The following is a 57,671-nucleotide window of genomic DNA, read 5'->3' as shown; positions in this document are numbered from 1 at the left end:
CCGGTCGGCCACGCCGCAGGCGGCGAGGATCCGGCTGGCCTCGCCGTCGTAGGAGACCGCGCGCGGCATGCTGTACGGGGTGGTCCACTTCTCCAGCACCCGCACCGTGAAGCCGCGCTGAGCCAGCAGGATCGCGGCCACCTGGCCCACCGGGCCGTAGCCCACGATCAGTACGTCGGTCATCGCCGTCCCTCGTTCGTCCGCTGGGCCGCTACAGCCCGAGTTCCGTGTCGATCAGGCTGAAGATCTCGTCGTCGCTGGCCCGGTCGAGGTCCAGGTCGTGGTCGCCGGCGGAGGCGCCGCGCATGGTCCGCCACTTGGCCACCAGCACCTCCAGCCGCGCCGCCACCTGACTGTGCAGGTCGACCTCGACGGTCGTCTCGGCCAGCGCCCGCTCCAGGCGTTCCAGCTCGGCCAGGACCCCCGGGGCGGCCTGCCCGCCGTCGGGCACGAGCCGGGACCGCAGGTACGCGGCGAGCGCGGCCGGGTCCGGGTAGTCGAAGACCGCGGTGGCGGGCAGCCGCTCCCCGGTCGCCTCGGTGAGCCGGTTGCGCAGCTCCACCGCGGTGAGCGAGTCGAACCCCATCTCGTGGAAGGCCTGGCCCTCCCGGATCGCGTCCGGGCTGCCGTGACCGAGCACCGCCGCGGCGGTGGCCCGGACCAGGTCGAGCAGCAGCGCGGCCTGTTCCGCGCCGGTGAGCGCGCGCAGCCGCGCGCCCAGGTCCGCCCCGCCGGTGGCCGCGCCGGCCCGGGCGCGGGGCCGGTCCGGGCGGACCAGCCCGCGCATCAGCGCCGGCACGCCGGGCCGTGCGGCCAGGGCAGCCCGGTCGACCCGGGTGGGCACGAGGTGTTCCTCGGGCGCGGCCAGGCCGGCGTCGAACAGCGCCAGGCCCAGGTCGGACGGGATGGCGAGCTGCCCGTCGCGGGCCGTGGTCGCCCGGTCCACGCCGGCGGTCAGCGCGCTGGCCTGCGCCCACAGACCCCAGGCGTACGCGCGGGCCGGCAGGCCCGCCCCGCGCCGGCGTCGGGCCAACGCGTCCAGCCAGGCGTTGGCGGCGGCGTAGTTGCCCTGCCCGGGCACGCCGAACACCCCGGCGCCGGAGGTGAACAGCACGAACCCGGCGAGGTCGAGGTCGCGGGTCAGCTCGTCGAGGTGCCGGGCGGCGTCCACCTTGGGCCGGAAGACGGTGTCGATCCGCTCCGGGGTGAGCGCGGTGACCACCCCGTCGTCGAGCACGCCGGCCAGGTGCACCACGGCGGTCAGCGGGTGTGCGGCCGGCACGCCGGCGAGCAGCCCGGCGACGGCGTCCCGGTCGGCCACGTCGGCGGCGGCGACCGTGACGGTGGCGCCGAGCGCGGTCAGCTCGGCGGCGAGGTCGGCCGCGCCGGGCGCGTCCGGGCCGCCCCGGCTGGCCAGCAGCAGGTGCCGTACGCCGTGCCCGGTGACCAGCCGGCGGGCCACCAGGCCGCCGAGCAGCCCGGTGCCGCCGGTGAGCAGCACCGTGCCGTCCGGGTCCCACCGTTCCGGCATGGTGAGCACCACCTTGCCGACGTGCCGGGCCTGGCTGACGTGGCGGAACGCGTCCGGGGCCTGCCGGACGTCCCAGGCGCGCACCGGCAGCGGGCGCAGCGCGCCGGCGGCGAACAACGCCAGCAGCTCGGTGAGCATCCGCTGGATCTCGTCCGGGTCGACCTGCGTCAGGTCGTACGCCCGGTAGTCGACGCCCGGGTGGTCGGCGGCGACCCGGGCCGGGTCGCGCAGGTCGGTTTTGCCCATCTCCAGGAACCGGCCGCCGCGCGGCAGCAGCCGCAACGACGCGTCGACGAACTCGCGGGCCAGCGAGTCGAGCACCACGTCCACGCCGCGTCCGCCGGTGACCGCGCGGAACCGGGCCTCGAAGTCGAGCGTGCGGGACGACGCCAGGTGGTCCTCGGCGACGCCCAGCTCGCGCAGCGCGGGCCACTTGCCGGGGCTGGCGGTGGCGAACACCTCGGCGCCGAGGTGGCGGGCGATCTGCACCGCCGCCATGCCGACGCCGCCGGCCGCCGCGTGCACCAGCACCGACTCGCCGGCGCGCAGGCCGCCCAGCCCGACCAGTCCCCGCCAGGCGGTCAGGAACACCACCGGCACGGTCGCGGCCTGCGCGTCGGTCCAGCCGTCCGGCACCGGCGCGAGCAGCCGCCGGTCGGTGACCGCGACCGGGCCGAAGCAACCGGTGAACACGCCGAGCACCCGGTCGCCGGGGCGCAGGTCGGTGACCTCGGCGCCGACCTCGGTGACCACGCCGGCCGCCTCGCCGCCGGGCGGACCCGGGTCGCCCGGGTAGAGGCCGAGCGCGTTGAGCACGTCGCGGAAGTTCAGGCCGGCGGCGCGGACCCGGACCCGCACCTCGCGCGGGCACAGCGGCGCGTCGGCCGCGTCGGTGGGCACCAGCGCGAGGTGGTCGAGGCTGCCCCGCCGGGGCACGTCCAGCCGCCACGCGGTCGCGTCGGCCGGCGGGGTGAGCGTGGGCGCGTCGGCGCGGCGGGCCAGCCGGGGCACGTACGCGCCGCCGTCGCGCAGCGCCACCTGCGGCTCGTCGGCGGCGAGCAGCGTGGACAGGGTGGCCGCGTCGGGCGCGGTGTCGGCGTCGAGCAGCACGAACCGGTCCGGGTGCTCCGACTGGGCGGAGCGGACCAGGCCCCACGCGGCGGCGGCGTCCGGGTCGTCGACCTCGCCGGGGCCGTGCACGCCGACCGCGCCGCAGGTGAGCAGCACCAGGCGGGTATCGGCCCAGCGCGGCTCGGCCAGCCACCGTTGCACCAGTGCGAGCGCGTCCCCGGCGAGCCGCCGCGCCCGGTCCGCCGCCGCGTCGTCGTCGGTCGCGGTGGGCCGGCCGGAGCGGCGGGTCGTCGTCGCGGACGCACCGTCGCTCGCCACGATCCCGGCCGTGAGCGGCGCGAGCACCGCGTCGGGCGTCGGGATCCCGGCGTCGATCGCGGCGGCCAGCGCGTGCAGATCCGCGTAGCGCGGCAGATCGGCCGAAGCCGCACGGTCGGCCGGGGCGGCGAGCACCGCGATCCGGGCCGGGGCCGGCGCTGCCGCCGTCGGCAGTGGCTGCCAGGTCAGGTGGAACAACGCGTCGGTGACCGCGTCGTCCCGGGCGCCCAGCTCGGCGCGGGAGATCGGGCGCATGGCCAGCGACGCCGCCTCGACCACCGGGGCGCCGGTCGGGTCGGTGGCGGTCAGCGCGAACGCGTGCGGGCCGACCCGGCGCAGCCGGACCCGCAGCGACGTCGCGCCGGACGCGTGCAGGGTGAGCCCGTTCCAGGCGAACGGCAGCAGGATCCGGTCGCCGCCGGCGTCGGCCAGGCCACCGAAGTGCGCCGCGTGCAGGGCGGCGTCGAGCAGCGCCGGGTGCAGCGCGTACCGGTCGGCGTCGGCGCGCGGGCCGGGCGGCAGCTCCACCTCGGCGTACACCTCGTCGGCGCCGGCCCGCACGGCCCGCAGCCCCCGGAACGCGGGTCCGTAGCCGTACCCCTCGTCCACCAGGCGCTCGTAGAAGCCGGTCAGGTCGACGGCGGGGGCGTCCGGCGGCGGGGCGGTCGTCATCGTCGGGGTGGCGCCGGCGGCGGAGAGCGTGCCGCTGCCGTGCCGGGTCCACGCCGCGCCGGCCGGGCCGTCGGCCGGTCGGGAGTGGACGGTGACCGGGCGGCGGCCGTCGTCGGCGGCCGGTCCGACGGCCACCTGCACCTGGGTGGCCGCGTCCTCCGGCAGGGTGAGCGGCGCCTCGATGACCAGTTCGTCGAGGACCGGGCAGCCGACCTCGTCGCCGGCGCGCAGGCACAGCTCGACCAGGCCGGTGCCGGGCACCAGCACCCGGCCGGCGACCCGGTGGTCGGCCAGCCACTGCTGCTCGCCGACCGCCAGCCGGCCGGTGAACAGGTGCCCCGAGCCGTCGGCCAGCGGCACCGACGCGCCGAGCAGCGGGTGACCGGCGTCGGCCAGGCCGGCCACGCTGACGTCGGCGGCGCCGGTCACCGGCCGGGGCCAGTAGCGGCGGCGGGCGAACGCGTACGTGGGCAGGTCGACCCGGCGGCCGCCGGCCAGGGCCGGTTGCCAGTCGACGGGCACCCCGCGCACGTGCAGGTGCGCGACGGCGAGCAGGAACCGGGCCCGGTCGCCCCGGTCGCGCTGCAACGAGCCGACCACCACGGCCGGGCGGTCGTGCTCCTGGAGCGTCTGGTCGATGCCGGGCGTCAGCACCGGGTGCGGACTGCACTCGACGTAGGTGTCGTGGCCCTCGGTGGCGACCGCCCGGATCGCGTCGGCCAGCTCGACCGGCTGGCGCAGGTTGCGGTACCAGTAGTCGGCGTCCATCTCCGGACCGTCGAGCCAGCGCAGGTCCGTGGTGGAGTAGATCGGCACGGCGGCCGGGCCGGGTGTGACACCGGCGACGGCCTCGGCCAGCTCGGCGCGGATGCGTTCCACCTGCGGGGAGTGCGACGCGTAGTCGATCGGGACGCGGCGCAGCCGCACCCGGTCGGCGGCCAGCTCGGCGGCGAACTCGTCCACCGCGGCGGGCTCGCCGGAGACCACCACGCTGGCCGGTCCGTTCACCGCGGCCACGGCCAGCCGGTCGCCGTAGCGGGCCACCCGCGCGCGGACCGCGTCGACGGCCAACGGCACGGCCGCCATCTCCCCCGCGCCGGCCAGCCGGCGCAGCGCGCGGGCGCGCAACGCCACCAGCCGGGCCGCGTCCGGCAGGGACAGCACCCCGGCCACGCAGGCGGCCGCGATCTCGCCCTGCGAGTGGCCGACCACGGCGGCGGGCTGCACGCCGTACGAGCGCCACAGCTCGGCCAGCGACACCATCACCGCGAACAGCAGCGGCTGCACCACGTCGGCCCGGTCCAGGTCGGGCACGCCGGGCGCCTGGCGCAGCAGGTCGCGCAGCGGGTGGTCCAGCCACTGCCGCAGCGCGGCGTCGCAGGCGGCCATCCGTTCGGCGAACACCGGTGACTCGTCGAGCAGGTCCAGCGCCATGCCGGCCCACTGGGAGCCCTGACCGGGGAAGACGAACACCACCCGGCCGGTGACGGTGGGCTCACCGCGTACCAGGTCGGGGGCGGGCTGGCCGGCGGCGAGCGCGTCCAGGGCGGCGGCGACGCCCGGCGGGTCGGCGACGACCACCGCCCGGTGGTCGAAACCGGACCGGGTGGTGGCCAGCGACCAGGCCACGTCCAGCGGCCGCTGGTCGGGGCGGTCGGCGAGGTGGGCGCGCAGCCTGCGGGCCTGCCCGGCCAGCGCCTCCGGGGTACGCGCGGACAGCAGCCACGGCAGCGCCGCCGGCCCGGCCGGCGGTTGCGAATCGGCGGCCGGCTCGGGCGGCGCGGCCTCGACCACCACGTGGGCGTTGGTGCCGCTGATGCCGAACGAGGAGACACCGGCGCGGGCCGGCCGGTCGGCGCGCGGCCAGGGCCGGGCCTCGGTGAGCAGGTCGACCGCGCCGGCCGCCCAGTCGACCCGGCTGGTCCGCCGCTCGGCGTGCAGCGTGCGGGGCAACCGGCCGTGCCGCATGGCGAGGACGACCTTGAGCACGCCGGCCACGCCGGCCGCGGCCTGGGTGTGCCCGAGGTTGGACTTCACCGAGCCGAGCAGCAGCGGCGCGACGCCGTCCGGCCGCCGGCCGTAGGTGGCCAGCAGCGCCTCGGCCTCGATCGGGTCGCCCAGCGGTGTGCCGGTGCCGTGCGCCTCGACCGCGTCCACGTCGGCGGGGTCGAGCCCGGCGGCGGCGAGCGCGGCCCGGATCACCCGTTCCTGGGACGGCCCGTTCGGGGCGGTCAGCCCGTTGGACGCGCCGTCGGAGTTCACCGCCGAGCCGCGCACCAGCGCCAGCACCGGGTGGCCGCGCCGGCGGGCGTCGGAGAGCCGTTCCACCACCAGCACGCCGACGCCCTCGGACATGCCGAACCCGTCGGCCTCCTCGGCGAACGCCTTGCACCGGCCGTCCGGGGCGAGGCCGCGCTGGCGGCTGAACCCGGTCAGCCCGGCCGGGCCGGACAGCACCGACACGCCGCCGGCGAGGGCCAGGTCGCAGTCGCCCTGGCGCAGCGCCTGCGCGGCCAGGTGCAGCGCCACCAGGGACGCGGAGCAGGCGGTGTCCACGGTGACCGCCGGCCCCTCCAGGCCGAGCGCGTACGCGACCCGTCCGGACAGGACGCTCGCGGCGGTGCCGGTGAGCAGGTGCCCCTCGTCGGCGGTGGTCTCCCCGTCGTCCGAGGTGGCGCCGGGGGCGATCCGGTCGGTGTAGTCCTGGCCGTGGGTGCCGGCGAACACGCCGGTACGGCTGCCGCGCAGCGTGTCCGGGTCGATGCCGGCCCGTTCCAGCGCCTCCCAGGACGTCTCCAGCAGCAGCCGGTGCTGCGGGTCCATGGCCAGGGCCTCGCGCGGGCTGATGCCGAAGAACGCGGCGTCGAAGTCGGCCAGGCCGGTGAGGAAGCCACCCGCGCGGGTGTAGGTGCGGCCGGGGGTGCCGGGCTCCGGGTCGTACAGGTCGGCCAGCGGCCAGCCCCGGTCGGTGGGCAGCTCGCCGATCACCTCGCCGCCGGCGTCGAGCAGCCGCCACAACTCCTCCGGGGAGCCGATGCCGCCGGGGAACCGGCAGGCCATGGCGACCACCGCGACCGGTTCGTCCAGCGCCACGGTGGTGGCGTCGGCGACCTCGGTGGCGGTGGTGCCGAGCAGCCGGGCGTGCAGGTGCGCGGCGAGCAGTTCCGGGGTGGGGTGGTTGAACACCGCGTGCGGGGCGAGCCGGACGCCGGTGGCGGCGGCGAGCCGGTTGCTCAGTTCCACCGCCATCAGCGAGTCGAAGCCGAGGTCCTTGAACGGCCGGCGCGGCTCGACCAGCTCCGGGCCGGCGTGGCCGAGGACCGTGGCGCAGCGGGCGCGGACCAGGTCCAGCAGCAGCGCGGCCCGGTCCGGCTCGCCGAGTCCGGCCAGCCGGTCGGCGAGCCCGGTTCCCGTCCCCGCGCCCGGCTCGGCGACGACGGCCCGGCGCGGGGGCGGCGGCAGCAGCGCCCGCAGCAGCGCCGGCACCTCCCCGGTGGCGCGGACCGCGGCCAGGTCCAGCCCGATCGGCACCAGCTGCGCGGGTCCGGCGCGCAGCGCGGCGTCGAACAGCGCCAGTGCGGCGGGGGCGTCCAGCGGCCGGGTGCCGGCGCGGGCGAGCCGGGCGAGGTCGGCGGCACCGAGCCGGCCGGCCATCCCCTCGGTCTCGGCCCACAGGCCCCAGGCGAGCGCGGTGCCCGGCAGCCCCCGGTCGCGGCGGTACGCGGCGAGCGCGTCGAGGAACGCGTTGCCGGCGGCGTAGTTGCCCTGGCCGGGGCTGCCGAAGGTGGCCGAGGCGGAGGAGAACAGCACGAACGCGGCCAGGTCGAGGTCGGCGGTCAGCTCGTGCAGGTGCCAGGCGCCGTGCACCTTGGCCCGCAGCGCCACCGCCCAGCGCTCCGGGTCGAGGTCGGTGAGCAGGGCGTCGGCGGTGGCGCCGGCGGCGTGCACCACCGCGACCAGCCGGTCGGCGAGCGGGGCGAGCACGGCGGCGAGGGCGTCCCGGTCGGCCACGTCGGCGGCGGCCAGCCGGACGGTGACACCGGCGCGGGTCAGCTCGTCGATCCAGGGCGCGGGCCGGTCGGTGCGGCTGAGCAGCACCAGCTCGCGCACCCCGTACGCCTCGACCAGGTGGGTGGCGACGTGCCGGCCGACGCCACCGGTGCCGCCGGTGACCAGGACCGCGCCGCCGGCCAGCGCGGGCGGCGCGTCGGTCTCCGGCTCACCGGCCGGGCGTAGCCGGGGCAGCAGGGCCCGGCCGTCGCGGACCGCGACCTCCGGCTCGTCGTCGGCGGCGGCGAGCGCGGCGCGGACCGTGGCGTCGTCGGTGGCGTCGAGGTGCAGCAGCAGGAACCGGTCGGGGTGTTCGGCGCGGGCGACGCGCAGCAGGCCGACGGCCGGGGCGTGCGCCGGGTCGCCGTCGCGGACCGCGACCGCCAGCGTGGTGTCGGAGGCGCGCGGGTCGTCGAGCCAGCGGCGCAGCACCGCCAGCAGGTCCCGGCCGATCGTGTCGGCCCGCTGCGCGACGGTGGCGTCCGGGTCGCCGTCGGGCAGGCGCAGCACCAGCACCGGGGGCAGCGGCCCGGCCGGGGGTACGGCGTCGGCGAGCGTCCAGGTGGGCACCGGTCCGGTCGGCGCGGGCGTCCAGTCCACTGTGTACAGCCCGGCCGGGGCGGTCTCCGGGGTCGGCGCGCCGGCCGCCGGCGCCGCCACGGCCCGCAGCGCGATCCGGTCGACGTCGAGCACCGGGCGGCCGGCGTCGTCGACGGCGCTGAGCGTCACCCCGTCCGCGCCGGCCGGGGCCAGGGTGACCCGCAGCGCGTACGCGCCGGTGGCGTGCCGGCGCACGCCGGTCCACCCGGTCGGCTCGATCCGCTCCCCCGGCCCGGCCGGCGGGGCGAACCCGGCCAGCGGGAGCAGGCGCAGCGCGGCGTCGAGCACGTCGGGGTGTACGCCGTACCGCTCGGCGTCCGGGTCGGCGGCGTCGTCGGGCAGCCGCACGTCGAGGTGCAGCCGGTCCCCGGCGGTCCAGGCGGCCCGCAGCAGCGGGTGCGCCGCGTCGACCGCCCGGGCGCCGGCCGGCGGCCAGGTCAGGGCCGGTACGCCCGGCGCGGCGAGCGTGTCGGCCGGGGCGAGCGTGGCGTCGGCGACGGCCCGCCAGGGCTCGTGCTCGCCGGCGCGGACGTGGCAGCGGGCGACCCGGCGGCCGGTCCCGTCCGGCCCGGCGACGTCGATCTGGAGGTCGACGGCCGGCCCGGCGGGCAGCGGCACCGGTTCGGGCGTGCGCAGGCGCTCCAGCACCGGCGCGTCGAGCCGCTCCCCGAGGTGGGTGAGCGCGTCGAGCAGCGCGGACGCGGGCAGCAGCGGGGCGGCGCCGTCCGGCGTGGCCGGTCGGGAGGTGGTGAACCGGCCGGTGGCGACCACCTGGCCGGTGCCGGCCACCGGCAGCACCGTGGCGAGCAGGGGGTGCCCGGCGTCGCCGGTCGGCGCGCCGGGTGCGGCGGGCAGCCAGTAGTGCCGGTGCCGGAACGCGTAGGTGGGCAGCGGGACGGGCGCGTGCGGGCCCGGCCCGGCCAGGGCGGCCCGGTCGATCGGCACGCCACGCACGTGCAGCCCGGACACGGCGGTGAGCAGCGCCACCGGTTCGGGCACGCCGCCGCGCAGGGTCGGCAGGTAGGCGAGGTCGTCGCCGCCGTCGGCGAGGCAGTCGGCGGCCATCGCGGTGAGCACGCCGCCGGGGCCGACCTCCAGGAACGTGGTGGCGCCCTCGGCGTGCAGGGCGCGCACGCCGTCGCGGAAGCGCACCGTGTCGCGGACGTGCGCCACCCAGTGCTCGGGCGAGGCGAGCCGCGCCGGGTCGACCGGCGCGCCGGTGAGCGTGGACACCACGGGCACCTGCGGCGCGCGGTAGGTCAGCCCGGTGGCGACCGCGCGGAACGCGTCGAGCATCGGCGTCATCCGGGGCGAGTGGAACGCGTGCGACACGCGCAGCCGGCTGGTCCGGCGGCCGGCGGCGCGCAGCGTCGCGGCGACCGCCTCGACCGCGTCGGCGTCGCCGGAGAGGACCACGGCGGTCGGCCCGTTCACCGCGGCCAACCCGACCCGGTCGGTGAGGTGCTGCCGCACCTCCGTCTCGTCCGCCTCGACCGCGACCATCGCGCCGCCTGCGGGCAGCGCCTGCATGAGCCGGGCCCGCGCGGCGACCAGCGCCGCCGCGTCGGCGAGCGGGAACACGCCGGCCACGTGCGCGGCGGCCAGCTCGCCGATCGAGTGGCCGAGCAGCAGGTCGGGGCGCACACCCCAGGATTCGAGCAGCCGGTGCAGCGCCACCTCGACGGCGAACAGCGCGGGCTGGGTGTAGCCGGTCTGGTCGAGCAGGTCGGCCCGGGCGTCGCCGGCGGGCGCGAGGACCACGTCGGCGAGCGGGTGCGGGACGTGCCCGGCGAGGTGCCGGTCCAGTTCGGCGCAGGCGGCGTCGAACGCCTCGGCGTAGACCGGGTACGTCTCGCGCAGCTCCCGACCCATGCCGGGGCGTTGCCCGCCCTGCCCGCCGAACAGCACGGCGAGCCGCCCGTCGCCGACCCGGCCGGTGAGCACCCCGACCGGCTCCGCGTCGCCCCGGCTCAACGCGGTCAGCCCGGCGCGGGCGTCGGCCGGGTCGCGGACCAGCAGCGCCGCCCGGTGCTCCAGCGCCGCCCGGGTGGTGGCCAGCGCGTACGCCACGTCGGCCGGGTCGGCCTCGTGCCGGTCGAGCCAGGTGGACAGTCGGGCCGCCTGGTCGCGCAGGCCCTCCCGGCTGGCGGCGGAGAGCAGCCACGGCACGGTTGCGGGCGTGTCCCGGTCGGCGGTCGGCGCGGCCGGCGCGGCGGGTGAGGCCTCGACGATGACGTGGGCGTTGGTGCCGCTGATGCCGAACGAGGAGACGCCGGCCCGGTGCGGGCGGTCGACCTCGGGCCACGGCCGGGCCTCGGTCAGCAGCTCCACCGCGCCGGCCGACCAGTCCACCTCGCGGGTCGGCGCGTCCACGTGCAGCGTGCCCGGCAGCGTCCCGTGGCGCAGCGCCAGCACCATCTTCATCACCCCGGCCGCGCCGGCCGCCGCCTGGGTGTGCCCGAGGTTCGACTTGAGCGAGCCGAGCAGCAGCGGCGTGGCCGCGTCCCGGCCCCGGCCGTACGTGGCCAGCAGCGCCTGCGCCTCGATCGGGTCGCCGAGCCGGGTGCCGGTGCCGTGCGCCTCGACCGCGTCCACGTCGCCCGGTCCGAGCCCGGCGGCGGCCAGCGCCCGGCGGATGACCCGTTCCTGGGCCGGCCCGTTGGGCGCGGTGAGCCCGTTGGACGCACCGTCGGAGTTGACCGCGCTGGCGCGCAGCAGGGCCAGCACCGGGTGGCCGTGACGGCGCGCGTCGCTGAGCCGTTCCAGCAGCAGCACGGCGACGCCCTCGGACCAGCCGGTGCCGTCGGCGGCGTCGGCGAACGCCTTGCACCGGCCGTCCGGGGCGAGGCCGCGCTGGCGGCTGAACTCGACGAACGCCTGCGGGGTGCCCATCACGGCGACGCCGCCGGCCACCGCGAGGGAGCAGTCCCCGGCGCGCAGCGCCTGCGCGGCCAAATGCAGCGCCACCAGCGAGGACGAGCAGGCGGTGTCCACGGTCACCGCGGGCCCCTCCAGGCCCAGCGCGTACGCGACCCGCCCGGACACCACACTGCCGGCGGTGCCGACGCCGAGGTAGCCCTCGGTGCCGGGCGGCGCCTGCCCCACCTGGGCCGCGTAGTCGTGGTGCATCACGCCGGTGAACACGCCGGTGGCGCTGCCGCGCAGCGCGGTCGGGTCGATCCCGGCCCGCTCGAACAGCTCCCAGGACGTCTCCAACAGCAGCCGCTGCTGCGGGTCCGTCGCGAGGGCCTCGCGCGGGCTGATCGCGAACAGGGTGGCGTCGAAGTCCCCGGCGCCGGCCAGGAACCCGCCGACCCGCGCGTACGAGGTGCCGGGCCGGTCGGGGTCGTCGGAGAAGAGGTGGGTCAGGTCCCAGCCCCGGTCGGTGGGGAACCCGGTCAGTCCCTCCCGCCCGGACTCCAGCAGGTCCCACAGCTCCTCGGGGCCGGTGACGCCGCCGGGCAGCCGGCAGGCCATGGCGACGATCGCCACCGGGTCGTCGGTGACGACCGGGCCCGACCGGTGCCCGGCGTCCGGGGCGGCGGCGCCGCGCAGCAGCGTGGCCAGGTGCCGGGCGAGCGCGGCGGGGGTGGGGTGGTCGAACGCGGCGGTGGCGGACAGCCGCGCTCCAGTGGCCCGGTTCAGCCGGTCCCGCAGCGCGACCGCGCGGACGGAGGTGAATCCCAGGTCGGTGAACGCCCGGTCCGGCCGGACCGCGCCCGGCCCGGGCAGCCCGGCCACCTCGGCGGTGCTCGCGCGCACCAGGTCGGCCAGGACCCGGTCGCCGGCGGCGGTGGTGAGCGCGGCGAGCCGGCGGCGCAACCCGTCCGCGTCGCCGTCCGCGCGGGCCGGGCCGCGCCACGCCGGGTGGGCGGCCACCCGGTCGGCCGGTTCGGCCACCAGCACCAGGTCGTCGCCCTCGTGCGCGGCGTCGAAGGCGGCCGTCTCGGCCCACGCCGACCCGGCCACGCCGACCAAGCGGGCCGGCAGGCCGGCCGCGTGCCGCCGGGCGACCAGCGCGTGCAGCGCGGCCACCGCGCCGGCCGCGCCCTCCCGTCCGGCCGCGCCGAGCAGCAGGTCGGCGGGGACGAGCACGGTGTACGCGGTGGCGGCGGCGTGCCGGGTGCGCAGGTCCAGCCGGCCGGCGAGGTCGAGCAGCCGGGCGGCGCGGTCCGGGTCGTCCAGGTCGGCGTCGGACAGGCGCAGCACCGCCGCGCCGAGCGCCGGGGTGGACGGGTCGTGGTGACCGGCCGGTCCCTCGTCCGGGTCGAGGAACCGGTGCGCGGTGATCTCGGCGCCGGTCCCGGCGAGCGCCGGAGCCGGAGCGGTCCGGTCGACGGAGGCCAGCCACACGGTGCGGGCGCCGTGCGCGCCGGTCACGTGCCGGGCCAGCGCCACACCCTCCTCGGTGTCCGCGCCGACCAGCGCCACCGGGGCGGCCGGGTCGAGCACCGTGGCGGCGCGCTCCCGGGCCGGAGCGGCGGAGGGCGCGGGCACGGCGTGCCGGGCTGTGCCGGCGCGCAGTGCGACCTGCGCGGCGCCGGCGTCCACCACTGACGCAAGCAGGGCGGTCGAGCGGGGGTCGCCGTCGGTGTCGACCAGCACGATCCGGCCCGGGTCCGCGGCCTGCCGGCAGCGCGCCCGGGCCCACGCGACGTCGGCGGCGGGGACGAGGTCGGGGTCGTCCGGCGCGTCGGCCGTGGACGCGTCCACCGCGCCGCTGGTCAGCACCAGCACGCGGGCGGACGCGTACCGGGCGTCGTCGAGCCACCCGTCGAGCGCGGTCGGGTCGGCGTCGACCACCACCAGCACATCCGCGCCGGCATCCGACGGTCTGGTGTGGACCTCGTGGCCGTCGGCGGCGAGCGCGGCGGCGACGGGCTCGGCGTCGGCGCCGACCACCGCCCAGCGCCGGGCGACGTCGGCTGCACCCGCCGGTTCGAGGGGCCGCCATGTGAGTCGGGTCAGCGCCTCGTGGTGGGTGCCGTTGACCGCCCTTAGGCGGGCCGGTCGCTCCCGCAGCAGCCGCCGGGTGACCTTCCCCGAGGCGGTACGCGGCACCGCGTCGATCTCGTACAGCTCCTGCGGCACCTTGTGGTAGGCGAGCCGTTCCCGGCAGGCGGCGTACGCGGCGGCCGGCGCGAAGCCCTCCGGCGCGGGCACCACGTAGGCCACCGGCACCTCGCCGAGCACCTCGTGCGGGCGGCCGGTCACCGCCACGTCGGCGACGCCGGGCACGGCCCGCAGCACGTCCTCCACCTCGACCGGGTGCACCTTCTCCCCACCCCGGATGATCAGTTCCCGGTGCCGGCCGGTGACGAAGAGGTTCCCGTCGCCGTCGCGGCGGGCCAGGTCGCCGGTGCGGTACCAGCCGTCGCGCAGCGCCGCCGCGGTCGCCTCGGGCAACCCGTGGTAACCGACCATGACCCCCGGCCCGCGGACCCACACCTCGCCCTCGTCGCCGGTCGCCACGTCCCGGCCGGTCTCCGGGCTGACCAGGCGGACGTCGACGCCGGTCACCGGCTGCCCGCACGAGCCCTCGACCCGGGGCCGGTCCGGCCGGGTCACCGCGATCGAGCCGCACGTCTCGGTGCTGCCGTACGCGTCGAGCAGCGGCGCGTCGAAGACCTCCTCGAAGGCGCGGCGCAGCTCTCCGGTGGTGATCGCGCCGCCGACCAGGCAGATCCGCAGCGCGGGCGCGCGGAACCCGTCCGCGCGGGCGGCGGCGACCAGGTGGTGGTACATGGCCGGGACACCGGCCAGCACCGTCGCCTCGTCCTCGGCGACCGCGCGCAGCACGTCGGCGGCGGCGAACCCGTCGACCAGGCGGGCGCTCGCGCCGACCGCGGTCACGCTCAGCACGCAGCCGATGTGGGAGAGGCTGTGGAACAGCGGCAGCGGCCAGACCACCCGGTCGGCCGAGGTCAGGTCCGGCACCGGCACGTAGCAGGCGGCCACCGACCACAGGCAGGTGCGCTGGGTGGAGAGCACGCCCTTGGGCCGGCCGGTGGTGCCGGAGGTGTAGAGCATCCAGGCGACCTCGTCCAGGCCGAGGTCGTCGCGGGCGTCGGCGACCGGCGGCGCGTCGACGAGCGCCGGCCAGGCGGTCACCCCGTCCGGGTACGGCCCGTCGCCGGTCACCCAGATCCGCAGGTCGGGCCGGTCCGCGCGGAGCCGCCGGAGCTGGTCGAGGTGGCCGGGGTCGGTGACCACCAGCACCGCGCCGGAGTCGTCCAGCAGGTGGGCCAGCTCCGCGTCGGTGCTGCGCGGGTTCAGCGGTACGCCGACCGCGGCGGCCCGGGTCACGGCCAGCCAGGTCTCCACCGTCTCCACCCGGTTGCCCAGGCAGAACGCCACCCGGTCGCCCCGGGCGACGCCGGCGTCGGCCAGGTGCCCGGCCAGCCGCCGGGTGACCGCCTCCAGCCCGGCCCAGTCCACCGCCCGGTCCGCGTCGCGGAACGCCACCCGGTCCGGCAGCCGGTCGGCGTGGGTCCGGAGCAGCTCCGGCACCGGCTGGACCAGGTCACTGCGCAGCATGTCACCACATCCGTCCCTCGCCGTAACGGCCCAAGTCTGGCCAGCGGCCCGGCGGCGACCTACCCCTGTCGCCCCCTAACCGGACCCCGGTTCCCGGCCGCGCCCGGGTGGTCCGGCGGGGCGGCGCGGTGATGATGGGCTCGCCCCGAGGACGCCGCGTACCCACCCGCCGACAGTCGAGGTGCCATGGACCGCTCCTGGTTGTTCGCCGACCTCGCCGTGCCCGGCTCGGGGTGCGTCGACGCGCGGGCCGCCGAGCTGGTCGGCACCGTGGTGGCGCGGCTGGTCGCCGAGGTGCGCGCCGCCGACCCGGGGGTGTGCTGGTTCTTCGACCGCCTCGACTCCCCCGCCGCGACGCGGCTGCGGCTGGGCCTGCACGCCGGGCCCGCCGCGCTGGACCTGGCGCGCGACCGGCTCGGCCCGGCCGCGCGGCCGGCGCCCCCGGCGTACGTGGTGCGGGACCCGGCGCGCGGCGGGCCGCTCGCGCACGCCGGCAGCGAGCTGGCGTTGACGCTGCTCGGCGGTGAGCCGCCGTGGCTGGCCGGGCTGGAGCTGCCGCTGGCGGTGGCGCACCTGCGGCACCTGTGCGGGTTGGTGCCGGCCGGCGACCGGGCGGCCTTCCTGTTCCTGCACTGGCAGGACCGCAGCCGTCCGCTGACCGGGGCGCAGCGCCGGGACCTGGCCGCGCAGGCGCAGGCCGGCGCGGACAAGATCGTGCTGGCCGCCGGCGACCTGCCGCTGGCCGAGGACCCGGTGGCGGCGGCCTGGGGTCGCTACCTGGACCGGGTCGGCGAGGTGGCCGCGCAGGACCACCCGGCCGCGCCGCGGGGCTTCCTGATCGCCACGCACGCCCAGCTCAGCCACCGCCGGTGGGGCATCGACCCGGCCGTCGACTCGCTGGCCGCGCTGGCGTTGCGGATGGCCGGACCCGGCGGACGGGCCGGATGACAGTGGGTTCCTCGACCGTCGGGAGAGTCGCATGACCGTCCAGGGCAGTGTGCGCGCCCGTACCGTCGACGTGGAGCTGGGCGACCGGTCGTACCCGGTGCTCGTCGGCCCCGGCGTGCGGCACCGGCTGGCGGCGGAGGTGGCCCGCGTCGGCGCCCGCCGGGTCGTGGTGGTCTCGGCCCGGCCGCCGGAGTGGACGCCCGACCCGGGCGTGCCGCACCGGGTGGTGCCGGCCCGCGACGGTGAGCACGACAAGACGCTGGCCACCGTGGAGTCGCTGTGCCGGGCGTTCGCCGGGTTCGGGCTGACCCGCGCCGACGCGGTGGTCTCCTGCGGCGGCGGCACCACCACCGACGTGGTCGGCCTGGCCGCCGGCCTCTACCACCGGGGCGTCGCGGTGCTCCACCTGCCGACGTCGTTGCTGGCCCAGGTGGACGCCAGCGTCGGCGGCAAGACGGCGGTGAACCTGCCCGAGGGCAAGAACCTGGTCGGCGTCTACTGGCAGCCGCGCGCGGTGCTCTGCGACACCGACTACCTGGGCACGCTGCCGGAGGTGGAGCGGCGCAACGGCTACGGGGAGATCGCCCGCGCCCACTTCATCGGCGCCGGCGACCTGCGCGGGCGGACCGTGACCGAGCAGATCACCGCGTGCGTGGCGCTCAAGGCCCGGGTGGTGGCCGCCGACGAGCGCGACGCGGGACTGCGGCACATCCTCAACTACGGCCACACGCTGGGGCACGCGCTGGAGCGGGCCACCGACTTCCGGCTGCGCCACGGTGAGGGAGTCGGCGTCGGCACGGTCTTCGCGGGTCGGCTGGCCGGCCGGCTGGGCCGGATCCCCGCCGCGCGGGTCGCCGAGCACCACGAGGTGGTCGCCGGCTACGGCCTGGACACCGGCCTGCCGTCGGGGGTGGACGCCGACGAGCTGATCGCGTTCATGCGGCGGGACAAGAAGTCCACCGCCGGCCTGTCCTTCGTGCTCGACGGCCCGGCCGGTCCGGAGCTGGTCCCCGACGTGCCGGAGGCCGAGGTCCGGGCCGCTCTGGCCACGATGTAGCGACGGCGCCCGGCCTGCGCCGCCGGCTCGCCGAAGCGACGACGTCGACCCCGCCACCTCCCCGAACCGGTGTCGATCACGCTCGCCGGTCGGGGCGCGAGCGTCAGAGCACCGCCGGGCAGTGGGTGAGCAGCTCGTCGGGCTTGTGGGCGACCAGGTCGGGGCCGGCCGCGAGCAGGGCCGTCACGTCGCCGCCGTGCCAGGTGGTGGCGACCGTGGTCACCCCGGCGTCCCGGCCGCTGGTCAGGTCCGTGATCGCGTCACCGACCATCATGGCCGCGGTCGGCGGCATGCCGAGCAGGTCCAGCGCGCGCAGCACGATGTCCGGGGCGGGCTTGGGTCGGGGCACCTCGTCCGAGCCGATCACGTGGTCGAACAGGGCGAGCACGCCGAGCAGGTCGAGCAGCGACCGGGCGCGCGGGCCGCTCTTGCCGGTGGCCACCGCCATCCGGATCCCGCGCTCGTGCAGCGCCTCCAGCGTCTCGCGGACACCGGGGAACATCGGCACCCGGTGGGCCAGCCGGTAGCTCTCCCGGACGAACGGTCCCTCCATCTCCAGCGGCAGCCCCATCAGCCGCATGATGTCCGGAAAGTACCGCCCCATGTGCCGGTTGTACTCCTCGAACGGCGCCGGCCCGCCGCCGACCACCTCGGCGTACGCGATGCTGAACGCCTCGCGCATCACCGCCGAACTGTCGACCACGACCCCGTCGAGGTCGAACACGACGGCCCGGATCGGGCCCGGTCGAGGGGCGAGGACGGCGGCGCCGGCGGTGGACGGCGGCTGGCTCATGGCTGCTCCCGGTGGGTGAGGTCGCCGGTGGTTCTCACCGGTCGCGCGCTCCCGCCAACGCGGGCACCGGCGGGGTGGGCCGGGCGCAGCGGTAGACGCGTTCGATGGCGTCGATGGTGCGGCGGGCGTCGGCCGCGGCCACGCCCCGGCTCCCCGGGTCGGCGAGCAGGTCGGGCAGGGCGTCGAGCTGCCGGTCGTACTCGGCGCCGATGGGCTCGGCGGGCAGCGGCAGGCGGACCGTCTCCCCGTCGCGGGTGCGGGTCAGCTCCGGCGTGGCGTCCCGGTTGGGGCTGAACCCGAACGTGCAGCGCAACGTCACCGACCCGGCGGCGCCGTGCACGGAGGCGGTGGTCCGGTCGCGCGCCTCGTGCGACGCCCAGCAGGCGTGCAGGGCGGCGGACGCGCCGTCGGCGGTGAGCAGGAAGGCCCGGGCGGTGTCCTCGACGTCGCCCCGCCCGCCGGTGCCGGCGGTGCCGCGCCAGGCGGCCCGCGCGGCGTCGTCGTTGACGAAGTCGTCGGAGACGCTGCCCACCGCGTGCGCGATCGACGCCGGCCCGAGCAGCGGCAGCACGGTGTCGAGCAGGTGCCAGCCGAGGTCGACGAGCGCGCCGCCGCCGGAGAGGTCCCGCCGGGTGAACCAGCCGCCGGCGTCGGGCACGCCGCGGGCGCGTACCCAGGCCACGTCGACGTGCCGGACCGGCCCGATGTCGGCCGCGGCGTCGACCAGGGCGCGCACGTCGGCCCGGTAGCGCGCGGCGCTGCCGGCCAGCAGCACCGCCCCGCCGGCCCGCTCCGCGTCGGCCAGGTCGTCCGCCTCGGCCGAGGTGAGGCAGACCGGCTTCTCCAGGAACACCGGTACGCCCCGGCGCAGCAGCCGGGCCGCGACCGCGGCGTGCAGGTGGTTGGGCACCGCCACCACCACGAGATCGGCCGCGCCCGCGGGCAGGTCGGTTACGTCCGCGTACGCGTCGGGAACGCCGTGGTCGGCGCGCGCCCGCTCCCGGGCGGCGGCGTCCGGGTCGACCACGGCGGTGACCGTGAACCGGGAGTGCGCGGCCAGTCGGGGCAGCCAGATCTGCCGTCCGGCCCAGCCGAGGCCGGCCACCGCGACCCGGACGGTACGCCCCGGCGCGGCGGCCGGCTGCGGCCCGGTCATCCGGCCAGCACGTCGGCGAGCACGGCGGCGATCCGGTGCATCTGCTCCTCGGTGCCGAGCAGCGTGCGGTGGTGCAGCCAGATGCAGTCGGCGTGGATCTGCTCGGTGTTCGGGCACCGTGCCGCGATCTGCTCGACGGTCTCGTCCGGCGCGCCGGCCAGCCAGAACCCGTCGCAGCGGTAGATCGCGCGGAACGCCACGAACGCCGGGATGCCCCGGGCGATCAGCGCGTCGACCACGGCCCGGCGGCGTTCGACGGTGATCCCGGGCACGCGGAACATGGCCATGTAGTGCGGGTTGCGGTCGCCGCGTTCGTCGCGGCCCTGCGGCACCACGCCGGGGATCTCGGCGAGCAGGCTCGCCAGCAGCGGCCAGCGCTGCTCGCGCAGGGCGATCTGACCGTCCAGCCGGGACAGTTGGGCGCGCAGCACGGCAGCGCTGAACTCGTTCATCCGGTAGTTCGAGCCGGTGGTGCGGTGCAGGTAGTCGCGGTCGGTGCGGGGCCGGCCGCAGCTGTGCACCAGGAACGCCTTCTCGTAGCTCTCCTCGTCGGGGAAGAGCACCGCGCCGCCCTCGCCGGCGGTCATCAGCTTGCCGTTCTGGAAGCTGAACGCGGCGACGGAGCCGAGTTCGCCGACCCGCTTGCCCTGCCACCGCGCGCCGTGGGCGTGCGCGGCGTCCTGGAGCAGCGCGACTCCGGCGTCGGCGGCGATCTTGTCGAGCGCGTCCATGTCGGCGAACTGCCCGGCCATGTGCACCGGCATCACCACCCGCGTGCGCGGGGTGATGGCGGCGGCGACCGCGTCCGGGTCGACGCAGTAGGTGTCCGGGTCGACGTCGACGGGCACGGCCACCGCGCCGAGGCGCTGCGCGGCCAGCGACGAGGAGATGAATGTGAACGCCGGGACGATCACCTCGGTGCCGGGGCCGACGCCGAGCACCTCCAGCGCCACCTCCAGCGCGTGGGTGCCGTTGGTGACGGCCAGCGCGTACGGCGCGCCGTGGTACGCGGCGAACTCGGCCTCGAACGTGTCGACCTCGTCGCCCCCGACGCGCCACCACTGGCCCTGTTCCAGGGCCCGGACGAGGCCGGTCCGCTCCTCGTCGCCGAACTGCGGCCAGGCGGGGAACTCCGGCGCCGGCAGATCACTCATGATGTCCCACTCCCTGCTCCAGATAGGAACGGCCCGGCTGGACGCTAACCGAGCCGGCAGGCCGCTGACCTCCCCTAACGGCCCCTAGCCGCCCCTAACCGCCCCCTGCCGGCGAGGGCCGGACGGCGTGCCGGGCCGATACTCCGAGGACCTGTCGTCGTCCGCTCCCGGTGAGGTGCCACGTGTCCGAGGTGCTCCTGCTCAACGGTCCGAACCTGGGCATCCTCGGCCGGCGCGAGCCGGAGATCTACGGCACCGAGACGCTGGCGGACATCGAGCGGGCGGTCGGCGAGGAGGTGGCCGGACGGGGCTGGCGGGTCGTGGCGAGACAGCACGACTGCGAGGGCTTGATGATCCGTACCATCCAGGACAGTTATGAGACGGTGGGCGCGATCGTGAACCCGGGCGCGTTGATGATCGCCGGCTGGAGCCTGCGCGACGCGTTGGCCAACTATCCCCGCCCGTGGCTGGAGGTCCACCTGTCCAACGTGTGGGCCCGGGAGAGCTTCCGACACGACTCGGTGCTCGCCCCGCTGGCCGCGGGGGTGATCGTGGGTCTGGGCGCGCTCGGTTACCGGCTGGCGGCCCGCGCGCTCGTGGCCACAGTGCCCTGACCGACCGCCCCACCGCACCCGTTTCCGGTCGTCCGTCGCGGCGACCCGACCCCCGAGGAACCCCGTGACCGTCGCGATCATCGTTCTCACCATCCTGCTGGCCATCGTCCTGATTCCGCTGGCCGTGCAGAAGCTCACCGGCAACGCGCAGATGCGCCAGCGGATGTCGCACCTCGGCGTCTCCGCCGGGCTGACCCGCGTCATCGGCCTGCTGGAGCTGGCCGGCGTCGCCGGGCTGCTGCTGGGCCTGAAGTTCTGGCAGCTCGGCCTGGTCGCCGCGGTGGGCGTCACCGTGCTGCTGATCGCCGCCGTGGCCTACCACCTGCGCGCCAAGGACGACGGCAAGGTGATCATGGTGCCGCTGTTCTTCGCGTTCGCCGCGGCCGCGCTGGCGTTCCTGCACCTGCTGGCGCACTGAGGCCGGCGTGACGGGCGGGCCGGGCGCCGCGCTGCTGGGCGTCGACGTCGGCGGCACGAAGGTCGCGCTGCGCGCCGAGGCGGCCGGCCGGCCCGCGTACGAACGGATCGTCACCTGGCCGGCCGGCGCGGACCCGGCCGCCGACCTGGCGCTGCTGGCCACCGAGGCGGCGGCGCTGGGGGCCGGCTTCGGTCCGGTCGCCACGGTGGGCGTGGCCATGCCGGCCACCGTCGACCGGGGCGGCGCTGTCGTCGCCTGGCCCGGCCGCCCGAGCTGGGTCGGGCTGGACCTGGCCGGCGCGCTGCGTCGCCTGTTCCCGGACACCCGGACCGGGTACGCCGACGACGGCGACCTGGCGGCGCTGGCCGAGGCCCGGCACGCCGGCCGGGACGACGTGCTCTACCTGGGGGTGGGCACCGGGGTCGGCGGCGGGATCGTGCTCGGTGGCCGCAACGCCCCGGCCGGCGCGTCCGCCGAGGTCGGACACATGGTGGTCGACGTCGACGGAGAGCGGTGCGACTGCGGACGGGCCGGTTGCCTCCAGGCGACCGCGTCCGGGCCGGCGACGCTGCGTCGGGCCGCGCGGCTGCGCGGCGGGCCGGTGGACCACCGGCGGCTGCGCGACGGGCTGCGGGACGGGCGGCCGTGGGCGGTGGAGGCGATCCAGCCGGCCTGCGCCGCGCTGGCCGCCGCGGTGGTGAGCCTCGGCGAGCTGCTCGCCGTCGATCTGGCGATCGTCGGCGGTGGCTTCGCCGCCGGGCTGCCCGGTTTCGTGCCACTGGTCGGCCGTCTCGCCGCCGCCGGCGGCCGGGCGGGTCGGCCCGCGCCCCGGGTGGCCGCCGCCGCGCTCGGCGGGCTCTCGTCCCTGCACGGCGCGCTCCACCTCGCCCGCGACCTCGCGGACGCCCCGGTCCCGACCGGGACCGGGCACCACACCAGGGAGGCCAGTCAATGATCAGGATCGGGGTCGTCGCGGGCAGCACGCGCCCGGGCCGCAAGGCCGACGCGGTGGCGCGCTGGGTGTGCGACGTCGCCGCCGGCCGTACGGACGTCACCGCGGAACTCGTCGACCTGGCGGACCATCCGCTGCCGCACTTCGCCGAGGAGCTGCCCCCGTCGATGGCGCCCTCGGGCCGGCCGGCGATCCGCCGCTGGGGGTCGACCGTCGCGGCGCTGGACGCGTTCGTCTTCGTCACCCCCGAGTACAACCACTCGGTGCCCGGCGTGCTCAAGGACGCGATCGACGCGCTCTACCAGGAGTGGCACCACAAGCCGGCCGGGCTGGTCAGCTATGGCGTGCACGGCGGGACCCGGGCCGCCGAGCACCTGCGGCTGGTGCTCGGTCAGGTGTCGGTGCCGGTGGTCCGTTCCCAGGTGGCGCTCTCCCTGCACACCGACTTCGTGGCGTTCCGCGACCTGCGGCCCGGGCCGCACCAGCGGCAGGCGGTGGGCACCGTGCTCGACGAGGTGGCGGCGTGGGCCGGGGCACTGCGGACGTTGCGCCGACCGCAGCCGGTGCGATGACCGTGATCGGCGGCGGCACCCGCCTGTACGCGCTGCTCGGCGACCCGATCGCCCAGGTGCGGGCGCCGGGCCTGCTCAACCCGGTGCTGACCCGGCGCGGCACGGACGCGGTGCTGGTGCCGGTGCACGTGCCGGCCGCCGCCCTGCCCGACGTGGTGGCCGGGCTGCGCCGGGTGGCCAACCTGGACGGGATGCTGGTGACCGTGCCGCACAAGGCGGCCCTGCTCGGTCTGGCCGACCGGGTCACCGACCGGGCCCGGCTGGCCGGCAGCGTCAACGCGTTGCGCCGGGAGCCGGACGGCACCTGGTCGGCGGACACGTTCGACGGCGACGGGTTCGTCCGCGCTCTGGTGGCGGCCGGGCACGATCCACGCGGCCGGCGGGTCTGCCTGGTGGGGGCCGGCGGCGCGGGCAGCGCCATCGCGGTGGCGCTGCTCGACGCCGGGGTGGCCGCGCTGCACCTGACCGACACCGACCCGGCGCGCCTGGCCGCGCTGGGCGGGCGGCTGGCCGAGGCGTACCCGGACCGGGTGCACGGCGCGTCCCGGCCGCGGCTGGCCGACGCAGACCTCGCGGTCAACGCGACGCCGCTGGGGCTGCGCCCGACGGACCCGCCGCCGTTCCCGGTGGCCGAGCTGCCGGCCCGGGCGGTGGTGGCGGACATCATCATGTCGCCGGCGGAGACGCCGCTGCTGCGCGCGGCCCGGGACCGGGGCCTGGCCGCCCACCCCGGCGAGCCGATGCTGGCCCACCAGATCGACGGCTACCTGGACTTCTTCGGCCTGTAGAGGCGTCAGGACCCGGTCGCGGCCCGGTCGGCGGCGCTGCGCAGCACGCAGAACTCGTTGCCCTCGGGGTCGGCGAGCACCGCCCAGCCGGTGCCGTCCGGGTGGCGCCGGTCGTCGACCAGGGTGGCGCCGAGGCCGAGCAGCCGCTCCACCTCCGGCTCGCGCGAGGTCTCCGGGCGCAGGCAGAGGTGGATCCGGTTCTTCGCCGTCTTGGGCTCGGGCACCTGGTTGAAGTGCAGCACCGGTCCCTCCGCCAGCAGCACCTGGGCCTCCGGGTCACCCGGTCGGTCCTCCGGGTGCAGCGGCCGCCCGGTCACCTCGCTCCAGAAGCGCGCCAGCCCGTAGGCATCCGCACAGTCGATCGCCACGTTCTGCACCACCGAAACCATGACCGGAAGCATTCCGGACCGGGCGTCCCGGACGCCACCGGGTTGCGCGGTCGCGTCAGTCGCCGCGTGCCGCCATGTCCCCGGTCGCCGGGATGCCGTCGGCGAGGCCGTAGCGCAGGTAGACGGTGCCCTTCGGGTTGGCCACCGGCGGCTCGACCAGGGTCACGTTCGTGGGCACCGTGCCGCCGTCGAAGACCTTCTTCCCGACACCGAGCACGATCGGATGCACCCAGAGGTCGATCCGGTCGAACAGCTTCTCCCGCAGGAGGGTCTGCACCAGGTTCAGGCTCCCGACCACCTTCACGTTCTCGTGCCGGTCCCGGACCTCGCGCACCGCGCCGGCCAGGTCCGGGCCGAGCTGCGTCGACCCGGCCCAGGACAGGTCGGGCCGGCCACGCGAGGCCACGTACTTCGGGATGCGGTTGAACAGCGCGGCGATCCCGTCGTCCGGCCCACCCTCCTGCTGCGGCCAGTAGGCGGCGAAAATGTCGTACGTCCGCCGGCCGAGCAGCAGCGCGTCGGTGCCCTCGTAGGCGGCCTGGACCTGCGCCCCGGTGACCTCGTCGATCAGGGGCGCCTGCCAGCCGCCGAACGGGAACCCGGCCGGGTCCTCGTCGGGGCCGCCCGGCGCCTGCCCGACCAGGTCGAGCGTGGCGAACATTTCGATGTGGATGAGGCCCATGCCCTACTCCCGTGCCGTGGTGTGTCGGTCGGACGGTAGACCGACGCGGATCGGTGAACTCATCGGCGCGGCACAGGGTCTACGGCGTGCGGGCCGCGGCGGCCCGGCGGACCTGCCGGCGGGCCTCGTCGGCCGGCACGCCGGTGGCGCGGAGCACGTCGTTGGCGGCGGTGCGCAACTGCGAGACCACGATGGTGCCGGAGAAGCCGATGTCCTGCCGGCACGCCGCACCGGCGTCACGCACCGCGCGCAGCACCCGCTCCCGGGCGGCGTGCGGTTCGTGTGCGGCCAGGAACTCCCGGTGCAGCAACCGGATCGCCGCGCCGAAGTGCTCCAGCGCGGCCGGCAGGTCGGCCGGCACCGGCTCCCGGTCCCGCAGGGCGGTGCCGACCCGGCGGACCAGCGCCCGACTGTTGCGGAACGCCCGGTCCAGGTGCTCGGCGCCGTCGCGGTACGCGGCCAGCGCGCGCCGACGCCGCCAGCGCACCGGGGAGAACCGGACCACCTCGTCGGCGGCGCCGACCACCTCGTCGATCCGGTCCAGCTCGGGCTCGGCGGCGCGCATCCGGGCCAGCACGGCGTCGGCCGCGCGGGCGTCGCCGTGGGCCAGCGCCTCCGCCGACGCGGTCATCTCCCGGGCGAACGTGTCCAGCGCCGGGTCGGCCACCCGCCGCACCGTGCGCAGCGGGTTCAGCGGCGCCAGCACCAGCACCACGAGCAGGCCGACAGCGCCTCCCACCAGCGCGTTGATCGTGCGGGGCAGTTCCAGGTCGGGCGAGACCGGGGTCAGCGTGGCGACCAGCACGGCCGTACCGCCCGCCTGGGTGACCAGCGCGCCGGTGCCGCGCACCACCACCGCGGCGCTGACCGCGAGGAACACGACCACCCCGGTCTGCCAGGGCCCGGTGCCCAGCACACGGATCAACAGGTCCCCGACCAGGATGCCGAGCACCACCCCGACGACCAGTTCCACCGTCCGGCGGGTGCGGTTACCCAGCGCGGCGGCGATGACGGCCACCGCGGCGCCGGGAGCGAACGTGGGGTCCGGGTTGCCGAACACCTCGCGGGCGATCAGCCAGGCCAGCGCGGCGGCCAGGCCCGCCTGGACCGCCACGATGAAGTACGTGCGTACCCGTTGGCGGCTGGCCCGACCGGCCTCGCGGATCCGGTCACCCAACCGGTCGGTGGCTTCCCGCATGCGCCGGGGTACCCGCCGCCGCCCGGTCGAACCTCACCCCGGGTACGCCATCGTGCCGGTCAACGCCACCACGCCGGGCAGCCGGGTGTCCTGGCGCAGGAACTGCACCACCACCGGCACCGGGGACCGCAGCACGCAGCCGTACGGCCGGTCCAGCCGCACCGCCTCCGGGTCGATCAGGTCGTTGACCCGCAGGTGCCGGATCCGGCGCGCGCCGACCAGCACCCGGTACGGACCGACCGGTTCGGCGTCCTCGTAGTAGAAGTCCAGCGTCAGGTCGGCGTCGTGGTCGGTGGCGTTGAGCACGCAGAGCTGGTCGAATCCGGTGAACTCCGGCTCCGGCCCGTGCGCCGGGAACGGCACGTGCCCGCCGGGCACCACCCAGATCCGCGCGCCGACCGGGGCGGTCACGACTCCTCCAGCAGCCGGGCCAGGTCCGGGGTGAGGAACACCCCGTCCGGGTCGAGCCGGCGGCGCACCGCCCGGAAGTCGTCCCAGCGGGGATAGAGGGGGCGCAGCTCCCGCGCGCCGAGCCAGTGCTTCTTGCCCCAGTGCGGCCGGCCGCCGTAGTGCCGGAAGACCGCCTCCATGTCCCGGAAGTACTCCTCGTACGGCAGGGAGGTGTTCTGCAGGCAGGCGATGGTGGTGGTGGGCCGGCCGTAGGCGTTGCTGAGCCAGATGTCGTCCGGCGCGATGGTCCGCACCAGCACCCGCCAGCCGGCCACCCGGCGGTGCCGCTCACGGATCCGCCGGCGCACCTCGGCGAAGCAGGCCGGGAACGCCTCCGACGGCAGCATGTACTCGATCTCCTCGAAGCGCAGCTCCCGGTGCCGGGGGATGGTGCGGTGGGTGGGCCCGAGCTGGCTCTGCCGGGGCTCGCCGCCGGGCGTGCCCGTCCCGGGCCACAGCGGCCGCTGGTTGGCCTCGTCCGTGCGGTTGATCACCCGGATCTGCGTCCGGTCGCTGCGCGGATACCAGTAGAAGTCCATGTTGCGGTTGGTGTGCTGCAGTTCGGCCAGGTGGTCCAGGGTCCAGTCCAGGTGCGCGCACCAGGAGCGGCGGTGCAGCTCGTAGCGGGGCTGCACGTCGAGCGTGATCCGGGTGACCACGCCGAGCGCGCCGAGCGAGAGCCGGGCGGCCGGCAGCAGCTCCGGGTTGCGCTCCGCGTCGACGTCCAGCGTCTCGCCGGTGCCGGTGAGCAGGCGCACGCCGGCGACCTGGGTGCTCAGGTTGCCGAAACCGAGGCCGGTGCCGTGGGTGCCGGTGGCGGTCGCCCCGGCGATCGACTGGTAGTCGACGTCGCCCAGGTTGTCCATCGCCAGCCCGGCGTCGTAGAGCCCCTCACCGAGTGCCTTGAGCTTGGTGCCGGCCCAGGCGGTGGCCAGCCGGCCGTCGTCGGAGATCACCCCGGCCAGCCGGTCCAGGCCGAGCAGGATCCCGTCGGTACGCGCCAGCGGGCTGGACGAGTGCCCCGAACCGACCGGCCGCACGGTGGTCCCGGCCTCCCGAGCCTGGTGCACCAGCGCGCGCACCTCGTCCTCGTGGGCCGGTTCGACCCACCGCGCCGGGGTGAACGACAGGCTGCCGGACCAGTTCACGAACGCGCGTGTCACGCGGCCCCCTCCCCCGGCGGCGGTCGGCGCCCGCTTACCCGGGCCCGCCGGGGGTAGTCACCGGGCGCGCCCGAACCGCCGACATCTGGTGACCCGCCCCGGTGCGGGCCGGCCACCAGGCTGGGGCGCGGGAGATCTTCCACCGGCCGGCGACCGGGACGCGCGGCACGCGTGGGCCGAGCGTACGGGCAGCGTGTCGGCCTGAACCGGCACCCGCCGGGAACCAGACGGCCGGTCCGGACGACTATCCCTACATGGCGTGTGAGCGGTGGCGGGAAATCCTGTCGGCACAGCTGGACGGTGAGGCGTCCCGGTCGGAGGCCGAGGCGGCCGAGGCGCACCTGAGCGGCTGTGCCGGCTGTCGGGGCTGGTTCGAGTCGGCCGCCGCGGTCACCCGACGCGCCCGTACGCAGCTGGCCCCTCGGGTGCCCGACCTGGTCGAGGCGGTGCTGGCCGCCGCGCCCCCGCCCCGGCCGAGCCGCCGCCAGCGGGTGGCTCTCGGGCTGCGCGGCGCGCTCGGCCTGCTCGGCGCGGTGCAACTGGTGCTCGGCCTGGCGCAGATCGGCCGGGAGGCGGTGGTCGCCCACGCGCACACCGCCGGCCAGCACCTGTGGCACGAGTCGGCGGCGTGGAACGTGGCCGTCGGCGCCGGCTTCCTCTACGTCGCGCTGCGCCGCACCACCCCGGCCGGACTGCTGCCCATGCTCAGCGCGTTCGTCGCCACGCTGGTGCTGCTGTCGGTCAACGACCTGATCACCGGCCAGGTGGCGGTGACCCGGCTGGTCAGCCACGGCTTCCTGCTGGTCGGCTGGGCGGTGATGCTGGTGCTGTCCCGGCCGCGCTGGCGTCCCGGCGACACGCCGCCCGGGCGGGGCCGGTCGACCGGCTCGCGGTGGGCCCTGCGGACCGAGGAGCCGGCCGCGCCGGCCCCCCTGCGGCTGGTGCCGCCCGGCCCGTACACGGCACAGGCCCGCGACCGCCGCGCCGCCTGACGGAGCCCGAGCGCCGATCAGCGGGCGCGGCGGTCACGGGCGTCGCCGGTCCACGCGGCGACCAGGTCCTCGCGGGCGCGGGCGACCCGGGACCGGATGGTGCCGACCGGGCAACCGCACACCTCGGCGGCCTCGGCGTAGGACAGGCCGAGCACCTGGGTGGCGACGAACGCCTCGCGCCGTTCCGGGGCGAGCCCGGCGATGATCCCGCGCAGCGCGACACCGTCGTCCCCACCCGCGGTGACCGCCCCGGCCGCCTCGGCGGCGGCCTGCCAGTCCGGCAGCGCCGCAACCCGGGGGCGTACGGTCGCGGCCCGCACGTGGTCCACGGCGACTCGACGCGCGATGGTGAAGACCCAGGTGCGGGCGGAGGAGCGGCCGGCGAAGCCGGGCAGGCTGCGCAGCGCGCGCAGGAACGTCTCCTGGGCGAGGTCGTCGGCCTCGGCCGGACCGGCGAGGTGGGCGAGGAACCGCCACACCGGGCCCTGCAACGCCCGGACGAACGCGGCGGCGGCCTGCTGGTCACCCCGGCCGGCGCGGTGCGCCCAGCGGGTGACCTGCTCGTCGTCGGTGTCCGGGCTCATTCGCGGCCGGCCCGCCGGCCCGAGGTGGTCATGTCCGATGGTACGGATGCGGGCCTGGCTCGGTTCATCCCTGGCGCCCTTCCTGCCACCTCGCCGCCGACCGGACGATCGGTGACCCCGCTGTTGGTCGGCCGGCGGGCGGGGAAAGTTCCCGACGGCCCGTCAGTCGTCGACGGAGACCGTCACCGGCCCGACCCGCAGCACGCCCTCGGTGAGCGGCTCGCACCGGACGCCTGCGCGTCGGCGCATCGCCTTCCAGGTGCCGGGTGCGACCACCACGTCGAGCCAGGCGCACGGCGGGGCGGCCCGGTGCACCCGCAGGCTGACCGGGCCGTCGCCGGAGTCCAGGGTCAGCACCCGGCCGACCAGCTCGTCCACCGCGATGCCGCTGGTCAGCACGTTGCGCCGGAGCTGGGTGAGGTCGGCGCCGGCCGGCAGCGACTCCTGCGCGATCAGCGTGACGCTCGCGGTGCGGTGCGCGGGCCGGCCGAAGTAGCGGTCGCCGACGACGCCCAGGCCGGACCGGATCCACACCTGCTCGACCAGTTCCCCGGGCGGCGCCGGGGCGGGCCCGTCCGCGGGCCGGCCCACGTATCGGTGCACCGGCGAGGCCAGCAGCTGGAGGATCCGCGGCATGACCCGATTCTAAGCAAGGGCATACCGCTACCAAAGCGGACGATAGCCACGCTCACGTATCCGCAGCTCAGCGGCGCGCGTTGTACCGGGCGTGACGGCGAGACAACCCGGAGCGGTCGGGCCCCACCTGGGGCGCCGGTTGGCCTGGGCGCGGCGCGAGAACGAGCGCCGGCGCCGGGCGTACGAGACGGCGGCGCGCGCCTGGCGTCGCCGCGCGGAGCACCTCGACCGGCTGCGGATCGAGGCGGACGCGTTCCACGGGTGTGCCCTGCCCGGCACGACGCTGCCGGTGCCGCTGCACGACGGCGAGGTCGTCTACCGCATCCTGCCCGCCGTCGAGCTGGTCGAGGCCACCGCCCGGCACCTGCCCGGGCTGCCCGCGCCCGATCTGGCGCTGGCCGGGCGGCTGGATCCGACCGAGGGGCCCCTGCCGGCCGGGCTGCGGGTGGTCGACAGCGGCGCCGCCGTGGTGACCGATCGTCGGGTGGCCTTCGTCGGGCGGGACGGCCGGCGCGACTGGTCCCTACGGGACCTGCGTGGACCCGGGCACCACCCGGACCGTCCGGTCACCCTGCTGCACCACGCCGACGGCGGCACGCCGTCCGGGCTGCGGATGCTGGCGGCCGGCGCGCCGAACGCCCGGTTCTACCTCACCCTCGCCCACGCCGACGCGGCCGGGGCGCGGGAGGTCGTCGTCGCCGACGTCGAGGCGCTGGTGGCCGCCCACCGGGCCGCGCGACCACGGCCACCCCGGCCGCTCGGTCCGGCGGACGCGCCGGTCGAGCGGACGCGCCCGCAACGGCTGGTCGCGGCAGGGGTCGCGGCGGTCGCCGTCCTGCTCGGCGCCACCTCGGCCGGCACCTGGCCCGCCACCGCCGAGTCGACGCGTCCGACGGCGGGCGCCGCGTCCGTTCCCGGGCCCACCGTCGCGCCCCGGCCGGGCGTCACCGCCACGCCGGACGCGCCTCGGGCGGGCACACCGGCGCCGGTGTCCCGCCACCACCGGCCGCCCTCTGCCGCCCCGCGTCCGGATCGCGCCTCGGCGCCACCCACCTCATCCACCTCATCCACCGACCCGGTGCCCGCCGTGCCGCTGGCCGGCACCGACGGCCCGCCGGCCACCACGTCGCCGAACCCGCCGACGGCCTCCGCGGAACCGGCCCCGACCGCGAGCCCGACCAGTGATCCGTCCCCGACCGGCAGCCCGAGCCCACCCGGTGAGCCGAGCCCGAGCGCCACATCGGTCCCGAGTCCGACGACGGCGGCGCCCCCGGCATGACCGGCCCCACGACGCCGAGGTGGTGGCGTCCGGCTCGCGTCGGTGCCGGCGGGCCCGGGGCGGTGATCAGGGTGCTTGCGGGGTGAGCAGGTAGTCGCCGTCGTCGGGGCTCCACCGCAGCTCCACCGCACCGGCGGTCGCGGCGGCCTTGCAGAACTGCAGGAAGCTGCGGTAACCGAGCTTCTTCTCGCTGAAGTCCGGTCGGGCCCGCCGGAGCTGGTCCTTCAGGCCGGACAGGGCCACCGCACCGCCCTCGCCGGCGAGGTCGACCACCACCGACCGGAGCAGCGCGAACTCCACCTCCCGGTCGCCCCGCTCTGGCAGCGACACCTCCGGGTCGCCCTTGGCCGGCCCGGGGGCCAGCTCCACCACGTTGTGCCCGGCCAGGTGCCGCAACAGTTCGCCGAAGGTGCGGAACCCGTAGTCGGACTCGCTGAACGTCGGGTCCTTGCGCAGCAGGGCCCGCTTGAGCCCGGACGCGGTGACCTCGCCGCCGGCGCTGCCCTGCATGCCGGCCACGGTCTGCACCAGCAGGACGGCGAGCGTGTCGACGTCCCGCGGGGTCTCCTCGGCGGTGGGCGCGGCGTCCAGCGGCGGCTCGGCCACCGGCCCGGCGGGGGCGGTCGACGCCGCCGGCTCGGGACGGGTCGGCCGGGTCCGCCGGCCGGCGGAGGGCGGTACGTCGACCCCCTCCAGCCGGTCGTAGTAGAGGAACTCGTCGCAGGCCGGTGGCAGCAGCGCGGAGGTCGACTTCTCGACCCCGACCCCGATCACCCGCTTGTTGAGTTCGCGCAGCTTGTGCACGAGCGGAGTGAAGTCGCTGTCCCCGGTGCAGATCACGAACGTGGAGATGTAGCCACGCTCGAAGGCCAGCTCGACCGCGTCCACGGCCATCTTGATGTCGGCCGCGTTCTTGCGGGAGGCACCCATCCGCTGCGGGATCTCGATCAGCTCGACGTGCGAGCGGGTGAGCATGCGCCGGTCCTCGTCGAAGTACGACCAGTCCGCGTACGCCCGCCGCACCACCACCCGGCCGCGCTCGGCCAGCGCGTCGGCGATGGGACGGAAGTCGAACGGCCTGCCGCCGTGATGGTCGCGTACGCCCAGCGCCAGGTTCTCGTAGTCGAGGAACAGCGCGATTCGGTCTTCCTGATCCACGCCGGTCAGCCTAGCCCGGCCGGGTCACCGGGCCGGTCAGCGCCGCCGATCGTCGCGGTAGACGGTCTCCCGGCGGGCCACCCGCTGAATCGCGTAGCTGGTGAGCAGGAGCAGGAGCGCGAGCACCACCTCGACGCCGGCGACCGTGCCGTTGGCGACGGTGAGGCCGAGCAGCAGCAGGATCAACCCGACCACGGCCAGCAGGCCGGCGAGCAGCAGCCGGTTGCGCCGCCGCGCCGACCGATCGCCGCCGTCCGCGTCCACCGTGCCCGCCTCTCCCCCCGACTCCGCCGCTCCCCCGTCGAGCCTAGGCGCTGCCGGGTCCGCCGGTGGCCGATCGCCGGGTCGACTCCGGAGACGCCTCCGGGGCCGGACGCCGAGGCGTCCGGCCCCGGAGGGACGGGGTGGGTGCGGATCAGTGGATCGGCACCGGCGTGCGCGGCTGCTCGTCGCCCGCCTCGCCGTCGAGCAGGTGCGACGGCTCCCGGCGGCGGGGCAGGAACGCGGCCGGGACGAAGGTGAGCAGCACCAGGGCGAAGGCGACCCAGAACGTGGTCGCGAACGAGTTGGCCGCGAAGTCGAGGCCGCGCTCGATCAGCGACGGCGGCACCGGGAGCTGCTGGGCCAGCTCGGGCTGCTGCTGCACGCCGATGGCGAGCTGCGCCTCGGTGACCGGGGCGCCGGTACCCGGGTCGGTCACGCCGGGGATGACCCGCGAGCCGTTCAGCTCGCTGGTGAGGATCACCGACATCACCGCCGCGCCCACCGACCCGCCGATCTGCTGGAGGATGTTCACCAGCGTCGAGCCGCGGGCCACCTCGGCGGCGCTCAGGGTCTTCAGCGCCGACGTCATGATCGGCATCATGGTGCCGCCCATGCCCAGGCCCATCACGAACAGCGAGCCGCAGAGCAGCAGGTAGGACGTGTCGGTGCCGAGCTGGGTGAAGGTGAAGAACCCGGCCGCGATGAGCACCAGCGCGAACGGCACCGTCCGGCCGACCGGGACCCGGTCGGCGAGCATGCCGGCGATCGGCATGGTCAGCATCGCGCCGATGCCCTGCGGCGCCATCAGCAGGCCGGCGGTCAGCGTCGACTCGCCGCGGATCTGCAGGAAGTAGCTCGGGAACAGCAGGCCCGCGCCCATGAACGCGATGATGAAGACGAACAGCGTCACCGCCGCGAGGGTGAGGTTGCGGTTGCGGAACAGCCGCAGGTCGAGCAGTGGGTGCCGCGGGCGGAACGAGTAGAGCACGAAGGAGACCACGAGCGCGGCGCCGACCAGCATGGGCAGCCAGACCTCGGTGTCGGTGACCGTGCCGGCCTCGGGCAGCGAGGAGACGCCGTAGAGGAACAGCGCCAGACCCGGCGAGAGCATCAGCATGCCGAGGAAGTCGAACGACTCCGACGGCTCGGGGGCGTCCTTCGGCAGGGCGAGCTGGGCGTAGATCAGGGCGACGACGCCGATCGGCAGGTTGATCAGGAAGATCCAGTGCCAGCTCGCGGTATCGATCAGCCAGCCGCCGAGGATCGGACCGCCGATCGGGCCGAGCAGCATCGGGATGCCCAGCACGGCCATCAGCCGGCCGATGCGGTGCGGGCCGGCGGCCCGGGTCATGATCGTCATGCCCAGCGGCATGAGCATGCCGCCGCCGAGGCCCTGGACCACGCGCCAGGCGATCAGCTCGCCGATCGAGTCGGCCGTGGCGCAGAGCCCGGAGCCGATGGTGAACAGCGCCAGCGCCACCATGTAGAGGCGTTTGGTGCCGAAGCGGTCGGCGGCCCAGCCGCTGAGCGGGATCACCGTGGCGAGCGCCAGCGTGTAGCCGGTCATGGTCCACGCCACCCGCGCGTACGAGGCGTCGAACTCGCTCTGGAACGTCGGGATGGCCACGCTGACGACGGTCACGTCGAGAATCGACATGATCGCGCCGAGCACGACGACGCCGGCCACCTTGAGCACCGCGGCGTCGAGTTTGTTCGATGTCGCGACGGGTTGCTGGGTCACAGACAGTCTCCTGGTTCCGGTCCGGTCCGAGGGGTGGCGGCGCCGCGCGCGGGGCGTGCGGCGGCACGAGGTCCGGCGAAAGCCTAGTCACGGCCTGCGACGTCGCGCGGCCGGTTTTGCCCAGAGGCGAACTCCCCCACCCCCGCCCCCGCCCGCCGCACCCGGCACCGGCCCTCGCCGCGCCGCCTCCTCCGAGAGAAAGACCCCGATCCGCCCCGTTTCGCCACTCCCCCACCCGCTCCGGCCCGCACCCCCGCCCACCACCCCCGTGACGAACGTCATGTCCTCGCCCGCCGCCTCCCGCCCCGTCGAGATCAGCGGCGGGGCGTCGGGTGCAGGGTCGCCATGAGGGCCACCTCGGCGGTGCGGGAGCGTTCGATACGGGCGGCGAGGTCGCGTACCCGAGCACTGGTGCCGGCGGTGACCTGGGCGCGGGCCAGGGCGGCGGCGGTGCGCTGGTGCGCGGCGAGCACGTCGAGCAGCACCCGGTCCGCGTCGGCGGCCGGGGCGGCCCGCAGCCGGGCCAGGCCGGCGGCGGCGTCGCTGTGTCCGGTGTGGTCGTGGCGCGCGGCGGCGGCCGCCGCGGACGGGCCGGCCTCGCGCAGCCAGCCGCGCATGGTGGCCAGTTCGTCGGTCTCGGTGGCCCGGACGGCGGAGATCAGGATGCGGACCTCGGTGTCGGTGACCCGGTCGAGCCCGACGTCGACGATCTCCAGCGTCTGCGCGGTGTGCGCCACCATCATGGCGAGGAAGAGCGCGTCGATCCCGCTGGTCGTGTCGTCGACGGCCGGCGTGGGCCGGGGGGTGGCGGGCGCCGGCGACGAGCCTCCGCAGCCGGCGACGCCGGCGGCGAGCAGGGCGGCCAGCAGGGCGGCGGCGAACGGGCGGCGCATGTCGATCCTCCGGTCGGGTCGGGTGGTGCTCCGCGGACCCCGCGTTCCGGGCGCGTCGGACGGCCGGGCGGAACCGGCCGACCGTCCGACGCGGGTCTCGCACGCGACGTCCGGCCGCGCGCCGGACCGCGCCTCCCGATACCCGGGCCGCCCGACCCGCCGAGGCGGAGCGGCCCGACCCGCCCAGGCGGAGCGATCCGGCGTGGCGACGCGGCCACACGGTCCGGCGCGACGGTGCGGCTCGGCGCGACGGTCGGCGGCGGCGGTCAGATCTGCTGCCAGAGCGCCGGCACGTTCGGCGGTTCCCATCCGGCGATGGCGGTGTGCGCCTGGCGGCAGCGGTAGCTGCGGCCGTCGTAGGTCACCGTGTCGCCGACCTGGTAGGCCCGGCCGGCGGTCCAGGTGCCGCCCGGCACCGACGAGCCGGTCGGGGTGGGCGTGGGCGACGGCGTGGCGGTCCGGGTGGGTGACGGCGTCGGCGACGGGGTGGGCGTCGGGTTACCGCCACCGCCGCCGATCTGCAGGTCGACGCAGGAGTAGAACGCGTTGGCGGTGTCGGCGATGTTCCAGACCGCGAGTAGCTTCTGCCGGCCGGTGAAGCCGCCCAGGTTCACCGTGTGCGACACGGTGGCGTCGGGCTGGCGACCGCCGCCGTCGACCACCGCGACCCGGGTGTCGCCGATCCAGTACTCCCAGTTGGCGGTGGAGTGCCGGGCGGTGTTGACCCAGGTGAACGTCACCGTGCTGCCGACCGAGGTGGCCGGCCAGTTGCGGCTGTCGTCGTTGAGCACCGCGAACTGGGCGATTCCTGCGTGGCAGGTCTTCAGTCCCTTGGGGCCCTCGACGCTCTGCGGCTCGTACCTGATCTGGCCGCAGTCGGGCACCCGGTTCTGGGCGCACAGCGCCTGTCGGCTGGGCGGCGAGGAGACGTAGCCGTGGGCCTGGGCCGGCGCGGCGATCGCCAGGGTCGCGGTCACCGCACCGGTGGTGAGCAGCGGAAGAGTGAGTCTTCGACGCATGGTGGCAACTCCTTCGGGGGGAAGGGAAGGTGCCACGAACATAAATTAAACCTTGTTAACAGTAAAGACTCCTGTCTATAAATTAAGCCCTGACGGCTTGAGCCCGCCGCGCGCCCCGTGGAATCCTGGTACGTCGATGGCTCACCGCGCGGAGCCGATCACCGTTCCTGGGCATCCGGGCGCCGTCAGGCCCCGGGAGGACGGCACCACCGATCCGGGCACCACCCGCCGTCCGATCCCACGAAGGACACCCGCATGAGGAGAATCCTGCCCCGCGTGCGCCGCTGGACCGCGTACGCGGCCGGCCTGCTGCTCGTCACCACCGCGCTGGCCGCCGTCGACCCGCCGGTCGCCGGCGCCGCCGCCGACCCGGTCGCGGTGACCGTCAACGCCCGCGCCGGGCTGGCCACCGTGCCGGACACCGCGCTCGGCGTCAACCACGCCATCTGGGACTCCCAGCTGGGCAGCGCCGAGACGTCCGACCTGCTGAAGGCGGCCGGCGTGCGGATGCTGCGCTACCCCGGCGGCTCGTACGCCGACATCTACCACTGGGAGAACCACACCGCGCCCGGCGGCTACGTCGCGCCGGACACCGACTTCGACACGTTCATGGCGGCGGCCCGGCGCGTCGGCGCCCAGCCGATGATCATCGCGAACTACGGCACCGGCACGCCGGCGGAGGCGGCCGCGTGGGTGCGGTACGCCAACGTCACCAAGGGCTACGGCGCGAAGTTCTGGACCGTCGGCAACGAGAACTACGGCAACGGCCACTACGGATCGGCCTGGGAGGCCGACGACCACCCGGACAAGAGCGCCACCCAGTACGCCCGGCTGGTGGTCGAGTACGCCGACGCGATGAAGGCGGTCGACCCGAGCATCAAGGTCGGCGCGGTGCTGACCATGCCCGGCAACTGGCCGGACGGGATCACCGCCGGCGCCGACCCGGGGCCGTGGAACCAGACCGTGCTCTCGATCGCCGGTCCGAAGATCGATTTCGTCGACGTGCACTGGTACCCCGGCGGCACCGCCGCCGAGTCGCTGGCCCGGACCGACCAGCTGCCCGACGCCGCCTGGCTGCTGCGCCAGCAGATCGCCCGGTACGCCGGCCCGGGCGCGGACCGGATCGGAATCAGCCTCACCGAGCTGAACGTCGACACCGGCCGCACCACCGCGCCGGGCGCGCTGTTCCTGGCCGACGCCTACAGCGGCCTGCTGGAACAGGGCGTGTTCACGGTGCAGTGGTGGAACGCGCACAACGGCATCGGCAGCGTCTCCGAGGTGGCCGGGCAGACCGACTACGGCGACTTCGGGCTGCTCTCCAGCGGCGGCTGCACCGCCGACGGCGAGGTGTGCGAGCCGCCGTTGAACACTCCGTTCGCGCCGTACCACGCGCTGTCGATGATGAACCTGTTCGCCCGGGCGGGCGACCAGTTCGTCCGCGCCGGCACCGACCAGCCGCTGGTCACCGCGCACGCGGTGCGCCGGCCGGACGGCAGCCTCGCGGTCCTGCTGGTCAACAAGGACCCGGACACCGCGTACCCGGTGGCGGTGGACTACGCCGGCTTCACCCCGGCCGACGAGGCGCCCACCGTGCACATGCTGACCAACGGCGCGACCGGGGTGAGCACCGGCCACTCGGGCAGCGCGGGCGCCCGCACGCTGCCCCCGTACTCGCTGACCACGCTCGTGCTGCGACCGGCCTCAGGCTCCGCCGGGCGGCCCGGCGCCCCGGGGCGGCCGACGGCGGGCGCGGTGACCGATCGCGCGGCGACGATCTCGTGGCCGGCGGCGACGCCCGGCGCGGCGCCGATCGCCAAGTACGAGGTGTACCGGCAGCGGGGCGCGGTCAGCGAGCAGCTCGGCGAGACCGCCGGGAGGTCGCTGAGCGTGGGCAACCTCGAACCGGGCGCCCGCTACACGGTCAACGTCCTGGCCCGGGACACCGCGGGCCGGGTGTCGTGGTCCTCACCGCCGCTCACCTTCGCCACCGGCAGCCCGGCGGCGAGCGCCTGCGCGGTCCGCTTCCATCCCGACACCGACTGGGGCAACGGCTACGTGGCGACCGTCGAGGTGGTCAACACCGGTCCGGACGTCGTCGGCGGCTGGACGCTCACCTGGACCTGGCCCACCGGCTGGCAGCAGGTCAGCAGCGGCTGGAACGCCACCTGGACACAGACCGGGCGCGACGTCCGGGTGACCTCCACCGCCGACAACCGCCGGCTTGCCGCCGACGGCGGCAGCACCAGTGTCGGATTCGTCGGCGCGTACGGCGGGCCGAACGTGCCGCCGGGCGCGTTCCGCCTCAACGGGACGGTCTGCGCCGTCCGCTGAGACGCGGTCAGATCCGACCGGGTGGCCGCAGCCGCACGTCGGCCGTCGCCGGGACCTTCGTGTTCCGGCGACGGCCGGGGCGGCGCGGCGGTGGCACCACGTGCGGGCGCGACGGGCCGGCGGGCGGGGCCGGTGGCGGGGGCGCCGCGGCGGGCCGGGGCAGCACGGCCAGGATCAGCGCGAGCAGGGCCACCGCGACCACGCCGTCCAGCCAGTAGTGGTTGCCGGTGCCGACGACCACGAACGCGGTGATCAGCGGGTGGGCCAGCCAGAGCCAGCGCCACCGCCCGGCGGTGACCGCCACCAGCGCCAGCGCGACCGCCAGCGACCAGCCCACGTGCAGCGACGGCATGGCCGCGTACTGGTTGCTGAGCTGGTCGGTGTCGGGCGGCCCGTAGACGGTCGGGCCGAACCGGCGGCCGGTGTCCACCAGGCCGGTGAGCGTGGTCAGCCGCGGCGGCGCGAGCGGCACGCAGACGTGCAGCACCAGCGCCGCGGCGGTCAGCGCCGCGAGGGCCCGCCGCAGCCGCAGGTAGTGGGCCGGCCGGCGCAGGTAGAGCCAGAGCAGGCAGAGCACGGTGGCCGGGAAGTGCACGTAGGCGTAGTAGGAGTTGGCCAGCCGGACCGGCAGCTCGTGCAGCAGCAGCGGCGCCTGCACGACGGCCTCGTCGGGCAGGTGCAACAGTCGCTCCAGCCACCAGATCCGCTCGCCGTTGGCCCGCGCGGCGGCGGCGTGCCCGGCCACCAGCTGCCGGCCCGCCTTGTAGGCGAGGAAGAGCACGGCGACCAGCGTCAGCTCGCGGGCCGCCCGACGCAGGGCGGCGGCCCGCGCGGGCGCGGTCGACGGGACGTGCACGGCTCCTCCTTCGGTGCCCTCCGGCACGGGCCAGGGCCGCCGCCGGGGTCGGCGACGGCCCTGGGCTACGGGCTCAGCGACGGGCGCGTTCCTCCCGGCCGCCCGGGTCGATGCTCACCTCGTCGAAGGCGGGCGCACCGTCGACCGCGTCCGCGCCCACCGCCACGGCGCGGCCGGTGTCCGGCAGGTCGAGGCTGGAGCGAAGGGTAACCGGGCGCAGCAACAGCGCCGCCACGACGCCGACCACCGCGATGGCGGCCGAGATGAGGAAGATGTGCCCGGTCGCGTCCCCGTAGGCGGCCCGGACGATCTGCCGTACCGGCTCTGGCAGCGCGTCGAGGTTGAGCGTGCTGCCGCCGCCCCCGCCGGTGGTGGGGATGCCGGCGGCGGCGAGGTCGTGGGTGATCCGGTCGCTGACCCGCCGGGCCAGCACCGCGCCGAGCACCGACACGCCGATGGTGCCGCCGAGCGAGCGGAAGAAGGCGACGCTGGCGCTGGCCGCGCCGATGTCGGAGAGCGCGACGGTGTTCTGCACCGCGAGCACCAGGTTCTGCATGGTCATGCCGACGCCGACGCCGACGACGAACATGGCGACCCCGACCAGGACCAGCGACGTCTCGTGGTCGACGGTGCCGAGCAGCGCGAAGCCGGCGACCAGCACGATCGAGCCGAAGACGATGTACGGCTTGATCCGACCGGACGTGGTGATCATCCGCCCGGCCACGATCGAGGAGATCAGCACGCCGGCCATCATCGGGATGGTGAGCAGGCCGGCCTCGGTCGGGCTGTAGCCGCGGCCGATCTGGAAGTACTGACCGAGGAAGACCGCGCCGCCGAACATCGCCATGCCGACCGCGAGGCTGCCGAGGATGGCGAGGGCGGTGGTGCGCTCGCGGACGATGTGCAGCGGCACCACCGGCTCGGCGGCCCGCGACTCCACCCACACGGCCAGCGCGAGCAGCAGCAGCGACCCGCCGACCATGGCGCCGGTCTGCCAGGACAGCCACGCGAACGAGTCGTCGACGAACGAGATCCAGATCAGCAGCACGCTGACCCCGGCGGCGATGAGGGCGGCGCCCAGGTAGTCGATCTTCACGTTCTGGCGGCGCACGGTGGGCAGGTTCAGGGTGATCTGGAGCAGGAACAGCGCGATGATCGCGACCGGCACGCCGACGAAGAAGCACCAGCGCCAGCCGAGCCAGGAGGTGTCGACGATGAGGCCGCCGAGCAGCGGCCCGCCGACCGTGGCCAGTGCCATCACGCCACCGAGGTAGCCGTTGTAGCGGCCCCGCTCGCGGGGCGGGATCATCGCCGCGATGGCGACCTGGACCAGCGCCTGCAGGCCGCCGACGCCGATGCCCTGGAAGGCGCGGGCGGCGATGAGCTGCCCGGCGCTCTGCGCGAAGCCGGCGGCGACCGAGCCGGCCAGGAAGACCACGATGGCGACCTGGATCAGCAGCTTCTTGTTGAACAGGTCGGCGAGCTTGCCCCAGATCGGGGTGGTCGCGGTGGCGGTGAGCAGGGTGGCGGTGACCACCCAGGTGTACTGGGTCTGTGAGCCGTTGAGCGCTCCGATGATCTTCGGCAGGGCGGTGGAGACCACGGTGCTGCTCAGCATGGCCACGAAGAGCACCAGCAGCAGCCCGCTGAGTGCCTCCAGCGTCTGCCGCCGGCTCATGGGCGCGGCCTCGGCCGTCGCGGTGGGTGCGCTCATCGCGCGTCCTCCAGGTGTGTCGATTCAAGGGGCCGCTTCGTTGCCTCAAGCAATCATCAACAAATCTTGCCCAACAGGCAACTTTGCCCATTGAGAAAAGGATCACGTACGCTGGCCCCCATGGACGAGTGCACCGGGCTGCGCGAGCGCAAGAAGGCGGCCACCCGCCTGGCGCTGCACGAGGCGGCCCTGCGCCTGGCCGTCGAGCACGGCCCGGACCGGGTCACGGTCGAGGCCATCGCCGACGCGGCCAACGTCTCCCGGCGTACGTTCTCCAACTACTTCTCCGGCAAGGAGGAGGCGCTCTTCCACGGCGACACGCTGCGACTGCGCCGGCTGCTCGAACTGGTCGCGCGGCAGCCGACCGACCTGCCGCCCTGGCGGGCGCTGACCGAGGCCGCCCTGGCCCAGGCGGACGAGGGCTACGACGATCCGGCCGAGCCGTGGCTGAGCCGGCGCCGGCTGCTGCACGGGCATCCGAGCCTGGTCGCCCACCAGGTCGGCGCGTACGCGGCGATCGAGCGGGAACTGTCCGCGGAGATCGCCCGCCGGCTCACCGGACCGGACGTGCCGCTGCGGGCCCGGGTCCTGGGCGCCACGTTCCTGGCCACGCTCCGCGTCGCCGCCCAACAGTGGATCGAGCACCCGGACGAACCGCTGCGCGCCGTGCTGTCCACCGTCCTCGCCCACGCCACCCCGGCGACCGGCTGAGCCACGCCCCAGAGCCGGCCCCGGCGGCGGACGAGGGAATGCCCGGCGATTCCGGCACGCCGTCTGACCTGCGCTGACACACTCGGCCGGTGGGTGGCGGCGACCGGTGGCGCAAGGGGCTCGGGCCCGCGGCCCGCGTCGCCCCGGCCACCCGGGTGGACAAGTTCGAGATCTTCTTCGACCTCGTCTTCGTCGTGTCCTTCTTCATCATCACGCGCGCCACCGCCGCGAACGTGACCGTGCGGGAACTGCTGCACGCGCTGCTGGTGCTCGCCGTGCTCTGGTGGTGCTGGGTGGTGCACAGCGCGGTCGCCGCCCGGCTGCGTCTGGGCGAGGGCTTCGTGCCGATCCTCATGGTGATCGGCATGGTCGCGTTGTTCACGTTCGCGCTGGCGCTGCCGCAGACCTTCGGCGACCTGCGTCAGGGCAGCGCCGGCCCGATGCTGGTGACGGTCAGCTACGTGGTGATCCGGATCGTGCACACGGCGCTCTACTGGTACGCCACCCGGGGCGACCCGCCGGCGCGGCGCAAGGTGTGGGTGTTCGCGCCGGAGGTGCTGCTCTCGACCTCCCTGCTGCTGGTGGCAGCGCTGCTGCCGCCGCGGGTCGATCCGGACGTCGGGCCGTGGCTGCGCGACGGACTCTGGATCGCGGTCGTGGTCATCCAGTACAGCAGCGGCCTGCTGGCCGGCACCGACGGCTGGAAGATCACCTCGGCCGAGCACTGGACCGAGCGGTACGACCTGATCCTGATCATCGCGCTGGGTGAGTCGGTCATCTCGGTCGGCGTCGGTGGCAACCTGCTCGGCAAGGCGGTGACCTGGCCGGCCATCCCGGCGGCGATCTTCGGCATCCTGTTCGTCGCGGCGCTCTGGTGGGCGCACTTCGACATGATCGGGCCGGCCGCCCGGATCGCGTTGCACGCGGCGCAGGGACACCCCCGGGTGGCGATGGCCCGCGACGCGTACGCCTACCTCTACCTGCCCATGATCGCCGGGGTGATCCTGTTCGCGATCGGCGCCGAGGAGCTGGTGCGGACCGTCACCGACCCGGCGGGCGGCAGCATGGAGCGGGGTCACGGGCCGGCGGTGCCGCTGCTCTTCGGCGGAGTGATGATCTACCTCGCCGCGAACATGGCGTTCCAGTGGCGCACGCTGCGCACCCTGTCCTGGACCCGGGTCGGCGCGCTGGCCGCGCTCGCGGTCGCGCTGCCCTTCGGCCGGCACCTGCCGGCACTGGGGGCGCTGGGTCTGCTCACCGTGATCTGCGTGGCCCTGGTCGCGGTCGAACTGGTGGTGTTCGCCGACGCCCGGGCCGCGCTGCGGCGCACGGTCCACCAGGAGAAGATCAGCGCGGAGGAGAGCGAGGCCGCCTGGCGGGCGCGCTGGCACGAGGGCAGGTCGGAGTGACCTGACACGTTCTTGACTCAGGCCCTAGAGTCTCCGCGTGATCGAGATCGCCACCGAGGTCGACCTGTTCCACCCGCCCGCCCGGATCTGGCGGGCCCTGACGGAACGGGCGCTGCTGGCCAAGTGGTTCGTCGAGAGCACCCCGCAGGCCGATCGCTGGGTCCTGGCGACCGCGGCGCTGCCCGGTTACGACGCCGACACCGAGGTGGAGGTGGTCGAGCTGCGGGCCCCGGAACGGCTGGTGGTCCGCTGCCGGGAGACCGACCGGGCCACCCGCCTGGCCTGCGATCTGACCGCCACCGCGCACGGCACCCGGCTCTCCGTGCGCGAGGTGCTGGAGGAGGGCGACTGGGACGCCGACGCCCGCGCCGAGCAGCACGAACAGGCACTGACCGGGCGTCTGCCGGCGATCCTCGACTGGCTCGCCTTCCAGACGGTCGACCTGCGTCGGGCCGAGGGCGGGCTGACCGCCGAACTGCCGGTGGTCCGGCTGCTCGGCGAGCGGCCCGGCCGGTCCCGGCGACGCCGGGTGCTGGTGGCGGCCGGCGTGGTGACGGTGCTCGCCGGCGCCGCCGGGGCGGTGCTGTGGGCGGTACGGCCCACGCCTCCCGCGCCGGCCGCGCCTGCGGTGTCGGCGCCGCCGCTGGTCATGCCCTCCCCCACCGCCGCCTCCGCGCGCGCCACGAGCGCGCGACCCACGCCGAGCGCCAGCCGCCGGAGTCCCTCACCGTCGCCGTCCGCGTCGCGCTCCCCCAGCCGTACGCCGAGCCCCACGCCACCGGCCGTGATCCCGCTGAGCGCGACGTACGAGACGGTCAACGACCGGGTCTTCGGCTACCGGGGCGAGGTGGTGCTGGCCAATCCCGGGCCGACGTCCCGGCCGGAGTGGACGGTGACCGTGACGCTCGGCGACGGCGCCACGGTGGGCTCGGTCAGCGGCGCCGAGGCGGCGCAGGACGGCGCCGTGGTCACGTTCACCGGCGCCGCGCTGCCGGCCGGCGGTTCGACCACCATCCGCTTCGACGTCCGCGATCCCGACCCGTCGCACGACGGCCCGGAGAGCTGCGCGGTCGACACCACCCCCTGCGCCGCCTCCTGACCCCACGCATCGATCGGCGTCATGCATCGACGTTCGCCCATTGAGCGCCTGGGAGCGCTCCCGTAGCATGGGCGAACGCGGCTGTTAACGCTCACAAAACAATCACCCCAACCAATGCGTGGAGCCGCCACCACCACAGGAGGGTCCATCATGTCCCGATCCAGAATGGTCAATGCCGTAGTGGCGTCAGCCGGCGCCGTGCTGCTCGCGTCGACGGGAATCGCCGTGGCACTGCCGGCCGGCGCGGCAGCCGCCGGCTGTTCCGTGACCTACGCCGTGTCATCGCAGTGGCAGGGCGGCTTCGGCGCCAACGTCACCGTCACCAACCTCGGCGACCCCGTGTCGAGCTGGACGCTCACCTGGTCCTACGGCGCCGGCCAGACCGTCACCCAGGCCTGGAACGCCACCGTCACCCAGAACGGCGCCGCCGTCACCGCCCGCAACGTCGCCTACAACGGCACCATCCCCACCAACGGCACCACCTCGTTCGGCTTCAACGGCGCCTGGACCAGCAGCAACCCCACCCCCACCACCTTCACCCTCAACGGCGTCACCTGCACCGGCACCACCACCCCGACCACATCACCCACCACCTCGCCGACCGCCTCGCCGACGCCGACACCCACCCCGACGACGACGCCGCCCGGCACGTGCAGTCTCCCGTCGAGTTACCGCTGGAGTTCGACCGGTCCGTTGGCGAACCCGCGGTCGGGTTGGGTGTCGTTGAAGGACTTCACGGTCGCTCCGTACAACGGTCGGCATCTGGTCTACGCGACCACGCACGACTACGGGTCGTCGTGGGGGTCGATGAACTTCGGGTTGTTCACCAACTGGTCGGAGATGGCCTCGGCGAGTCAGAACGGCATGTCGCAGGGCACCGTCGCGCCGACGTTGTTCTACTTCGCCCCGCGCAACATCTGGGTCCTGGCCTACCAGTGGGGTCCGACCGCGTTCTCCTACAAGACCTCGACCGACCCGACCAACCCCAACGGCTGGTCGGCGGCGCAGCCGCTGTTCACCGGCAGCATCTCCGGTTCCGGCACCGGCCCGATCGACCAGACGCTGATCGCCGACAGCCAGAACATGTACCTGTTCTTCGCCGGTGACAACGGCAAGATCTACCGGGCCAGCATGCCGATCGGGAACTTCCCCGGCAGCTTCGGCTCGTCCTACACCACGATCATGAGCGACTCGACGAACAACCTGTTCGAAGCCGTCCAGGTCTACAAACTGCAGGGCCAGACCCGCTACCTCATGATCGTCGAGGCGATCGGGGCGCAGGGCCGCTACTTCCGCTCCTTCACCGCCACCAGCCTCAACGGCTCGTGGACCCCACAGGCAGCGACCGAGAGCAACCCGTTCGCCGGCAAGGCCAACAGCGGCGCCACCTGGACCAACGACATCAGCCACGGCGAGCTGATCCGCACCAGCGCCGACCAGACCTTCACCGTCGACCCCTGCAACCTGCAACTGCTCTACCAGGGCCGCGCCACCAACTCCGGCGGCGACTACGGCCTCCTGCCCTACCGTCCCGGCCTGCTCACCCTCCAGCGCTGACCACCGAGGACGAATCCGATGAGAAGACTCAGCGCATCCCGTACCGCAGTGGTCACGGCCGGGACCGTCCTGCTGGCGTCGGCCGCCGCGGCGGTGGCGGTGCCGGCCGGCGCGGCAGCCGCCGGCTGTTCCGTGACCTACGCCGTGTCCTCGCAGTGGCAGGGCGGCTTCGGCGCCAACGTCACCGTCACCAACCTCGGCGACCCCGTGTCGAGCTGGACGCTCACCTGGTCCTACGGCGCCGGCCAGACCGTCACCCAGGCCTGGAACGCCACCGTCACCCAGAACGGCGCCGCCGTCACCGCCCGCAACGTCGCCTACAACGGCACCATCCCCACCAACGGCACCACCTCGTTCGGCTTCAACGGCGCCTGGACCAGCAGCAACCCCACCCCCACCACCTTCACCCTCAACGGCGTCACCTGCACCGGCACCACCACCCCGACCAGCTCACCGACCAGCTCACCCCCGCCGTCGCCGACGCCGACGTCGTCGCCGTCCACGCCGCCGCCGGGCGGACCGGCGGACATCACGGTGAACACCGGCACGACGTACCAGAGGGTCGACGGGTTCGGGGCGGCGGTGTCGATCTGGGGCGGCGCCTGGTCCACGGCCGAGACGCAGACGTTGGTCGGGCTCGGCCCCAACCAGCTCGGTCTGTCCATCGTGCGCACCGGGCTCTCACCGGTGTCCAGCGAGTGGGCGACGCAGGTGAGCGCGCTGAAGACGGCCAAGTCCTACGGGTCGAACGTGAAGATCATGGCGTCACCGTGGACGGCGCCGGCGGCCTGGAAGACGAACAACAGCCGGATCAACGGCGGCAAGCTGAGACCCGAGTACTACGACGACTACGCCAACCACCTCAACAGCTACGTGCAGTACATGCGCAACCAGGGCGTGACGATCGACGTCACGTCCGTGCAGAACGAGCCCGACTGGCACCCGGACTACGACTCGATGGACTGGAGTGGCACCGAACTCCAGACGTTCGTGCGGGAGCAGGGCGCCAAGGTGCAGAACACCAAGCTGATGGTCGCCGAGGCGGTGAACCTCAACTACGGCTACACCGACCCGACGCTCAACGACGCGGCGGCCCGCACCAACATCGGCTACATCGGCGGGCACCTCTACGGAACCGAGGCCGCCGGCCGGCTGAAGCCCTACCCGCTGGCGCAGCAGTACCAGAAGCCGGTCTGGATGACCGAGTGGAACCTGCACGACGCCGACGGCGGCGGCTCGAACATCTGGGGCAACCCGGCCAACGCCACGGTCTGGAACGAGACGCTGGACGACATCATGCGCACCGTGCACAGGTCGATGGAGTCCAACTGGAGCGCGTACGTCTGGTGGTACGGCAAGCGCTACTACTCGTTCATCGGTGACGGCGAGTCCGCGTACGGCACCGTGGCGGGCGCGCCGCTCAAGCGGGGGTACGCGTTCGCGCAGTACGCGAAGTACGTGCGTCCCGGCTACCAGCGGGTGGGGCTGACCAAGAGCTCGAAGGCCTCGCCGCTGGAGGTGACCGCCTACTCAGGCGACGGGAAGGTCACGCTGGTGATCCTCAACCGGTCCACGAGCCCGGTGAACAACGCGATCGTCCAGGCGCCGCAGAACGTGACCCGGGCCGAGTACGTGGCCACCTCGCAGACCGCCAGCGCGGCGAGCCAGCCGGTCGGCGTGAACGGCAACCAGGTGACGGTGAACGTCGGCGCGCGGAGCATCTCCACCGTCGTGCTCACCCTCTGACAGCGGCACGCACGAGGGCGGGGGCGGCCGGATCGGCCGCCCCCGCGTCGTCGCGCCGGCTAACCGGCGTACGTCTCGAACTCGCCCACTCTCGGCGTACTGTTGGAGCTGTTGATCTTGAAGTTGATCTTCTTGAGCGAGGTCGCGCCGAAGGTGATCTGGCCGGCCCCGCTGCCGGAGGCGAGCACCGCCCCGGTGTCGTTGTTGACCAGCTGCCAGGATCCGATCGAACCCGAGGTGCCGGACGGTTCGCGGATGACTACGCGGGACACCGTGGTGGCCGAGCCCCACTTGATCGAGACGGTGCCGGTGGACCCGGACGGCGACCAGTACGTGCTCAGGTTGCCGTCGCGCACGTTGCCGTAGCTGGTGCCGTCGGCCTTGCTGGACCCGTCCGCGCCGGCGCCGGAGACGAGGCTCAGGTTGGTCCCGCCGGACGGCGGCGGGGTGGTCGTGCCGGGCGGCGGCGTGGTGGGTGCGGGCGTGGTGGGTGCGGGCGTGGTCGGCCCCGGCGTGGTGGGCGCCGGGGACTGCGGCGTGCAGTTGCCGTCGGACACACGCAGGCCGGTGTTGGCGCCCGCCGTCTGCCGCACGATGTCCGGCACGCAGCTCGCCGCGTCGAGCCGGTACGAGTAGGGGATGCTCACCGTGGTCGTCGACGTCACGTTCGGCCCCGCCGGGTAGTTGTCGCTGCCCGGGGCGGACCAGGTCACGTTGTCGAAGATGTTGCCGCTGACCTGCCAGGTGCCGCGCTCGCTGGTGTAGAAGGTGCCGAGCACGTCCTTGGAGTTGCGGAAGTAGTTGTTGTCCACCTTGGCCCGCGCGCCGGCCCGGGAGTTGATGCCCGACTCGCGCAGACCGGTGTAGTGGTTGTTGAACATGTGGGCGATGCCGCCGCGCAGCAGCGGCGTACGGGAGTCGATGTTCTCGTAGAGGTTGTGCTCGAACGTGATGTAGCTGTTGCCGCGGTCGCTCTCGCTGGAGCCGATCAGGCCGCCGCGGCCGGAGTTGCGCAGGATGCTGTACGACAGCGTCACGTACTGGGTGTCGTCCTTCATGTCGAACAGGCCGTCGAAGCCCTCCGACTCGCCGCCGGACGCCTCCAGCGTGACGTGGTCGACCCAGACGTTGCGGACGCTGCTCTCCATGCCGATCGCGTCGCCGCCGTTGGAGGTGGGCGAGCCGGACTTCTTGACGTTCCGCACCGTCACGTTCCGGATGACGATGTTGCGGGAGTCGCGGATGTGGATGCCGAGCTGGTCGAAGACGGCGCCGCTGCCCACCCCGATGATGGTGACGTTGCTGATCTGCTTCAGCTCGATCACGCCGTCCGCGGTGTTGCAGCTCGATCCGGAGACCTTGCTGGTGTTGCCGTGGTTGATGGTGCCGGTCACCTCGATGACGATCGGCGTGCTGCTGCTGGCCCGGCCGCAGAGCGCGGCGTGGATGGCGGTGCCCGTGGTGGCGCGTACCGTCTGCCCGCCCGCGCCGCCGGTGGTGCCGCCGTTCTGGCTCGCGAAGCCGGTGGCGGTCACGGCCGCCGCCGACGCCTGCGGGGACGGCATCGTCACCGCCACCGCGCCGCCCACCACCGCCGTGGCGAGGATGGCCTGAAGTCTCAGTGCGACTGGTCGTCTCATTGACGCCTCGATTCGTTTTCGCGCATGCCGGATCGACCGGCGGTCACCGAACAGGAAAGGATGGATTGCCGCGACGCGATCAGGCGCGCCGTCAGCGGCGTTCGTCCATTCGCGGCGCCCGGCCCGCGAACGAAACATCGATGTGACGCAATCGTAAGAAAGCGCTTTCGCTCAGGACAAGGGCTGGCGTTTGCAGGTTTTTTGCACTGCTCCGCGGACATGAGTCGGTCGGTCACCGCGACGATCGACCGCGCGATCACGCTCATCTGTCGGACGATCTCGGTCACGTTCTCGACACCGGCGATCCTGACTGGTGAACGCGGGTGGGCCCGCTCCACAATGTGGTGGTGCGGAGACGACGGTGGGCGATCATCGGAGTGGGTTCGGCGGTTGCCACTGCCCTGGCAACGGTTGCCGTGGTGTTCGGCCTGCGCGGAGTGGAGGTCGCCAGCTGGCTGGCCGCGGTCGCCGGCCTGGTGGTAGCCGTGGCCGCCGTGGTCCTGGCTCCGTCGCCTACGGCTTCCCTCCCGGCGAGTTCCGCCAGGAGGTCCGAAGACCGGTCGGTGACTGCTCATGGGATCAGCGGGATCGCCTCGACCGGGGACAACGCACGGAACGTCCAACGCCGGTGAGATGGCCCTCCCTCAGACGTCGTCGGCGTAGTGACAGGTCGGTACCGGAGGGCGCGCTACCGGACCCGGCGGGATCGAGGAGGATCTCGGCGACCGACGTACAGGGGATCGCGTCGACCGGTGACTACGCGATCAATGCGCAGACCCGGATCGGCCACGCGACGGTGCTGCCACCCGAGGCGTTGTCGACGCCGGAGTCCGTCCCCGCGCCGGCCTGCCTGACGAACCTGCCGGGGCGGCACGAGTTGTTCCTCGGTCGCGAGGAGGAACTGAGGCGGCTCGACGCGACCGCCGCGTCACCAGGTGTGGTCGTCGTGCAGGCGGTGCACGGGCTCGGTGGAGTCGGTAAGAGCACATTGGCGGCGCGGTGGGCGGGTCTGCGCGCCGGCGTGTTCGCCCCGATCTGGTGGATCACGGCGGACAACCCGGCCGGCCTGGACGCGGGGTTGGTGGCGTTGGCCGGCGGGCTGCAGCCCGGGCTGGCAGCGATGTTGCCGGCAACGGCGTTACGGGAGTGGGCGGTGCGGTGGCTGGCCTCACACGAGGGCTGGCTGCTGGTGCTCGACAACGTGAACGACCCGGCCGACATGGCGGACCTGGTGGCGCGGTTACCGCAGGGACGGATCCTGGTGACCAGTCGTCGAGCGACGGGATGGCCGGAGTTCGTGACGACGGTGCGGCTGGACGTGCTCGACCTTCCCGAGGCGGTCACGTTGTTGGCGCGTGTCGCCGCCCGTGGCGGGGTGGACGTGGCCGAGGTGGAGGCGGAGGCGGTCTGCACCGAGTTGGGATGCCTGCCCCTGGCCGTGGAACAGGCCGGGGCGTACATGGCGCAGACCGGCACGTCGCCGACCAGGTACCTGGAACTGTTGGCCCGGTATCCGGCCGACATCTACCGCGACGGCGAAGAGGGCCGCGCCGGACAGCGCACGATCGCGCGGGTGTGGCAGGTGACCCTGGACGCCCTGGCGGACGACCCGCTGCCGGGGCGGTTGTTGCGGCTGATGGCCTGGTACGCGCCGGAGCCGATTCCCCGGATGGTGGTGAACGCTCTCGCAGGGACGAACACGGCGGCGATCAACCGGGCGATCGGGCGACTGGCCGCCTACAACATGATCGCCGTCGAAGCGGCCACGGGACAGATCACCGTGCATCGCCTGGTGCAGGCCGTCGCTCGTACCCCCGACGAGGACAATGCCCACCGAAAACCCGCCGACATCGCGGCGGCCCGTACCGACGCCGTGACCACCCTGCGCGCCGTCATGCCGAGTGAGTGGCACGACCCCGCATCATGGCCTCGCTGGCATGCCCTGCTCCCCCACCTGGACGCGGCCGTTGTGCTCCACTCCCGCGATCTCCCATCGGACACCGAGCGGCTCATCACCGAGGCGTTGCTGCTCAACCTGGCCGCGATGTTCCTCCTGGACCAGGGCGACCTCACCCAGTCGACCACCTACCTCGAACGAGCGCTCGCCGACTGTCGTCGGGTGCTGGGCGACGACCACCCGGACACCCTGGCCTGCGTCAACAACCTGGCCTACGCCTATCAGACGGCGGGCAATCCGGAACGCGTCATCCCCCTGTGTCAACAGGTGATCAGCAACCTCGGGCACGTCATGGGGGACGACCATCCGCACACCCTCACCGCGGTCAACAACCTCGCCTACGCCCACCACAGCGCGGGCAACCCGGAACGCGCGATCCCGCTGTTCACCCAGGTGCTCACCGACCGCCGCCGGGTCCTGGGCGACGACCATCCGGAGACTCTGGACTCGGTGAGCAACCTCGCCTTGGCCTACCACGCGGCAGGCGACCTCGGACGGGCGATTCCCCTGTTCATCCGGGTGCTCGACGACCGCCGTCGGGTACTGGGCCACGACCATCCGAAGACCCTCTCCTCGGTGAACAACCTCGCCAGCTCCTACCAGGCGGCGGGCGACCTGAAGAGAGCGATCCACCTGTTCGAACGCGCGCTCACCGACCGGCGGCGGGTACTCGGTGACCACCCCGACACCCTCGCCTCGATCAACAACGTCGCCAGCTCCTACCATGCCGCGGGCGACCTGGAACGGGCGCTCCCCCTGTTCGAACAGGCAGTCACCGGCCGTCGCCGCGTACTCGGCGACGACCACCCCGACACCCTCACCTCGATGAACAACCTCGCCCACGCCTACGAGGCCGCGGGCGACCTCGAACGGGCGCTCCCCCTGTTCCACCAGGTGCTCAGCGACCGGCGTCGGGTACTCGACGTCGACCACCCCGACACTCTCACCTCGGTGAACAGTCTCGCCTGCGCCTACCACGCCGTGGGCGACCTGGAACGGGCCCTCCCGCTTTGCGAGGAGACGCTCGCCGGCCGGCGTCGGGTGCTCGGCGACGACCACCCCGACACCCTCACCTCACTGAACAACCTCGCCCACGCCTACCGCGCCGCGGGCGACCTGGAACGGGCTCTTCCCCTGTTCGAACAGGCACTCACCGACCGCCGCCGCGTGCTCGGCGACGACCACCCCGGCACCCTCACCTCGGTGAACGGTCTCGCCCACGCCTACGAAGCCGCGGGCGACCTGGAACGCGCCATCCCCCTGTTCGAACAGGCACTCACCGACCGCCGCCGGGTACTCGGCGACGATCACCCCGACACCCTCATCACGATCAACAACCTCGCTCACGCCCACCATGCCGCGGGCGACCTGGAGCGGGGCGCCTCCCTTTTCCGGAAGGCGCTCGCCGACTGCCGTCGGGCGCTGGGTGAGAGCCATCGCCTGACTCGTCTGGTCAGCGCGAACACCGAGGCAGCGCTGCGGGAGTGAACGGCTCGAGCCGGCATCCGAGATCCGGCACAGGCCGATCCACCACCCGAGACCGAACGGTCGAACCGCAGTACCGGTCTCCCCGGTGCGCCGGCTGTCGCTCGGGCCACGTCACCGCGCCGCCCTCGGCCCGCCGACGCGGGTGCGCTGGATGAGCACGACGCAGGCCAACACCGCCACCGCCACCGCGACGGTGGCCGGGGTGACCGCCTCGCCGAGCAGCAGGGCCGACCAGATCAGCGTGAGCACCGGCTGTACGAGCTGGATCTGGCCGACCTTGGCGATGCCGCCCAGGGCCAGTCCGGCGTACCAGGCGAAGAAACCGAGGAACATCGACACCACGGTGAGGTAGCCGAACCCGGTCCAGGCGGCGACGCCACCCTGGGGGCGATGGACCAGCGTGACAACCGCCGTGACCGGCACGGTGACCGGAAGCGACAGCAGCAACGCCCAGCAGATCGTCCGGGCGCCGCCGAGTTCGCGGGCCAGCCGGCCGCCCTCGGCGTACCCGAGGCCGCAGAGCACCACGGCGGCGAGCAGGAACAGATCGGCGAGCGACAACGCCCCGCGGATCGACCCACTGACGGCGAGGAACGCGAGCACCATGGCGAGCCCGGCGGCACCGGCGATCCAGAACAGCGGCGGCGGCCGCTCTCCGGCCCGCAACACCGCGAACACCGCGGTCATGGCGGGCAGCACGGTGACGACGACCGCGCCGTGCGCGGACGTCTGGGTGGTGAGCGCGAGCGAGGTGAACAGCGGGAAGCCGACCACGACGCCGAGCGCCACCACAGACAGCCGCCGCCACTGGTCCGGGGTGGGGCGCGGGGCACCGGTCAACCGCAGGTAGGCCCCCGCGAGCAGCGCCGCACCCACCGCCCGTCCGAACGCGACGAACCAGGGGTCGAGCGTGTGCACCGCGACGCGGGTGGCCGGCAGCGACATGCTGAAGGCCAGCACACCCAGCGCGCCGAGGGCGATCCCGGCGCTCGGTCTCACCGTTACCGCAACTGGCGGAGTAGCGCTACTCTGTGCTGTCATGAGCGATGGTAGCGCTATCGACCGCGTGGTCCGGCACCTGGGTGCGCTGGCGGCGGATGCCACCCCCGGCACGCGGCTGCCGTCGGTACGGGAGCTGACCGCGCACCATCACGTCTCCCCCGTCACCGTCGCCGAGGCGACCCGGCGGCTCGTCGCGGACGGCCTGGTCGAGACGCGGCCGGGCCGGGGCGCGTACGTGGCGATCCGGCGCACCGATCCGCCCCGGGCGGACCTGTCCTGGCAGACGGTCGCGCTCGGCTCGCGGCGGGGCGGCGAGGAGGAGATGCAGGCGCTGCTGGCGCTGCCGCCCTCGGGCGCGATCCCGCTGACCGGCGGCTACCTGGACCCGGACCTCCAACCGGCCGCCGCGCTCGGTGCGGCGCTCGCCCGCGCGGCCCGACAGCCGGCCGCGTGGCAGCGCGGCCCGGTGGAGGGACGCCTGGACCTGCGAGCCTGGTTCGCCCGCGAGGCGGGCGGCGGCCTGCGCGCCGAGGACATCGTCATCTGTCCGGGCGGTCAGGCGGCGCTCTCCTCCACGCTGCGGGCGCTCACCACACCCGGCGACACGGTGCTTGTCGAGTCCCCCACCTACCTGGGCGCGCTCGCCGCCGCGCGCGCGGCCGGGCTGCGGGTGGTGCCGGTGCCCGCAGACGCCGACGGGGTACGCCCCGACCAGCTCGCCGCCGCGTTCGCCCGCACCGGCGCGCGGTTGTTCTACTGCCAGCCGCTGTACGCCAACCCGCACGGCGCGACGCTCGCGCCGGCCCGGCGCGCGCAGGTCGCCGAGGCGGTCCGGGAGGCCGGGGCGTTCCTGATCGAGGACGACTACGCCCGCGACCTGACCGTCGACGGCGAGGCCCCGCCACCACTGGCCGCGGACGACTCGGACGGGCACGTCGTCTACCTGCGGTCACTGACCAAGCCCGTCGCGCCCGGCCTGCGCATCGCCGCGTTGGGCGCGCGCGGACCGGCCGGCGCCCGGCTGCGCGCCGCCCGCCTGCTCGACGACCTCTTCGTCGCCGGGCCGCTGCAACAGGCCGCGCTGGAGTTCCTCACCGCGCCGGCGTGGGACCGGCACCGCCGTATGCTGCGCGTGCAGCTGCGGGCCCGCCGGGAGGCGCTGCTCGCCGCGCTGGACCGGCACCTGCCGTCGCTGTCCCCGCGCGCCGTCCCCCGCGGTGGCCTGCACCTGTGGGTACGGCTGCCCGACGGCGCCGACGACGTCGCCGTGACCACCGCGGCCGCGGCGGCCGGCGTCACCGTGTTCCCCGGCCGCCCCTGGTACGCCGCCGAACCGCCGGCCCCGCACCTGCGCCTCACTTACGCTGCCGCCCCACCCGAACAGATGGACGAGGCGATCCGCCGGCTCTCCACCGCCCTCCCCCACTGACCGCAGCGGCGGCTTGCCCCCGTCGATCTTGGACTTGTGGTGCCACATGGTGTCGGCTTCGCCCCACCATCGCAGGTGCCATAACTCCAAGATCGACCTCCCCCGCCCACGCCCGCCCCGCCCACACCCGCGATCTTGCGGTTTGGTGCCTCGCATAGCAGGAGCAATCCGGCATTACGCGGGCCGAAAGTGCAAGATCGCGGGTGCGGGGCGGGCGGGGTGGGGGTCAGTTGCGGGTGATGGTGAAGGTTGTCGTCGTGTTCTTGATGTCCTGGGCGTTGTCGGTGAGGCGGAGGTTGGTGAAGGTGGCTGCGCCGACCGCGGGGCCCTGACCGGCCTCGGGCATCTCGTTGACCCAGATGCCGAAGCCGGACTTGGCGTCGAACGCGTCACCGCTGCGCCGCGCCCCGGAGATCGACACGTTCGTCAAGACGGTGTCGGTGATCGGGTTCTCCGGCTGGCTGCCGGTGTACTTGGTCTGGAACATGATCCCCGAGTACGTCGGATCGACGATGTCCACGTCGCTCACCCGGATGCCGCGGAACTCCTTGGACGCGGAGAACAACCACATCGCCGGGAACGTCTGCGCGCCCCAGAAGTGCCCGCCCGAACGGATCAGCGAGATGTTCTCGAACCGGGTGGGCGGGCTGGCGCCGAACCCGACGAACGGGTAGCCGAAGTCCAGCGAGCTGATGGTGATGCCCGAGTACGTCAGCTGGTCGGCGATGTAGAGGTTGCGGAACACGTTGTCGTAGCCGCCGTACACGGCGATGCCGGCCGCCCGCCAGGTCAGCGTCGCGGTCAGGTTCTCGAACACGTTGCCGTGGTTGCCGCCGGAACCGCCCTGGTCGGTGGCGGAGAACAACGCGAACGCGTCGTCGCCGTTGGATCGGCCCTCCGAGTTGGTGACCAGGGCGTTGGTGCTGCCGTTGGTCATGTTCACCGCGTCGGCGAAGGTGTTGCGGAACCGGCTGTCCCGGATGGTCAGCCCGTCCACGCTCACCCCCCAGTAGGCGCAGACGGTGTGCTCGACCCAGACGCTGTCCAGCGTGAGGTTGTCCACGTCCTTCAGCTCGCCCCACACCTTGCCCGGGCCGTCGATCCGGTTGGTGTAGTTGCCGAAGAAGGCGAGGTGGGAGAAGGTCGACCCGCTGGCCGAGGACTCCACCCGGAAGCCCGCGTCGGTGTTCTGCTGGTTCGTCGGGGTCTGGAAGCGGGTGTACCACATGCCGGCGCCGACGACCTTCACCGCCTTGCCGTACACCTGGAACTTCTGCGCGGTCTCGTAGGTGCCGGCGGGCAGGTAGACGCCGACCAGTGTGCCGGTGGTGTCCATCCGAACGGCGTCCAGCGCGTTCTGCACGTCCTGGTGGCTGAACCCGGTCGGCACCCGGTAGCGCGTCGGGTCCGGGTTGGCCCGGGGCGACACCAGCTCGGTGTTGACGAAGTCGATCGCGTACGTGGTGCTGTTCGCCGGGTCCTTCTGGAGCCGGATCCGGCTGCCCGCCGGGACGGTGGAGTTGAGCAGCACGTTCGCCTCGTCGTACAGGTGCCGGGGCGCGCCCGCGCTCGGCGAGTCGCTCGGGCCGGCCTCGGCGCCGTAGAGCCAGATGTGCTTCGAGGTGAGGCTGATCGGCTTGTGCAGCACCCCGTTGACGTAGACGTTGAGCGTCGAGTCGATCCCGCCGCCGCCCGGCGCGTCCGGGATGGAGAAGCGGGTGACCAGGGCGTTCGCGGCCGACTTGGTGGTCCACTCGACGTACGCGCCGGTGGTGTTGAGGGTGACCGCGCGCCGGCCGGACGCCTCGCCGGCCAGGTCCCCGATCGTCCGGTTCGGACCGACCACCTGCGCGCCGCCGCCGACCGAGCCGTCCTCGGCCTCGTACATGTCGTAGCCCAGGTTGGCCCCGCGACCGACGAACAGCGCCCGGTCGCTGGTGTTGTTCTGCCGCTTCACCGGAAGCTCGTTGGCGTCGTCGGCGAGCACCACCCGGACCGTGTACCGGCCGTTGGCGGCGGTCCAGGTGCCGAGCGACACCGGGCCGGCCGTGGCCCCGGCGGCGATCGTGCCGGAGTACGCGCCGGTCAGCGTGCGGACCACGGCGCCCGAGTCGTTGAGCACGGTGAGCGTGATGCCGTGCGACCCGCTCGCCGAGGCGATCGTGCCCTGGTTGCGCAGCGTCACCGCGAAGCTGACCGTGGCGCCGGCGGCCGGCGTGCCCGGCGACCAGGTCACCGCGGAGGCGACCAGGTCGGAGCTGGCCACCGGGCTGACCGTCAACGCGGTCGGGTTGGTGTAGCTGTTGTTCGCCTCGTTCTGCTCGATCACCGCGTTCGACTCGTCGACCTTCGCGGTGAGCTGGTAGCTGCCGGCGTTGCGCGCGCCGATGTTCGCCGAGACGGTGGTGGACGCGCCCGCGGCGAGCACCCCGACGGTGGCGGTGCCGACCTTCGTCGTACCCAGGTAGAGGTTGACGTCGGTCGCGGCGGACGCCGCGCTGCCGGCGTTGCGCACGGTGGCCGACAGCGTGATCGCGTCGGTCTCCACCGGCGCGGACGGCGCGGCGGTGACGCCGGTGACGGTGAGGTCCGGGTTGGGGGCCGGGACGCCGATCACCTGGAACTCCGCGACCTGGCCGTTTGACGAGCCCGAGTTGGCGGTGAACTGCAACCGGACGTCCGCGGCGGTCGCCGAGACGGGGACGGTCACCGCGTTACTGGTGTTCGGGTTGAAGGAGTACGTCGCAGAGGCGACCAGGCTGGTGAAACCGGAGGCGGACTGCTCCCGGCCGAGCACCTGGAACGTCTGCGTGCGCGCGCCCCAGGCCGGGTCCGGGTTGAGCTTCACCACGACCGCGCTGATGCTCGCGTTGGCGCCCAGCGCGACGGTGAGCGTGCTCGGGTACGCGCCCGGCGCGCCCTCCCAGTAGGTGGTGACGTCGTTGTCGACGGCGTTGGCGGCGTTGAACACGTGCACCACGGACGACGCGGTGGCCGGCTTGCCGACCGCCAGGTTGGTGCCGCCGGTGGTGCTGCCGGTGCGGGTCACCGTG

General features: G+C 74.8%; 40 protein-coding genes (2 of these 40 only partly in view). 17 read left to right on the top strand and 23 right to left on the bottom strand.

From position 1 onward, the window contains the following. Positions 1–183 carry the 5' portion of a bifunctional 3-(3-hydroxy-phenyl)propionate/3-hydroxycinnamic acid hydroxylase gene (locus O7600_RS02870; RefSeq protein WP_281592143.1) on the bottom strand. It extends 1,380 nt beyond the left edge of the window, so 183 of the gene's 1,563 nt are visible here — the first part of the coding sequence; it begins with the start codon at positions 181–183; the stop codon falls past the left edge of the window. A gap of 28 nt (positions 184–211) precedes the next feature. Beyond that, entirely contained in the window at positions 212–14,779 is a 14,568-nt protein-coding gene (locus O7600_RS02865; RefSeq protein ID WP_281592142.1) for a type I polyketide synthase, read from the bottom strand. Between the two features lie 186 nt (positions 14,780–14,965). Between O7600_RS02865 and O7600_RS02860 the strand changes: the two genes are divergently transcribed. Then, positions 14,966–15,727 carry a hypothetical protein gene (locus tag O7600_RS02860; RefSeq protein WP_281592141.1) on the top strand — a complete coding sequence of 254 codons (762 nt, stop codon included), beginning with the start codon at positions 14,966–14,968 and terminating at the stop codon, positions 15,725–15,727. Between the two features lie 31 nt (positions 15,728–15,758). Continuing rightward, positions 15,759–16,784, top strand: coding sequence for a 3-dehydroquinate synthase family protein (locus tag O7600_RS02855; protein WP_281592140.1), 1,026 nt, complete (start codon positions 15,759–15,761; stop codon positions 16,782–16,784). A 103-nt stretch (positions 16,785–16,887) separates the two neighbouring features. On the opposite strand, the gene O7600_RS02850 is transcribed toward O7600_RS02855, so the two are convergent. The 3 genes from O7600_RS02850 to O7600_RS02840 are packed head-to-tail and all read right to left on the bottom strand — an operon-like array spanning position 16,888 to position 19,887. Beyond that, positions 16,888–17,577: an HAD-IA family hydrolase gene (locus tag O7600_RS02850; RefSeq protein ID WP_281592139.1), complete on the bottom strand. Its 690-nt coding sequence runs from the start codon at positions 17,575–17,577 to the stop codon at positions 16,888–16,890. 34 nt (positions 17,578–17,611) lie between these two features. Next, positions 17,612–18,733, bottom strand: a complete 1,122-nt coding sequence (locus O7600_RS02845) for a Gfo/Idh/MocA family oxidoreductase (protein ID WP_281592138.1) — start codon at positions 18,731–18,733, stop codon at positions 17,612–17,614. Then, positions 18,730–19,887: a DegT/DnrJ/EryC1/StrS family aminotransferase gene (locus tag O7600_RS02840; protein ID WP_281592137.1), complete on the bottom strand. Its 1,158-nt coding sequence runs from the start codon at positions 19,885–19,887 to the stop codon at positions 18,730–18,732. The genes O7600_RS02845 and O7600_RS02840 overlap by 4 nt, the downstream gene beginning before the upstream one ends. A 182-nt stretch (positions 19,888–20,069) precedes the next feature. Between O7600_RS02840 and O7600_RS02835 the strand changes: the two genes are divergently transcribed. The 5 genes from O7600_RS02835 to O7600_RS02815 all read left to right on the top strand — a co-directional run bounded on the left by O7600_RS02835 (position 20,070) and on the right by O7600_RS02815 (position 23,231). Continuing rightward, entirely contained in the window at positions 20,070–20,501 is a 432-nt protein-coding gene (locus tag O7600_RS02835) for a type II 3-dehydroquinate dehydratase (protein ID WP_281592136.1), read from the top strand. Between the two features lie 64 nt (positions 20,502–20,565). Then, positions 20,566–20,919, top strand: coding sequence for a DoxX family protein (locus O7600_RS02830; protein WP_281592135.1), 354 nt, complete (start codon positions 20,566–20,568; stop codon positions 20,917–20,919). A gap of 7 nt (positions 20,920–20,926) precedes the next feature. Next, the gene (locus tag O7600_RS02825) at positions 20,927–21,874 is read left to right on the top strand and encodes an ROK family protein (protein WP_281592134.1); all 948 of its coding nucleotides are present in this window, start codon (positions 20,927–20,929) and stop codon (positions 21,872–21,874) included. Continuing rightward, positions 21,871–22,443, top strand: a complete 573-nt coding sequence (locus tag O7600_RS02820; RefSeq protein ID WP_281592133.1) for an NAD(P)H-dependent oxidoreductase — start codon at positions 21,871–21,873, stop codon at positions 22,441–22,443. The genes O7600_RS02825 and O7600_RS02820 overlap by 4 nt, the downstream gene beginning before the upstream one ends. After that, on the top strand, positions 22,440–23,231 hold the full coding sequence (locus O7600_RS02815; protein ID WP_281592132.1) for a shikimate dehydrogenase: 792 nt from the start codon (positions 22,440–22,442) through the stop codon (positions 23,229–23,231). Before O7600_RS02820 ends, O7600_RS02815 begins: the two co-directional genes overlap by 4 nt. 5 nt (positions 23,232–23,236) lie before the next feature. On the opposite strand, the gene O7600_RS02810 is transcribed toward O7600_RS02815, so the two are convergent. The 5 genes from O7600_RS02810 to O7600_RS02790 all read right to left on the bottom strand — a co-directional run bounded on the left by O7600_RS02810 (position 23,237) and on the right by O7600_RS02790 (position 27,113). After that, positions 23,237–23,620 carry a VOC family protein gene (locus O7600_RS02810; protein ID WP_281592131.1) on the bottom strand — a complete coding sequence of 128 codons (384 nt, stop codon included), beginning with the start codon at positions 23,618–23,620 and terminating at the stop codon, positions 23,237–23,239. Between the two features lie 55 nt (positions 23,621–23,675). After that, on the bottom strand, positions 23,676–24,302 hold the full coding sequence (locus O7600_RS02805; protein WP_281592130.1) for a dihydrofolate reductase family protein: 627 nt from the start codon (positions 24,300–24,302) through the stop codon (positions 23,676–23,678). A gap of 79 nt (positions 24,303–24,381) precedes the next feature. Then, positions 24,382–25,500, bottom strand: a complete 1,119-nt coding sequence (locus O7600_RS02800) for an FUSC family protein (protein WP_281592129.1) — start codon at positions 25,498–25,500, stop codon at positions 24,382–24,384. 33 nt (positions 25,501–25,533) lie between these two features. Next, on the bottom strand, positions 25,534–25,911 hold the full coding sequence (locus O7600_RS02795; protein WP_281592128.1) for a sensory rhodopsin transducer: 378 nt from the start codon (positions 25,909–25,911) through the stop codon (positions 25,534–25,536). Continuing rightward, on the bottom strand, positions 25,908–27,113 hold the full coding sequence (locus O7600_RS02790; protein ID WP_281592127.1) for a D-arabinono-1,4-lactone oxidase: 1,206 nt from the start codon (positions 27,111–27,113) through the stop codon (positions 25,908–25,910). Before O7600_RS02790 ends, O7600_RS02795 begins: the two co-directional genes overlap by 4 nt. Before the next feature lie 254 nt (positions 27,114–27,367). On the opposite strand from O7600_RS02790, the gene O7600_RS02785 reads away from it, so the two are divergent. Next, positions 27,368–28,105: a zf-HC2 domain-containing protein gene (locus tag O7600_RS02785; protein ID WP_281592126.1), complete on the top strand. Its 738-nt coding sequence runs from the start codon at positions 27,368–27,370 to the stop codon at positions 28,103–28,105. A gap of 17 nt (positions 28,106–28,122) precedes the next feature. Here the strand turns inward: O7600_RS02785 and O7600_RS02780 are convergent, their stop codons facing one another. After that, a complete protein-coding gene (locus O7600_RS02780) occupies positions 28,123–28,689 on the bottom strand; it encodes a sigma-70 family RNA polymerase sigma factor (RefSeq protein WP_281592125.1) in 567 nt (188 codons plus the stop codon). A gap of 162 nt (positions 28,690–28,851) precedes the next feature. Further along, the gene (locus O7600_RS02775; protein WP_281592124.1) at positions 28,852–29,325 is read right to left on the bottom strand and encodes a molybdenum cofactor biosysynthesis protein; all 474 of its coding nucleotides are present in this window, start codon (positions 29,323–29,325) and stop codon (positions 28,852–28,854) included. 91 nt (positions 29,326–29,416) lie between these two features. Here O7600_RS02775 and O7600_RS02770 point away from each other — a divergent pair, with 91 nt between their 5' ends. Continuing rightward, on the top strand, positions 29,417–30,604 hold the full coding sequence (locus O7600_RS02770) for a hypothetical protein (protein ID WP_281592123.1): 1,188 nt from the start codon (positions 29,417–29,419) through the stop codon (positions 30,602–30,604). Between the two features lie 66 nt (positions 30,605–30,670). Here O7600_RS02770 and O7600_RS02765 read toward each other — a convergent pair whose 3' ends face one another. From O7600_RS02765 to O7600_RS02745, 5 genes are all read right to left on the bottom strand, one after another. Next, on the bottom strand, positions 30,671–31,762 hold the full coding sequence (locus tag O7600_RS02765) for a PIN domain-containing protein (protein ID WP_281592122.1): 1,092 nt from the start codon (positions 31,760–31,762) through the stop codon (positions 30,671–30,673). A 36-nt stretch (positions 31,763–31,798) separates the two neighbouring features. Beyond that, positions 31,799–32,026: a hypothetical protein gene (locus O7600_RS02760; protein ID WP_281592121.1), complete on the bottom strand. Its 228-nt coding sequence runs from the start codon at positions 32,024–32,026 to the stop codon at positions 31,799–31,801. A 151-nt stretch (positions 32,027–32,177) separates the two neighbouring features. Then, positions 32,178–33,767, bottom strand: coding sequence for a DHA2 family efflux MFS transporter permease subunit (locus tag O7600_RS02755; RefSeq protein ID WP_281592120.1), 1,590 nt, complete (start codon positions 33,765–33,767; stop codon positions 32,178–32,180). Between the two features lie 314 nt (positions 33,768–34,081). Further along, positions 34,082–34,660 (bottom strand): DUF305 domain-containing protein, encoded by a 579-nt coding sequence (locus O7600_RS02750; protein ID WP_281592119.1) that lies wholly within the window; start codon positions 34,658–34,660, stop codon positions 34,082–34,084. Positions 34,661–34,926: 266 nt separating this feature from the next. After that, complete coding sequence (locus O7600_RS02745; protein ID WP_281592118.1) at positions 34,927–35,679, bottom strand: lytic polysaccharide monooxygenase; 753 nt, start codon at positions 35,677–35,679, stop codon at positions 34,927–34,929. Positions 35,680–35,934: 255 nt separating this feature from the next. On the opposite strand from O7600_RS02745, the gene O7600_RS02740 reads away from it, so the two are divergent. After that, on the top strand, positions 35,935–38,010 hold the full coding sequence (locus O7600_RS02740) for a cellulose binding domain-containing protein (RefSeq protein WP_281592117.1): 2,076 nt from the start codon (positions 35,935–35,937) through the stop codon (positions 38,008–38,010). A gap of 7 nt (positions 38,011–38,017) precedes the next feature. Here O7600_RS02740 and O7600_RS02735 read toward each other — a convergent pair whose 3' ends face one another. Continuing rightward, entirely contained in the window at positions 38,018–38,866 is an 849-nt protein-coding gene (locus tag O7600_RS02735; RefSeq protein ID WP_281592116.1) for a phosphatase PAP2 family protein, read from the bottom strand. Between the two features lie 73 nt (positions 38,867–38,939). After that, complete coding sequence (locus tag O7600_RS02730) at positions 38,940–40,580, bottom strand: MDR family MFS transporter (protein WP_281592115.1); 1,641 nt, start codon at positions 40,578–40,580, stop codon at positions 38,940–38,942. 120 nt (positions 40,581–40,700) lie between these two features. Here O7600_RS02730 and O7600_RS02725 point away from each other — a divergent pair, with 120 nt between their 5' ends. From O7600_RS02725 to O7600_RS02705, 5 genes are all read left to right on the top strand, one after another. Next, on the top strand, positions 40,701–41,291 hold the full coding sequence (locus O7600_RS02725; protein ID WP_281592114.1) for a TetR family transcriptional regulator: 591 nt from the start codon (positions 40,701–40,703) through the stop codon (positions 41,289–41,291). 89 nt (positions 41,292–41,380) lie between these two features. Beyond that, a complete protein-coding gene (locus tag O7600_RS02720) occupies positions 41,381–42,700 on the top strand; it encodes a low temperature requirement protein A (RefSeq protein WP_281592113.1) in 1,320 nt (439 codons plus the stop codon). Between the two features lie 37 nt (positions 42,701–42,737). Continuing rightward, on the top strand, positions 42,738–43,799 hold the full coding sequence (locus O7600_RS02715; protein ID WP_281592112.1) for an SRPBCC domain-containing protein: 1,062 nt from the start codon (positions 42,738–42,740) through the stop codon (positions 43,797–43,799). A 150-nt stretch (positions 43,800–43,949) separates the two neighbouring features. Next, positions 43,950–45,356: a non-reducing end alpha-L-arabinofuranosidase family hydrolase gene (locus O7600_RS02710; RefSeq protein WP_281592111.1), complete on the top strand. Its 1,407-nt coding sequence runs from the start codon at positions 43,950–43,952 to the stop codon at positions 45,354–45,356. An 18-nt stretch (positions 45,357–45,374) separates the two neighbouring features. Then, on the top strand, positions 45,375–47,102 hold the full coding sequence (locus O7600_RS02705; protein WP_281592110.1) for a cellulose binding domain-containing protein: 1,728 nt from the start codon (positions 45,375–45,377) through the stop codon (positions 47,100–47,102). 59 nt (positions 47,103–47,161) lie between these two features. Here the strand turns inward: O7600_RS02705 and O7600_RS02700 are convergent, their stop codons facing one another. Together O7600_RS02700 and O7600_RS02695 are read right to left on the bottom strand one after the other, a co-directional pair. After that, a complete protein-coding gene (locus tag O7600_RS02700; protein WP_281592109.1) occupies positions 47,162–48,742 on the bottom strand; it encodes a pectate lyase in 1,581 nt (526 codons plus the stop codon). Then, positions 48,739–49,029 carry a hypothetical protein gene (locus tag O7600_RS02695; RefSeq protein ID WP_281592108.1) on the bottom strand — a complete coding sequence of 97 codons (291 nt, stop codon included), beginning with the start codon at positions 49,027–49,029 and terminating at the stop codon, positions 48,739–48,741. The genes O7600_RS02700 and O7600_RS02695 overlap by 4 nt, the downstream gene beginning before the upstream one ends. A gap of 509 nt (positions 49,030–49,538) precedes the next feature. Here O7600_RS02695 and fxsT point away from each other — a divergent pair. Continuing rightward, the gene (gene fxsT, locus O7600_RS02690; RefSeq protein ID WP_281592107.1) at positions 49,539–52,187 is read left to right on the top strand and encodes an FxSxx-COOH system tetratricopeptide repeat protein; all 2,649 of its coding nucleotides are present in this window, start codon (positions 49,539–49,541) and stop codon (positions 52,185–52,187) included. Positions 52,188–52,298: 111 nt separating this feature from the next. Here fxsT and O7600_RS02685 read toward each other — a convergent pair whose 3' ends face one another. Next, on the bottom strand, positions 52,299–53,186 hold the full coding sequence (locus O7600_RS02685) for a DMT family transporter (protein WP_281592106.1): 888 nt from the start codon (positions 53,184–53,186) through the stop codon (positions 52,299–52,301). Positions 53,187–53,226: 40 nt separating this feature from the next. Between O7600_RS02685 and O7600_RS02680 the strand changes: the two genes are divergently transcribed. After that, positions 53,227–54,618, top strand: a complete 1,392-nt coding sequence (locus tag O7600_RS02680; protein WP_281592105.1) for a PLP-dependent aminotransferase family protein — start codon at positions 53,227–53,229, stop codon at positions 54,616–54,618. A gap of 226 nt (positions 54,619–54,844) precedes the next feature. Here the strand turns inward: O7600_RS02680 and O7600_RS02675 are convergent, their stop codons facing one another. Then, a protein-coding gene (locus O7600_RS02675; RefSeq protein WP_281592104.1) for a discoidin domain-containing protein crosses the window boundary here: on the bottom strand, positions 54,845–57,671 show its 3' portion. Its footprint extends 1,460 nt past the window's final position; the window shows 2,827 of its 4,287 coding nt (coding positions 1,461–4,287); its start codon lies off the right edge, out of view; the stop codon is at positions 54,845–54,847.

The sequence above is a fragment of the Micromonospora sp. WMMA1998 genome (assembly GCF_027497375.1).
GTDB lineage: Bacteria > Actinomycetota > Actinomycetes > Mycobacteriales > Micromonosporaceae > Micromonospora > Micromonospora sediminicola.
The sequence above is the reverse complement of the archived record's forward strand: the minus strand, read 5'-3'. Positions and strand labels throughout refer to the sequence as shown.

What these genes read in the sequence shown, in the direction of transcription:
- O7600_RS02865 (WP_281592142.1), bottom strand. Translation starts at nt 14,779, where the DNA reads ATGCTGCGCAGTGACCTGGTCCAGCCGGTGCCGGAGCTGCTCCGGACC.
- O7600_RS02860 (WP_281592141.1), top strand. Translation starts at nt 14,966, where the DNA reads ATGGACCGCTCCTGGTTGTTCGCCGACCTCGCCGTGCCCGGCTCGGGG.
- O7600_RS02855 (WP_281592140.1), top strand. Translation starts at nt 15,759, where the DNA reads ATGACCGTCCAGGGCAGTGTGCGCGCCCGTACCGTCGACGTGGAGCTG.
- O7600_RS02850 (WP_281592139.1), bottom strand. Translation starts at nt 17,577, where the DNA reads ATGAGCCAGCCGCCGTCCACCGCCGGCGCCGCCGTCCTCGCCCCTCGA.
- O7600_RS02845 (WP_281592138.1), bottom strand. Translation starts at nt 18,733, where the DNA reads ATGACCGGGCCGCAGCCGGCCGCCGCGCCGGGGCGTACCGTCCGGGTC.
- O7600_RS02840 (WP_281592137.1), bottom strand. Translation starts at nt 19,887, where the DNA reads ATGAGTGATCTGCCGGCGCCGGAGTTCCCCGCCTGGCCGCAGTTCGGC.
- O7600_RS02820 (WP_281592133.1), top strand. Translation starts at nt 21,871, where the DNA reads ATGATCAGGATCGGGGTCGTCGCGGGCAGCACGCGCCCGGGCCGCAAG.
- O7600_RS02815 (WP_281592132.1), top strand. Translation starts at nt 22,440, where the DNA reads ATGACCGTGATCGGCGGCGGCACCCGCCTGTACGCGCTGCTCGGCGAC.
- O7600_RS02810 (WP_281592131.1), bottom strand. Translation starts at nt 23,620, where the DNA reads ATGGTTTCGGTGGTGCAGAACGTGGCGATCGACTGTGCGGATGCCTAC.
- O7600_RS02805 (WP_281592130.1), bottom strand. Translation starts at nt 24,302, where the DNA reads ATGGGCCTCATCCACATCGAAATGTTCGCCACGCTCGACCTGGTCGGG.
- O7600_RS02800 (WP_281592129.1), bottom strand. Translation starts at nt 25,500, where the DNA reads ATGCGGGAAGCCACCGACCGGTTGGGTGACCGGATCCGCGAGGCCGGT.
- O7600_RS02785 (WP_281592126.1), top strand. Translation starts at nt 27,368, where the DNA reads ATGGCGTGTGAGCGGTGGCGGGAAATCCTGTCGGCACAGCTGGACGGT.
- O7600_RS02780 (WP_281592125.1), bottom strand. Translation starts at nt 28,689, where the DNA reads ATGAGCCCGGACACCGACGACGAGCAGGTCACCCGCTGGGCGCACCGC.
- O7600_RS02775 (WP_281592124.1), bottom strand. Translation starts at nt 29,325, where the DNA reads ATGCCGCGGATCCTCCAGCTGCTGGCCTCGCCGGTGCACCGATACGTG.
- O7600_RS02750 (WP_281592119.1), bottom strand. Translation starts at nt 34,660, where the DNA reads ATGCGCCGCCCGTTCGCCGCCGCCCTGCTGGCCGCCCTGCTCGCCGCC.
- O7600_RS02745 (WP_281592118.1), bottom strand. Translation starts at nt 35,679, where the DNA reads ATGCGTCGAAGACTCACTCTTCCGCTGCTCACCACCGGTGCGGTGACC.
- O7600_RS02740 (WP_281592117.1), top strand. Translation starts at nt 35,935, where the DNA reads ATGAGGAGAATCCTGCCCCGCGTGCGCCGCTGGACCGCGTACGCGGCC.
- O7600_RS02730 (WP_281592115.1), bottom strand. Translation starts at nt 40,580, where the DNA reads ATGAGCGCACCCACCGCGACGGCCGAGGCCGCGCCCATGAGCCGGCGG.
- O7600_RS02725 (WP_281592114.1), top strand. Translation starts at nt 40,701, where the DNA reads ATGGACGAGTGCACCGGGCTGCGCGAGCGCAAGAAGGCGGCCACCCGC.
- O7600_RS02710 (WP_281592111.1), top strand. Translation starts at nt 43,950, where the DNA reads ATGTCCCGATCCAGAATGGTCAATGCCGTAGTGGCGTCAGCCGGCGCC.
- O7600_RS02705 (WP_281592110.1), top strand. Translation starts at nt 45,375, where the DNA reads ATGAGAAGACTCAGCGCATCCCGTACCGCAGTGGTCACGGCCGGGACC.
- O7600_RS02700 (WP_281592109.1), bottom strand. Translation starts at nt 48,742, where the DNA reads ATGAGACGACCAGTCGCACTGAGACTTCAGGCCATCCTCGCCACGGCG.
- O7600_RS02680 (WP_281592105.1), top strand. Translation starts at nt 53,227, where the DNA reads ATGAGCGATGGTAGCGCTATCGACCGCGTGGTCCGGCACCTGGGTGCG.